General features: G+C 62.4%; 50 protein-coding genes (1 of these 50 only partly in view). 30 read left to right on the top strand and 20 right to left on the bottom strand.

The window, feature by feature from the left end:
• A protein-coding gene (locus ACIOVD_RS21515) for a gamma-aminobutyraldehyde dehydrogenase (RefSeq protein WP_095166689.1) crosses the window boundary here: on the bottom strand, nt 1-1429 show its 5' portion. Its footprint begins 62 nt before the window's first position; only the first 1429 of its 1491 coding nucleotides appear in the window; it begins with the start codon at nt 1427-1429; its stop codon lies beyond the left edge, outside the window.
• Nucleotides 1430-1530: 101 nt separating this feature from the next.
• On the bottom strand, nt 1531-2445 hold the full coding sequence (locus tag ACIOVD_RS21510; RefSeq protein ID WP_095166691.1) for a LysR family transcriptional regulator: 915 nt from the start codon (nt 2443-2445) through the stop codon (nt 1531-1533).
• 198 nt (nt 2446-2643) lie between these two features.
• Between ACIOVD_RS21510 and ACIOVD_RS21505 the strand changes: the two genes are divergently transcribed.
• From ACIOVD_RS21505 to ACIOVD_RS21435, 15 genes are all read left to right on the top strand, one after another.
• Nucleotides 2644-3318 carry a tellurite resistance TerB family protein gene (locus ACIOVD_RS21505; protein ID WP_401130101.1) on the top strand — a complete coding sequence of 225 codons (675 nt, stop codon included), beginning with the start codon at nt 2644-2646 and terminating at the stop codon, nt 3316-3318.
• 266 nt (nt 3319-3584) lie between these two features.
• A complete protein-coding gene (locus tag ACIOVD_RS21500; RefSeq protein ID WP_401130099.1) occupies nt 3585-5207 on the top strand; it encodes a methyl-accepting chemotaxis protein in 1623 nt (540 codons plus the stop codon).
• Nucleotides 5207-5743: a chemotaxis protein CheW gene (locus ACIOVD_RS21495; protein WP_095166697.1), complete on the top strand. Its 537-nt coding sequence runs from the start codon at nt 5207-5209 to the stop codon at nt 5741-5743. The genes ACIOVD_RS21500 and ACIOVD_RS21495 overlap by 1 nt, the downstream gene beginning before the upstream one ends.
• A complete protein-coding gene (locus ACIOVD_RS21490) occupies nt 5740-7017 on the top strand; it encodes a CheR family methyltransferase (protein WP_320333734.1) in 1278 nt (425 codons plus the stop codon). Before ACIOVD_RS21495 ends, ACIOVD_RS21490 begins: the two co-directional genes overlap by 4 nt.
• On the top strand, nt 7014-7697 hold the full coding sequence (locus ACIOVD_RS21485; RefSeq protein ID WP_401130097.1) for a chemotaxis protein CheW: 684 nt from the start codon (nt 7014-7016) through the stop codon (nt 7695-7697). Before ACIOVD_RS21490 ends, ACIOVD_RS21485 begins: the two co-directional genes overlap by 4 nt.
• Nucleotides 7694-9985: a hybrid sensor histidine kinase/response regulator gene (locus ACIOVD_RS21480; protein WP_401130095.1), complete on the top strand. Its 2292-nt coding sequence runs from the start codon at nt 7694-7696 to the stop codon at nt 9983-9985. The genes ACIOVD_RS21485 and ACIOVD_RS21480 overlap by 4 nt, the downstream gene beginning before the upstream one ends.
• Nucleotides 9982-10992, top strand: coding sequence for a chemotaxis response regulator protein-glutamate methylesterase (locus ACIOVD_RS21475; protein ID WP_095166705.1), 1011 nt, complete (start codon nt 9982-9984; stop codon nt 10990-10992). Before ACIOVD_RS21480 ends, ACIOVD_RS21475 begins: the two co-directional genes overlap by 4 nt.
• 48 nt (nt 10993-11040) lie before the next feature.
• Nucleotides 11041-12042 (top strand): PleD family two-component system response regulator, encoded by a 1002-nt coding sequence (locus ACIOVD_RS21470; protein ID WP_095166707.1) that lies wholly within the window; start codon nt 11041-11043, stop codon nt 12040-12042.
• Nucleotides 12043-12149: 107 nt separating this feature from the next.
• A protein-coding gene (prfB, locus tag ACIOVD_RS21465; protein WP_143501160.1) for a peptide chain release factor 2 occupies nt 12150-13245 on the top strand; the annotation gives its coding sequence in 2 pieces (ribosomal slippage) (nt 12150-12221 and nt 12223-13245; 1095 coding nt in all).
• Nucleotides 13246-13360: 115 nt separating this feature from the next.
• A complete protein-coding gene (lysS, locus tag ACIOVD_RS21460; protein ID WP_095166709.1) occupies nt 13361-14863 on the top strand; it encodes a lysine--tRNA ligase in 1503 nt (500 codons plus the stop codon).
• A gap of 97 nt (nt 14864-14960) precedes the next feature.
• Nucleotides 14961-15677 carry a TetR/AcrR family transcriptional regulator gene (locus tag ACIOVD_RS21455; protein WP_159993997.1) on the top strand — a complete coding sequence of 239 codons (717 nt, stop codon included), beginning with the start codon at nt 14961-14963 and terminating at the stop codon, nt 15675-15677.
• Between the two features lie 53 nt (nt 15678-15730).
• A complete protein-coding gene (locus tag ACIOVD_RS21450) occupies nt 15731-16291 on the top strand; it encodes a hypothetical protein (protein WP_095166713.1) in 561 nt (186 codons plus the stop codon).
• Between the two features lie 26 nt (nt 16292-16317).
• Nucleotides 16318-17595 carry a flavohemoglobin expression-modulating QEGLA motif protein gene (locus tag ACIOVD_RS21445; RefSeq protein ID WP_095166715.1) on the top strand — a complete coding sequence of 426 codons (1278 nt, stop codon included), beginning with the start codon at nt 16318-16320 and terminating at the stop codon, nt 17593-17595.
• A gap of 45 nt (nt 17596-17640) precedes the next feature.
• Nucleotides 17641-18555, top strand: a complete 915-nt coding sequence (locus ACIOVD_RS21440) for an alpha/beta hydrolase (protein ID WP_095166729.1) — start codon at nt 17641-17643, stop codon at nt 18553-18555.
• Nucleotides 18552-18881, top strand: coding sequence for a hypothetical protein (locus ACIOVD_RS21435; protein ID WP_095166731.1), 330 nt, complete (start codon nt 18552-18554; stop codon nt 18879-18881). The genes ACIOVD_RS21440 and ACIOVD_RS21435 overlap by 4 nt, the downstream gene beginning before the upstream one ends.
• 71 nt (nt 18882-18952) lie before the next feature.
• On the opposite strand, the gene ACIOVD_RS21430 is transcribed toward ACIOVD_RS21435, so the two are convergent.
• From ACIOVD_RS21430 to ACIOVD_RS21420, 3 genes are all read right to left on the bottom strand, one after another.
• Entirely contained in the window at nt 18953-19741 is a 789-nt protein-coding gene (locus ACIOVD_RS21430; RefSeq protein ID WP_401130091.1) for an OmpA family protein, read from the bottom strand.
• 54 nt (nt 19742-19795) lie between these two features.
• The gene (locus ACIOVD_RS21425) at nt 19796-20209 is read right to left on the bottom strand and encodes a DUF4398 domain-containing protein (RefSeq protein WP_401130089.1); all 414 of its coding nucleotides are present in this window, start codon (nt 20207-20209) and stop codon (nt 19796-19798) included.
• A 284-nt stretch (nt 20210-20493) separates the two neighbouring features.
• A complete protein-coding gene (locus tag ACIOVD_RS21420) occupies nt 20494-20838 on the bottom strand; it encodes a pilin assembly protein (RefSeq protein WP_095166736.1) in 345 nt (114 codons plus the stop codon).
• A gap of 215 nt (nt 20839-21053) precedes the next feature.
• Between ACIOVD_RS21420 and ppc the strand changes: the two genes are divergently transcribed.
• The 7 genes from ppc (at nt 21054) to ACIOVD_RS21385 (ending at nt 28269) form a co-directional block, all read left to right on the top strand.
• Nucleotides 21054-23684, top strand: a complete 2631-nt coding sequence (gene ppc / locus ACIOVD_RS21415; protein ID WP_095166738.1) for a phosphoenolpyruvate carboxylase — start codon at nt 21054-21056, stop codon at nt 23682-23684.
• 288 nt (nt 23685-23972) lie between these two features.
• Nucleotides 23973-24620, top strand: a complete 648-nt coding sequence (gene adk, locus ACIOVD_RS21410) for an adenylate kinase (RefSeq protein WP_095166739.1) — start codon at nt 23973-23975, stop codon at nt 24618-24620.
• A gap of 93 nt (nt 24621-24713) precedes the next feature.
• On the top strand, nt 24714-25388 hold the full coding sequence (tsaB, locus tag ACIOVD_RS21405) for a tRNA (adenosine(37)-N6)-threonylcarbamoyltransferase complex dimerization subunit type 1 TsaB (RefSeq protein ID WP_095166741.1): 675 nt from the start codon (nt 24714-24716) through the stop codon (nt 25386-25388).
• A 153-nt stretch (nt 25389-25541) separates the two neighbouring features.
• Complete coding sequence (locus tag ACIOVD_RS21400; RefSeq protein ID WP_095166743.1) at nt 25542-25838, top strand: hypothetical protein; 297 nt, start codon at nt 25542-25544, stop codon at nt 25836-25838.
• Nucleotides 25838-26698: a DUF72 domain-containing protein gene (locus tag ACIOVD_RS21395; RefSeq protein WP_401130086.1), complete on the top strand. Its 861-nt coding sequence runs from the start codon at nt 25838-25840 to the stop codon at nt 26696-26698. The genes ACIOVD_RS21400 and ACIOVD_RS21395 overlap by 1 nt, the downstream gene beginning before the upstream one ends.
• 34 nt (nt 26699-26732) lie before the next feature.
• Complete coding sequence (locus tag ACIOVD_RS21390) at nt 26733-27554, top strand: oxaloacetate decarboxylase (protein ID WP_095166746.1); 822 nt, start codon at nt 26733-26735, stop codon at nt 27552-27554.
• 13 nt (nt 27555-27567) lie between these two features.
• Nucleotides 27568-28269, top strand: coding sequence for an extensin family protein (locus ACIOVD_RS21385; protein WP_401130084.1), 702 nt, complete (start codon nt 27568-27570; stop codon nt 28267-28269).
• A gap of 3 nt (nt 28270-28272) precedes the next feature.
• Here ACIOVD_RS21385 and ACIOVD_RS21380 read toward each other — a convergent pair whose 3' ends face one another.
• Nucleotides 28273-28893: an energy transducer TonB gene (locus ACIOVD_RS21380; RefSeq protein ID WP_159994012.1), complete on the bottom strand. Its 621-nt coding sequence runs from the start codon at nt 28891-28893 to the stop codon at nt 28273-28275.
• 93 nt (nt 28894-28986) lie between these two features.
• Between ACIOVD_RS21380 and ACIOVD_RS21375 the strand changes: the two genes are divergently transcribed.
• Entirely contained in the window at nt 28987-29769 is a 783-nt protein-coding gene (locus tag ACIOVD_RS21375; protein ID WP_320333739.1) for a class I SAM-dependent methyltransferase, read from the top strand.
• Nucleotides 29770-29901: 132 nt separating this feature from the next.
• Here ACIOVD_RS21375 and ACIOVD_RS21370 read toward each other — a convergent pair whose 3' ends face one another.
• A complete protein-coding gene (locus tag ACIOVD_RS21370; protein WP_159994015.1) occupies nt 29902-30537 on the bottom strand; it encodes a TetR/AcrR family transcriptional regulator in 636 nt (211 codons plus the stop codon).
• Between the two features lie 94 nt (nt 30538-30631).
• On the opposite strand from ACIOVD_RS21370, the gene ACIOVD_RS21365 reads away from it, so the two are divergent.
• From ACIOVD_RS21365 to ACIOVD_RS21355, 3 genes are all read left to right on the top strand, one after another.
• A complete protein-coding gene (locus tag ACIOVD_RS21365) occupies nt 30632-31732 on the top strand; it encodes an efflux RND transporter periplasmic adaptor subunit (protein WP_095166753.1) in 1101 nt (366 codons plus the stop codon).
• Nucleotides 31733-31738: 6 nt separating this feature from the next.
• Nucleotides 31739-34798 (top strand): efflux RND transporter permease subunit, encoded by a 3060-nt coding sequence (locus ACIOVD_RS21360; RefSeq protein ID WP_095166755.1) that lies wholly within the window; start codon nt 31739-31741, stop codon nt 34796-34798.
• Nucleotides 34799-34910: 112 nt separating this feature from the next.
• Nucleotides 34911-36272, top strand: a complete 1362-nt coding sequence (locus tag ACIOVD_RS21355) for a Fic family protein (protein WP_401130081.1) — start codon at nt 34911-34913, stop codon at nt 36270-36272.
• Nucleotides 36273-36382: 110 nt separating this feature from the next.
• On the opposite strand, the gene ACIOVD_RS21350 is transcribed toward ACIOVD_RS21355, so the two are convergent.
• On the bottom strand, nt 36383-36793 hold the full coding sequence (locus ACIOVD_RS21350) for a YbaY family lipoprotein (RefSeq protein ID WP_401130079.1): 411 nt from the start codon (nt 36791-36793) through the stop codon (nt 36383-36385).
• A 51-nt stretch (nt 36794-36844) separates the two neighbouring features.
• Entirely contained in the window at nt 36845-39346 is a 2502-nt protein-coding gene (plsB, locus tag ACIOVD_RS21345; protein WP_159994023.1) for a glycerol-3-phosphate 1-O-acyltransferase PlsB, read from the bottom strand.
• Nucleotides 39347-39593: 247 nt separating this feature from the next.
• On the opposite strand from plsB, the gene ACIOVD_RS21340 reads away from it, so the two are divergent.
• Nucleotides 39594-39803, top strand: a complete 210-nt coding sequence (locus tag ACIOVD_RS21340; RefSeq protein WP_095166762.1) for a cold-shock protein — start codon at nt 39594-39596, stop codon at nt 39801-39803.
• Between the two features lie 256 nt (nt 39804-40059).
• On the opposite strand, the gene ACIOVD_RS21335 is transcribed toward ACIOVD_RS21340, so the two are convergent.
• The 4 genes from ACIOVD_RS21335 to ACIOVD_RS21320 all read right to left on the bottom strand — a co-directional run bounded on the left by ACIOVD_RS21335 (nt 40060) and on the right by ACIOVD_RS21320 (nt 45284).
• Complete coding sequence (locus ACIOVD_RS21335) at nt 40060-40437, bottom strand: hypothetical protein (RefSeq protein ID WP_065932867.1); 378 nt, start codon at nt 40435-40437, stop codon at nt 40060-40062.
• 84 nt (nt 40438-40521) lie between these two features.
• On the bottom strand, nt 40522-41331 hold the full coding sequence (locus tag ACIOVD_RS21330; protein ID WP_159994025.1) for a putative RNA methyltransferase: 810 nt from the start codon (nt 41329-41331) through the stop codon (nt 40522-40524).
• On the bottom strand, nt 41331-42482 hold the full coding sequence (gene dapE, locus ACIOVD_RS21325; protein WP_095166765.1) for a succinyl-diaminopimelate desuccinylase: 1152 nt from the start codon (nt 42480-42482) through the stop codon (nt 41331-41333). The genes ACIOVD_RS21330 and dapE overlap by 1 nt, the downstream gene beginning before the upstream one ends.
• Nucleotides 42483-42692: 210 nt before the next feature.
• Entirely contained in the window at nt 42693-45284 is a 2592-nt protein-coding gene (locus tag ACIOVD_RS21320) for a glycosyltransferase (protein ID WP_401130075.1), read from the bottom strand.
• Nucleotides 45285-45504: 220 nt separating this feature from the next.
• Here ACIOVD_RS21320 and tcdA point away from each other — a divergent pair, with 220 nt between their 5' ends.
• Nucleotides 45505-46317: a tRNA cyclic N6-threonylcarbamoyladenosine(37) synthase TcdA gene (gene tcdA / locus ACIOVD_RS21315; RefSeq protein ID WP_371917577.1), complete on the top strand. Its 813-nt coding sequence runs from the start codon at nt 45505-45507 to the stop codon at nt 46315-46317.
• Between the two features lie 116 nt (nt 46318-46433).
• Here the strand turns inward: tcdA and ACIOVD_RS21310 are convergent, their stop codons facing one another.
• The 4 genes from ACIOVD_RS21310 to ACIOVD_RS21295 all read right to left on the bottom strand — a co-directional run bounded on the left by ACIOVD_RS21310 (nt 46434) and on the right by ACIOVD_RS21295 (nt 49569).
• Nucleotides 46434-46838 (bottom strand): SufE family protein, encoded by a 405-nt coding sequence (locus tag ACIOVD_RS21310; RefSeq protein WP_095166772.1) that lies wholly within the window; start codon nt 46836-46838, stop codon nt 46434-46436.
• Nucleotides 46835-48040 (bottom strand): aminotransferase class V-fold PLP-dependent enzyme, encoded by a 1206-nt coding sequence (locus ACIOVD_RS21305; protein WP_401130072.1) that lies wholly within the window; start codon nt 48038-48040, stop codon nt 46835-46837. Before ACIOVD_RS21305 ends, ACIOVD_RS21310 begins: the two co-directional genes overlap by 4 nt.
• 152 nt (nt 48041-48192) lie before the next feature.
• Nucleotides 48193-49227 carry a 2,3,4,5-tetrahydropyridine-2,6-dicarboxylate N-succinyltransferase gene (gene dapD, locus ACIOVD_RS21300; protein WP_095166776.1) on the bottom strand — a complete coding sequence of 345 codons (1035 nt, stop codon included), beginning with the start codon at nt 49225-49227 and terminating at the stop codon, nt 48193-48195.
• A gap of 33 nt (nt 49228-49260) precedes the next feature.
• A complete protein-coding gene (locus ACIOVD_RS21295) occupies nt 49261-49569 on the bottom strand; it encodes an arsenate reductase (RefSeq protein ID WP_232534623.1) in 309 nt (102 codons plus the stop codon).
• Nucleotides 49570-49858: 289 nt separating this feature from the next.
• Here ACIOVD_RS21295 and ACIOVD_RS21290 point away from each other — a divergent pair, with 289 nt between their 5' ends.
• The gene (locus tag ACIOVD_RS21290; RefSeq protein WP_095166779.1) at nt 49859-51490 is read left to right on the top strand and encodes a Na+/H+ antiporter; all 1632 of its coding nucleotides are present in this window, start codon (nt 49859-49861) and stop codon (nt 51488-51490) included.
• Between the two features lie 7 nt (nt 51491-51497).
• On the opposite strand, the gene dapC is transcribed toward ACIOVD_RS21290, so the two are convergent.
• The 3 genes from dapC to map all read right to left on the bottom strand — a co-directional run bounded on the left by dapC (nt 51498) and on the right by map (nt 56384).
• Nucleotides 51498-52697 (bottom strand): succinyldiaminopimelate transaminase, encoded by a 1200-nt coding sequence (gene dapC, locus ACIOVD_RS21285; protein WP_095166781.1) that lies wholly within the window; start codon nt 52695-52697, stop codon nt 51498-51500.
• 163 nt (nt 52698-52860) lie between these two features.
• A complete protein-coding gene (locus tag ACIOVD_RS21280; protein ID WP_095166783.1) occupies nt 52861-55563 on the bottom strand; it encodes a [protein-PII] uridylyltransferase in 2703 nt (900 codons plus the stop codon).
• Nucleotides 55564-55601: 38 nt separating this feature from the next.
• The gene (gene map / locus ACIOVD_RS21275; protein ID WP_095166785.1) at nt 55602-56384 is read right to left on the bottom strand and encodes a type I methionyl aminopeptidase; all 783 of its coding nucleotides are present in this window, start codon (nt 56382-56384) and stop codon (nt 55602-55604) included.
• Between the two features lie 371 nt (nt 56385-56755).
• On the opposite strand from map, the gene rpsB reads away from it, so the two are divergent.
• Nucleotides 56756-57021 (top strand): 30S ribosomal protein S2 (gene rpsB, locus ACIOVD_RS21270; protein WP_401130068.1); only part of this gene is annotated, 266 nt, incomplete at its 3' end.

The raw sequence follows: 57021 nt of genomic DNA, 5'->3' as shown, positions 1-57021 counted from the left end.
AGTCGCTGGACAGGTCCTTGCCGTAGCCGGAGCGTTTCAAACCGCCGTGGGGCATTTCACTGACCAGCATGAAGTGGCTGTTGATCCAGGTGCAGCCGTACTGCAAGCGCGCCGCGACCTGCATCGCCTTGTCCAGGTTTTGCGTCCAGACCGACGACGCCAGGCCATATTCCGAGTCGTTGGCCCAATCCACCGCTTGCTCCAGCTCGTCGAAGCGGGTCACGGTGACCACCGGGCCGAACACTTCGCGCTGGACGATTTCATCGCTTTGCTTGCAACCGGCGAGCAGGGTTGGCTGGTAATAGAAACCGGCGCCGGAATGCACTGCCGCGCCGGTCACCCGTTCGATGTGCGGCTGGCCGAGGGCGCGTTCGACAAAGCTGGCCACGCGGTCGCGCTGGCGGGTGCTGATCAGAGGGCCGATCTCGTTGTCGGCGTCACGCTTGCCGGCAAACCGCAGGCTGCTGACCGCTGCGCCCAGTTCCGCCACCAGCTTGTCGTGTATCCCCGCCTGGGCATAGATGCGGCAGGCCGCGGTGCAGTCCTGCCCGGCGTTGTAGTAACCGTAGCTGCGCACGCCGGCGACTACGGCTTGCAGGTCGGCATCGTTGCAGACGATCACCGGTGCCTTGCCGCCCAGTTCCAGGTGGGTGCGCTTGAGGGTCTTGGCGGCGGCCTGGAGGATTTTCTGCCCGGTGACGATGTCGCCAGTGAGCGAGACCATGCGTACTTTGGGATGGCTGACCAGATGGCTGCCGACCCCTTCACCGCCCCCGCAGATGATGTTGATCACCCCGCGCGGCAGGATCTCGGCCAGCGCTGGCGCCAGGGCCAGGATCGACAGCGGGGTATGTTCGGAGGGCTTGAACACCAGGGTATTGCCGGCGGCGAGGGCCGGGGCGATTTTCCAGGCGGCCATCATGATCGGGTAGTTCCACGGCGCAATCGAGGCCACCACGCCAATCGGGTCGCGGCGCACCATGCTGGTGTAGCCCGGCAGGTATTCACCGCTGAGCTGGCCGGTCTGGCAGCGCACGGCGCCAGCGAAGAAGCGGAACACATCGACCGTCGCACTGAGGTCATCCTGGCGCGCCAGGTGCAGTGGCTTGCCGCAGTTCAACGATTCCAGGCGGGCCAGCAGGTCAGCGTGTTTTTCAATGGCGTTGGCGATTTCCAGCAGGATGTTCGAGCGCTGTTGCGGGGTGGTCCGCGACCAGCCGGCAAAGGCCCGGTGGGCGGCGAGGATCGCGGCTTCGACCTGTTCGGTGCTGGCTTCGGCAATGTGGGTCAGCACTTCGCCGGTGGCCGGGTTGAGAATCGGCTCGACAAAGCCCTGGCCGGCTACCAATTCACCGTCGATCAGCAATGCGGTGAACAAAGGGGTCTGCGCGGCGGGCATTTTTCGGATTCTCTTTTGTTGTGTGGCCATGGTGCTCCCTGTGACTGGGGCCCCGACCGTCTTATAGATGTACAAAGACTAGTGGCGGGGCTTGAGGACGACAAATACTAAATACTGAATGCAGCGTTCGATTAAATAGATGGCTTGCGCCCGCCGGGTGGCTGTTCGCGGGCCACCGTCAGGAAGGGGTCAACCAGTGCCGGGCGGGCGGTGCCGCGGCGCCAGGCCAGGCCGACATCGAGGGTCTGGCTGAGGTCGGCGATGGGCCGGGCTTCGATGATGTCGCCTTCCAGGGACCATGGGCGGTAAGTCATGTCGGGCTGGATCGACACCCCCAGGCCCGCTGCCACCAGGCTGCGCACGGCCTCGGTGGAGGCGGTGCGCAGGGTGATGCGTGGCTGCAGCGAGGCAGCTCGCCACATGCGCTGGGCGTTGCGGTCCATCTCGTCGACGTTGAGTTGGATCAGTGGTTCGCGGGCGACGTCCGCCAGGTTGATGCTGTCGTGCTCCAGCAGCGGGTGCTGGGCCGGCAGCCACAAGCGGTGGGGCGAGTGAGTCAGTACCTCGGTTTGCAGGGCGTGACGATCCTCGAGGTTGGACAGGATCAGCACCCCGACATCGATTTCGCCACTGACCAGCAAGTGCTCGATGTACGGGCGCTCATCTTCCATGACCCGGAGCTCGACATTGGGGTAGGCCCGTTGAAAGCGGGTCAGCAGGTCGGCCAGGTAGTAGCCCGCGACCAGGCTGGTGACTCCAATGGTCAACTGCCCGGCCACCTGGTCGGTGCTCTGCTGCAGGCTGCGTTTGGCATTGTCCACGGTGGCCAGGATCAAATGCGCCTGGCGCAGGAACTGGTGTCCCTGATGGGTCAGGGTCATGCCCTTGGCGTGGCGGTTGAACAGGTTGACCCCAATCTCCTGCTCCAGTTGCTGGATGGCCAGGGTCAAGGTGGACTGGGAGATATACACCGCTTGTGCGGCGGCCGAGATCGAGCCGGTTTCGGCGACGGCGATGAAGTGACGGATCTGACGCAGGGTCATCATGGGAAAAGTACCCGGTGGGCGGTTTTTATAGATTTTTCCCAGTGTATATCTTTTTTATCGATGCCCTAGCCCAGCTAGCAAGGCGGCCGCAAGGGCTGGGCAACATCTGGAAGCACTCTCGCTGACGGGCCTCGGGCACTTTAGATCTAGGCTGATGGCCTTATTTATTGGTTAAACGTGATTTTCTGGAGGCGACACATGATTACCCGTGGTTTGCTCGATCAGTTACTCAAGTCCGGCCAGGACCTGTTGCAGAACAAGGCCGGTGGAACCCAGAACAAAGCAGCTGGCGGCGGACTGGGCAGCCTGCTCTCCGGTGCTGGCGGCGGGGCCTTGGCCGCCGGCGCGATGGGTCTGCTGCTGGGAAACAAGAAGGCGCGCAAAGTCGGCGGCAAGGTGGCGGTCTATGGCGGCCTCGCGGCACTCGGCGTGATTGCCTACAAGGCCTACGGCAACTGGCAGGCCCAGCAGGGCACGGCGCCGCAGACCGAGCCGCAAACCCTAGATCGCCTGCCGCCGGCGCAGGTCGAGCAGCACAGCCAGGCCATCCTCAAGGCCCTGGTGGCTGCTGCCAAGGCCGATGGGCATGTCGACGCGCGTGAGCGTGAGCTGATCGAGGGCGAGTTCCGCAAGCTGGACAGCGACCAGGAACTGCAGCACTGGCTGCACGCCGAACTCAACAAACCACTGGACCCGACCGACGTCGCCCGCGCCGCCAGCACCCCGGAAATGGCCGCCGAGATGTACATCGCCAGCGTGATGTTGGTGGACGAGGAGAACTTCATGGAGAAGTCCTACCTCGACGAACTGGCCCGCCAGCTCAAGTTGGAGCCAGGATTGAAGGCCGAGCTGGAGCGGCAGGTGCGTCTCTGAGTGTCGCAGGTGAGCTATCGCCAAGTGAAACACGGCGAGGACTGCGTCCTCGAACGCAGCCTCGCCGGCTCGCCCGCAATGGCCAATCCACCGTCTGTTTCTACACAAATATCACTGGCGGCCCCCAACCCATCTGACGGAAAGTAGCCGTCCCAGAGCGGATCCAGACTTTTCGCTCGGGATGAGACGCAGTGCGCAACCGCTGCTTAAACCCAGCGCGCCCTCGGCTATACTCCCCACCATTTGAATGGCCCCGAGGACTGACTGTGAAGAACTGGACGTTGCGCCAACGCATTTTGGCGAGCTTTGCGGTGATTATCGCCATCATGCTGTTGATGGTGGTCGTCTCTTATTCACGTCTGCTGAAGATCGAAGCCAGCGAGAACAGCGTTCGCGACGATGCCGTGCCTGGGGTCTACTACAGCTCGATGATTCGCAGTGCCTGGGTCGACAGCTACCTCAAGATCCAGAAAATGCTCGGTCTGGAGGAAGGGCAGGGGGTCACTGAGCAAGACCTCGCCGATTTCAAGGCCTTCGAGCAGCGTCTCGAAGAACAAATGGCCAACTACGCCGCGACTATTCATGGTGTCGAGGACCGCACCGAGTTCGATGCCTTCGAGAAAGCGCATCAGAATTTCAACCGGATTCTGGCCACCGTCCTTGAGCTGCATAAGAACCACCAGGAGCAGGAGGCAATCAAGCTGTTCAACGAGCAGTTGACGCCAGCCTGGATTACCGGCCGCCTGAAGCTCAATGACGTCATCCGCGAGAACAAGACGGTTGCCGACCACGCGACCACCGCCATCGACGACGCCGTCGTCGCGGCGAAAATCAGCATGGGTGTGTCGTTGTTGGTGGCGGTGCTGGCGGCGGCGCTCTGCGGCCTGCTGCTGATGCGCGCGATCATGGCGCCGATGAACCGCATCGTGAAGATCCTCGAAATCATGCGCACCGGGGACTTGAGCAATCGCCTCAACCTCGACCGCAAGGATGAGTTCGGTGCCGTGGAAAGCGGCTTCAACGACATGATGACCGAGCTCACCGCGCTGGTGTCCCAGGCCCAGCGTTCTTCGGTGCAGGTCACCACCTCGGTGACCGAGATCGCCGCCACCTCCAAGCAACAGCAGGCCACGGCCACCGAAACTGCGGCGACCACCACGGAAATCGGGGCGACCTCGCGGGAAATCGCGGCGACCTCCCGCGACCTGGTGCGCACCATGACGGAAGTGTCCACCGCTGCCGACCAGGCTTCGGTACTGGCCGGCTCCGGTCAGCAGGGCCTGGCACGCATGGAAGACACCATGCACTCGGTGATGGGCGCGGCCGACCTGGTCAATGCCAAGCTGGCGATCCTCAATGAGAAGGCCGGCAACATCAACCAGGTGGTGGTGACCATCGTAAAGGTCGCCGACCAGACCAACCTGCTGTCGCTGAACGCCGCTATCGAGGCGGAAAAGGCCGGTGAGTACGGTCGCGGTTTTGCCGTGGTCGCCACCGAAGTGCGGCGCCTGGCCGACCAGACGGCCGTTGCCACCTATGACATCGAGCAGATGGTCCGTGAGATCCAGTCGGCGGTCTCGGCCGGTGTGATGGGCATGGACAAGTTCTCCGAAGAAGTGCGCCGCGGCATGTCCGAGGTGCAGCAGGTCGGCGAACAACTGTCGCAGATCATCCATCAGGTCCAGGCGCTGGCGCCGCGGGTGCTGATGGTCAACGAAGGCATGCAGGCCCAGGCCACCGGCGCCGAACAGATCAACCACGCGCTGGTGCAGTTGGGCGATGCCAGCAGCCAGACCGTCGAGTCGCTGCGCCAGGCCAGTTTCGCCATCGACGAATTGAGCCAGGTGGCCGTCGGGCTGCGCAGCGGCGTCTCGCGATTCAAAGTCTGATGAGCGAGCTCGTGGTCAAGCGGGGCGCGGGTGTGGCCCCGAAACAAGCGCTGTTCCTGGTGTTTCGCATCGGTGGCGAGCGTTATGCCTTGCAGGCCGTCGAGGTGGCGGAGGTGCTGCCACGCCTGCCGCTCAAGCCGATTGCCCAGGCGCCGCATTGGGTCGCCGGGGTGTTCGGCTACCGCGGGACGGTGGTGCCGGTGATCGATGTCGGCGCGCTGACCTTCGGCCTGGCTGCCGAAGCACGCACCAGCACCCGCCTGGTGCTGGTGCACTATCGACCCGATGCCACGCTGCCAGCGCAACTGCTGGGGTTGATTCTCGAGCAGGCCACCGACACCTTGCGCTGCAATCCGGCGGAGTTTCAACCCTACGGCCTGGACAATCGCCAGGCGCCGTATCTGGGGCCAGTGCGCGAAGATGCCCAGGGACTGCTGCAATGGGTGCGGGTCGCGGACCTGCTGGATGCCCAGGTGCAGGCGCTGCTGTTTCCGTCGCCACCCTTGGACCTGTCAATGCTTGAGGATCGAGCATGAGCAGCGACCAGCGCTTTTTCGACTTCCTCAAAGAACGCATCGGCCTGGACGTGACCTCCGTCGGGCCGGCGATCATCGAGCGCGCGGTACGCCAGCGCACGACCGCGCAGCAGGTGCAAACGGCCGATCAATACTGGCAACGCTTGCTGGGTTCGCGAGACGAACAGCAAGCGCTGATCGAAGCGGTGATCGTGCCCGAGACCTGGTTTTTCCGGTATCCGGAATCCTTTGCCACCCTGGCCAGGCTGGCAAGCAAACGCCTGGGCGAGCTCAATAACATGCGGGCTCTGCGCATCCTCAGCCTGCCGTGCTCCACCGGCGAGGAGCCCTATTCGATTGCCATGGCCTTGCTCGATGCCGGGTTGGCACCTCATCAGTTCAAGGTCGACGGCCTGGACGTCAGCCCGTTGTCGGTGGAGCGGGCCAAGCGGGCGTGCTATGGCAAGAACTCCTTTCGCGGAGAGCAGGGCGATTTTCGCGAGCGGCATTTCAGCGCTGAAGACGACGGTTATCGCCTCAGCGAGCGGGTTCGCGAACAAGTGCGTTTGCAGGTCGGCAACCTACTGGACCCAAGCTTGCTGGCCAATGAACCGGCCTATGACTTCGTGTTTTGCCGCAACTTGCTGATCTACTTTGACCTGCCGACCCAGACCCAGGTCTTTGAAGTGCTCAAGCGCCTGACCCACGTCGATGGCGTGCTGTTCATCGGCCCGGCCGAAGGCAGTCTGCTGGGGCGCCTGGGCATGCGCTCGATCGGCATTCCCCAGTCGTTTGCCTTCAGCCGCCACAGCGAACCTGAACCCCAGCCACTGCCGGCCTACATTGCGCCAGCGCTGCCAGTGAGCTTGCCGGTGCGCCGCGCGCCTGCGCCGCCAGTGCGCAGTCGACCCTTTGCAACCGTAGCCCGCCCAGTGTCGCCGCGGGCCGAGCAGCCAGACGCTGGCGATGCGGCGGTGCTGTTGGCACACATTGCGACCCTGGCCAACGAAGGCAAAAGCCCGCAAGCGCGTGCCGCCTGTGAGGCGTACCTGCGCAGCCACGGCCCGGTGGCGCAAGTGTTCTACTGGTTAGGCCTGCTCAGTGATGTGGCTGGCAGCGTGCTGGAAGCCCAGGGGTTTTATCGCAAGGCGTTGTACCTGGAGCCGCAACACCCCGAAGCCCTGATGCACCTGGCCGCGTTGCTCGCGTCCCAGGGCGATGTGGCTGGGAGCCGACGCTTGCAGGAGCGCGCGGCGCGCAACGAACGTACCGCTGACAGTGAGCGCAAACGATGATCGGTTCAGTTTCGTTGAACGTGACCCACGCCGATGCCCAGGCCATCGACGACTGCTGGAACCGCATCGGTGTCCACGGTGACAAGTCCTGTGGGTTGCTGGCCGAGCATATTCATTGCCGCAACTGCGCGGTCTACTCGGCCGCGGCTACCCGCTTGCTGGACCGCTATGCGCTGCAGCAGGACGACCAGGCCCATGGCTCGGCGACGGTCGAGGTACAGGTCGCCACCCGTTCATTGCTGATGTTTCGCCTGGGCGAAGAGTGGCTGGCGCTGAGCACCCGCAGCCTGGTGGAAGTGGCGCCTTTGCAGCCGGTGCATTCCTTGCCCCACCAGCGCTCGCGGGCGCTGATGGGGGTGGCCAATGTGCGCGGCGCACTGGTGGCCTGCCTGTCGCTGGTGGAGTTGCTGGGGCTGGAGGCCTCGACGGCGACCGCGTCCGGTGCGCGGGTCATGCCGCGCATGTTGATCATTGCCGCCCACGGCGGTCCGGTGGTGGTACCGGTGGACGAGGTCGATGGGATCCATGCGATTGATCAACGGCTGCTCGACGCAGCCTCGCGCTCGGGCCAGCAGGCCAGCGCGAAGTACACCCGAGGCGTATTGCCATTTAACGGTCGCAGTTTGCGTTGGCTGGATGAAGAGCAGTTGCTGTCCGCCGTGACCCGGAGCCTCACATGACCCCCGAGCAAATGCGCGACGCGTCGCTGCTGGAGTTGTTCAGCCTGGAGGCCGAGGCCCAGACCCAAGTACTCAGCGCCGGGTTGCTGGCGCTGGAGCGTGATCCGACCCAGGCCGATCACCTGGAAGCCTGCATGCGCGCCGCCCACTCGCTCAAGGGCGCGGCGCGGATTGTTGGCGTCGATGCCGGGGTCGAAGTGTCCCATGTGATGGAAGATTGCCTGGTCAGTGCCCAGGAAGGCCGGCTTCTGCTGCGCCCCGAGCACATTGACGCGTTGCTGCAAGGCACCGACCTGCTGATGCGCATCGCCACGCCTGGCAACGAGGTCGGGCCCAGTGATATCTACGCCTATGTGGCGTTGATGGGGCAGTTGCTCGATCCCGCGTCGGCGCCGACACCGGTGAGCCTGCCACCGCTGGCGCCGGAGCTGCCGATGGCCGAGTTGCAACTCGAACCGCCGGCCGCGCGCTTCGAACTGTCGGAGCCGGAGCCTCTGCTGGCGGAACTCGCCAAGCCTGCCAAACGGCTCACCGAGGGCGGCGAGCGGGTGCTACGTGTGACTGCCGAGCGCCTGAACAGCCTGCTCGACCTGTCGAGTAAATCGCTGGTCGAGACCCAGCGTTTGAAACCCTATCTGGCGACCCTGCAGCGCCTCAAGCGTATGCAAAGTAACGGCCTGCGCGCCCTGGAAAACCTCAATGCCCAGCTCAAGGAGCAGAGCCTGAGCCTGGAAGTCGAGGAGGCCCTGGAGGATGCGCGGCGGCTGTTGGCCGAGTCTCAGCAATTGCTGGCGGAGCAAACGGCAGAGCTGGACGAGTTTGCCTGGCAAGCCAGCCAGCGTGCCCAGGTGCTGTACGACACTGCGCTGGCCTGCCGCATGCGCCCGTTTGCCGACGTGTTGACCGGCCAGGCGCGGATGGTCCGCGACCTGGGCCGCAGCCTCGGCAAACAGGTGCGCCTGGAGATCGAGGGCGAAAAGACCCAGGTCGACCGCGACGTGCTGGAAAAACTCGAAGCACCGCTGACGCACCTGTTGCGCAATGCGGTGGACCACGGCATCGAGTCGCCGGAGCAGCGCTTGCTGGCCGGCAAACCGGCCGAAGGGCTGATCCGCCTGCGGGCGTCCCATCAGGCGGGCCTGCTGGTGTTGGAACTCAGCGACGACGGCAACGGCGTGGACCTGGAGCGGGTCCGGCGCAGCATCGTCCAGCGTCAACTGTCGCCGGCCGAGACCGCGGCGCAATTGAGTGAAGAGGAACTGCTGACGTTCCTGTTCCTGCCCGGCTTCAGCCTGCGCGACAAAGTTACTGAAGTTTCCGGCCGTGGCGTCGGCCTCGACGCCGTCCAGCACATGGTGCGCCAGTTGCGCGGCGCGGTGGTGCTGGAGCAGAAGGCGGGCGAGGGCAGTCGTTTCCACCTTGAAGTGCCGCTGACCCTGTCGGTGGTGCGCAGCCTGGTGGTGGAAGTCGGCGAGGAGGCCTACGCCTTCCCGCTGGCGCACATCGAGCGCATGTGCGACCTGGCGCCAGAGGATATCGTGCAGGTGGAGGGGCGCCAGCACTTCTGGCACGAGGGCCGGCATGTCGGGCTGGTGGCTGCCACCCAGTTGCTGCAACGGCCGGTGAGCCAGAACAGCGCCGCCACCCTCAAGGTGGTGGTGATCCGTGAGCGCGATGCGGTGTACGGTGTGGCCGTCGAGCGTTTTATCGGCGAGCGCACCCTGGTGGTGCTGCCGCTGGATGAGCGCCTGGGCAAGATCCAGGATATTTCCGCCGGAGCCTTGCTGGATGACGGTTCGGTGGTACTGATCGTCGACGTCGAGGACATGCTGCGCTCGGTGGATAAACTGCTCAATACCGGGCGCCTGGAGCGGATCGCCCGGCACAGTCAGCAGGCCGCGCAGGTGGCCCGCAAGCGGATCCTGGTGGTCGATGACTCGCTGACGGTGCGCGAGTTGCAACGCAAGCTGCTGCTCAACCGAGGTTATGACGTGGCCGTCGCCGTTGACGGCATGGACGGCTGGAACGCCCTGCGCGCCGAGGACTTCGACCTGTTGATTACTGATATCGATATGCCGCGCATGGACGGGATCGAGCTGGTCTCGCTGTTGCGCCGCGACAATCGCCTGCAGTCACTGCCAGTGATGGTGGTGTCCTACAAGGACCGTGAAGAGGACCGGCGCCGTGGACTGGACGCTGGAGCCGACTATTATCTAGCCAAAGCCAGCTTTCATGACGATGCGCTGCTCGACGCAGTGGTAGAGCTCATAGGAGGAGCGCGGGCATGAAGATCGCAATCGTCAATGATATGCCGATGGCTGTGGAAGCGCTGCGCCGGGCCCTGGCGTTCGAGCCGGCGCACCAGGTGGTGTGGGTGGCCAGCAATGGCAAGGAGGCGGTGCAGCGTTGCGCCGAACTGACGCCGGACCTGATCCTCATGGACCTGATCATGCCGGTCATGGACGGGGTCGAGGCGACCCGCCGGATCATGGCGGATACGCCGTGCGCCATCGTCATCGTCACGGTCGATCGCCAGCAGAATGTGCATCGGGTGTTCGAGGCCATGGGGTACGGCGCGCTGGATGTGGTCGACACGCCGGCCCTGGGGGCCGGCAATGCCCAGGAAGCCGCCGCACCGCTGCTGCGCAAAATCATCAACATCGGCTGGCTGATCGGCGAGAAGGGCAACCGCGAACGCCCGGCACCCAGCCCGCTGCGCAGTTCGGCCTCGCGCCAGCGCCTGGTCGCCATTGGCTCCTCGGCTGGCGGTCCGGCGGCGCTGGAAGTGCTGCTCAAGGGCTTGCCGCGGGATTTCCCGGCGGCCATCGTGCTGGTGCAACACGTGGACCAGGTGTTCGCCGCCGGCATGGCGCAATGGCTCAGCAGTGTCAGTGGCCTGAACGTACGCCTGGCCCAGGAGGGCGAGCCGCCGCAAAGTGGCACGGTGTTGCTGGCTGGCACCAACCACCATATTCGCTTGTTGAAAAACGGCACGCTGGCGTACACCGCCGAGCCGGTCAACGAAATCTACCGGCCCTCGATCGATGTGTTCTTCGAAAGTGTGGCCAGTTACTGGAACGGTGATGCAGTAGGTGTGCTACTCACCGGAATGGGCCGCGATGGAGCCCAGGGACTCAAATTGATGCGCCAGCAGGGCTACCTGACCATCGCTCAGGATCAGCACAGCAGCGCGGTGTACGGTATGCCCAAGGCCGCCGCCGCCATCGACGCCGCGGTGGAAATTCGCCCGCTGGAAAAAATAGCGCCACGATTGCTGGAGATCTTTGCAAAATGAATGACATCCGCAGCGGTACGGGCCAAGTAGTATTTCAGGTGAGCCCCCATGGATGAGTTACAGCTCGACGATTTCAAGAACGATGAAAATGCCGCGATGGTGCTGCTGGTCGACGACCAGGCGATGATCGGCGAAGCCGTGCGGCGGGGTCTGGCGAACGAAGACAACATCGACTTCCATTTCTGCGCCGACCCGCACCAGGCCATCGCCCAGGCCATTCGCATCAAGCCGACGGTGATCCTGCAGGACCTGGTGATGCCCGGGCTGGACGGCCTGACACTGGTGCGCGACTACCGCAACCACCCGGCGACCAAGGACATCCCGATCATTGTGCTGTCGACCAAGGAAGATCCCTTGATCAAGAGCGCGGCGTTTGCCGCCGGGGCCAACGATTACCTGGTGAAACTGCCGGACAACATCGAGCTGGTGGCGCGCATTCGCTATCACTCGCGCTCCTACACCACGCTGATCCAGCGCGATGCAGCCTATCGGGCATTGCGGGTCAGCCAGCAGCAGTTGCTCGACACCAACCTGGTGCTGCAACGGTTGATGAACTCCGACGGCCTGACCGGCCTGTCGAACCGCCGGCACTTCGACGAGTACCTGGAGCTGGAATGGCGGCGCTCGTTGCGTGACCAGACCCAATTGTCGCTGTTGATGATCGATGTCGACTACTTCAAGTCCTATAACGACAGTTTTGGTCATCTTGAGGGCGATGAAGCCCTGCGCAAGGTGGCGACCGCGATCCGCGATGCCAGTAGCCGGCCCTCGGACCTGCCTGCGCGTTATGGTGGTGAAGAGTTCGCCCTGGTGCTGCCCAACACTTCGCCGGGTGGCGCACGACTGGTGGCGGAAAAACTCCGTCAGACCGTCGCCGCCCTGAAAATTCCACACATCGCCCCGGCCGAAGGCGCGAGCCTGACCATCAGCATCGGCCTGTCGACCATCACCCCACAGCAGGGCAGCGACTGCCGGCAATTGATTTTGGCGGCAGACAAGGGCCTGTACCTGGCCAAGCACAATGGGCGCAATCAGGTGGGGATCGAGTAAAAAACAGCCGTTTTGGTGGCTCAATAGCCGCCAGGCGGGCTGCCGTGGCGGCCTGATTACGTTATACTCGCCGGCTTTCAAAAGTTCGCCAACGAGTGCTGCCCGCCATGGAAATCAACCCGATCCTTAACAGTATCAAGGACCTGTCCGAGCGCTCCGAAACTATTCGGGGGTATCTTTGACTACGATCAAAAGCATGAGCGTCTGACCGAAGTCAATCGCGAGCTTGAAGATCCGGCTGTCTGGAACAACCCTGAGTACGCTCAGAACCTGGGTCGCGAGCGTTCGCTGCTGGCCCAGATCGTAGAAACCCTCGATGAGATGTCCAGCGGTCTGGCTGATGCCAAGGACCTGCTGTTGATGTCTGCCGAGGAAGAAGACCAAGCTGCCGTCGACGACGTTGCAGCCGAAGTCGAACGCCTGCGCGAGGCCCTCGAGAAGCTCGAGTTCCGCCGCATGTTCAGCGGTGAGATGGACGCCAACAACGCCTACCTGGACATCCAGGCCGGTTCTGGCGGCACCGAGGCCCAGGACTGGGCCAACATCCTGCTGCGCATGTACCTGCGCTGGGCGGATAAACGCGGTTTCGACGCGACCATCATGGAACTGTCGGCCGGTGAAGTCGCCGGGATCAAGGGCGCCACCGTGCACATCAAGGGCGAATACGCCTTTGGCTGGTTGCGTACCGAAATCGGCGTGCACCGCTTGGTGCGCAAGAGCCCGTACGACTCCGGTAACCGTCGCCATACCTCGTTCTCGGCCGTGTTCGTGTCGCCGGAAATCGATGACAACATCGAAATCGACATCAACCCGTCGGACCTGCGTATCGACACCTACCGCTCCTCGGGTGCCGGTGGTCAGCACGTTAACACCACCGACTCGGCCGTACGTATCACCCACGTACCGTCCAACACCGTGGTCAGCTGCCAGAACGAACGCTCCCAGCACGCCAACAAAGACACCGCGATGAAAATGTTGCGGGCGCGCTTGTACGAGCAGGAAGTGCAGAAACGCAACGCCGCTTCGCAGGCCCTGGAAGACACCAAGTCGGACATCGGCTGGGGTCACCAGATCCGCTCGTACGTGCTCGATGCCTCGCGGATCAAGGATCTGCGCACTAACATCGAACGCAGCGACTGCGACAAGGTGCTCGACGGCGACATCGACGAATACCTGGTGGCCAGCCTGAAGCAAGGCTTGTAAGACATGCAACACGGGATCGCCTGACTCACCGCGATCCTCTGTAGGAGCCGGCTTGCCGGCGATCCCCAGGCCGCTGGCCTGGGGGCAACGAACCCGTGATGGAATTTTTGAAGACATGAGCGACCTAGAACTCGACCCGCAAGCCCTGCAACAGGAAGAAAACACCCTGATCGCCCTGCGCAAGGAAAAGCTTGCTGCCGAGCGCGCCAAGGGCAACGCCTTCCCGAACGACTTCCGCCGTGACAACTACTGCGATGCCCTGCAGAAGCAGTACGCGGACAAGACCAAGGAAGAGCTCGCAGAGGCTGCAATCCCGGTCAAGGTTGCCGGTCGCATCATGCTCAACCGTGGCTCGTTCATGGTGATCCAGGACATGTCCGGGCGCATCCAGGTCTACGTCAACCGCAAGACCCTGTCCGAAGAAACCCTGGCCGCGGTGAAAACCTGGGACCTGGGCGACATCATTGCCGCCGAAGGCACCCTGGCCCGTTCCGGCAAGGGCGACCTGTACGTGGAAATGACCAGCGTGCGCCTGCTGACCAAGTCGCTGCGCCCACTGCCAGACAAACACCACGGCCTGACCGACACCGAACAGCGTTATCGCCAGCGCTACGTCGACCTGATCGTCAATGACGAAGTGCGCCAGACGTTCCGAGTGCGTTCGCAAGTCATCGCCCATATCCGTAGCTTCCTGATGCAGCGCGACTTCCTTGAAGTCGAGACGCCGATGCTGCAAACCATCCCTGGTGGTGCTGCGGCCAAGCCGTTCGAAACGCACCACAATGCCCTGGACATGGAAATGTTCCTGCGCATCGCGCCTGAGCTGTACCTCAAGCGCCTGGTTGTCGGTGGCTTCGAGAAAGTCTTCGAGATCAACCGCAACTTCCGTAACGAGGGCGTTTCGACTCGTCACAACCCTGAATTCACCATGTTGGAGTTCTACCAGGCGTACGCCGACTACGAAGACAACATGGACCTGACCGAAGAACTGTTCCGCGAGTTGGCACAGCTGGTCCTGGGCAGCACCGACGTGCCGTACGGCGACAAGGTGTTCCACTTCGGCGAGCCGTTCGTGCGCCTGTCGGTATTCGACTCGATCCTCAAGTACAACCCTGAGCTGACCGCCGACGACCTGACCGACATCGACAAGGCGCGCGCCATCGCCAAGAAAGCCGGGGCCAAGGTGCTGGGCTTCGAAGGCCTGGGCAAGCTGCAAGTGATGATTTTCGAAGAGCTGGTCGAGCACAAGCTGGAGCAGCCGCACTTCATTACCCAGTACCCGTTCGAAGTGTCGCCGCTGGCTCGTCGCAACGATGACAACCCGAACGTCACCGACCGCTTCGAGCTGTTCATTGGTGGTCGCGAAATCGCCAACGCCTACTCCGAGTTGAACGACGCGGAAGACCAGGCCGAGCGTTTCATGGCCCAGGTGGCCGACAAGGACGCCGGCGACGACGAAGCCATGCACTACGACGCCGACTTCGTACGTGCGCTGGAATACGGTATGCCGCCGACGGCGGGTGAGGGCATCGGTATCGATCGCCTGGTGATGTTGTTGACCAACTCACCGTCGATCCGCGATGTGATCCTGTTCCCGCACATGCGACCGCAAGCGTAAATGCCGCAGTGAAAAAGCCGCCTATATCAGGCGGCTTTTTATTGCCTGTATGGAACAAACGTATCAACTTGTTGCTTCCAACTGCGAGGTAAGACCGGTGAATCGTGCAAATGCTCAAGAAGGAGCAGCGGGGGTCGCTACGGCGGTCGCTGAAAGTGTTCAGTACCAGGGTCGCAAGGCCAGCCGACAGGGCAGTGAACAGCGTCGACAGGACATCCTCGACGCCGCGATGCGCATTGTCGTGCGCGACGGTGTGCGGGCGGTGCGGCACCGCGCCGTAGCCGCCGAGGCCAGCGTGCCATTGTCGGCGACCACGTACTATTTCAAGGACATCGATGACCTGCTCACCGATACCTTTGCCCAGTACGTGGAGCGCAGCGCGGCCTATATGGCCAAGCTGTGGGCCAATCATGAAGGACTGCTGCGCGAGATGGTCGACAGCGGGGATGGCAGCCCCGAGGCACGTTCGCGGCTGGCCGACGACATCGCCCGGTTTACCGCCGACTATGTGCACCGGCAACTGCTCAACCGCCGCGAGCACCTGATGGCGGAACAGGCGTTCCGCCAGGAGGCCTTGCTCAACCCGCGCCTGGCGTTGCTGGTGCGTTCCCATCAGCAGATTCTCCTGCAGGGTACCTGCCAGCTATTCCAGGTGCTGGGCTCGCCGGAACCGCAACAGGATGCCAAAGTGTTGACGGCGATAATCGGACGGATGGAATATCAAGGCCTGCTCAACGAGGCGCAGCCGCTGGCGGAGGATGAAATGCTCGGAATCCTCACGCGGTATATGCACTTGGTGCTGGCCTCGGTGTAACCCTTGGGGGAGGGCAGATTGCGCTGTCGGTGTGTGCTGACTAGGAGTCTTGAATGAAGTACTGGCGTGTCGTGGTGATCACCCTGTCGTTCCTGCTGCTCAGCGGCTGCCTGGTGTCATTCAAGCAGGCCATGCCGGGCAGCGAGGCTGCGCCGGCGGGGTTGCTCGGTAAATGGACCAGCAAGAATGCCTGGGGTGAAGCACAGAACCTGGACCTGACCCGTGTCGGCCCGGACCGCTACCAGGCGGTCAGCTACTTCAAGGCCAAGCCCAAGGAGCGCGAGGCCTATCCGTTCACGGTGGCGCGCCACGGCAATCGCTGGTACCTCTCGGCCAAGGTGCCGGCCCAGTACGGCGGCAACTTCACTATCGCCGGGTTTGAACTGAACGATAAACAGGAACTGGTGATCTACAACCTCGATCTCGAGCAGATCCGCCAGGCGCTTGGGCAACAACTCAAGGGTGAGCCGTTCAGCACCGACGATGGTGACGGCGTACTGATCAACAGCAGCATGGACCAGGTGTTCGCCTACCTCGACGATCCGGCCAATTCCGACGTGTTCGTCGAGGCCGCGCGGTATCAACGACCGCACACCACTCAATCAGCGCAGTAGGCAACGGTTAACCAAGGGAGCAACCGGTGGACGATTACCAGCAGACGATACGCACCTTGTCTGATCGCATAGTGCTGGCGCAAACGCCGATCCGGGTCCTTGATGCGGTGAAGTGGGACGACAGCATCCGCAAGGGGTTCCTCAAGGCCAAGGGCAAGGAAATGCCGGCGGTGGACCGGGACTATTACCTCAATCGGCCACTGGCTTTCGATTCGAGCAAAGTCAAGCTGGAGTTCCAGAACATCGAGCGCGACATCACTCGCCAGCTCGGCCAGTTCAACCCGGTCGGGCAGATCATGCGGCGCATGTGCAAGGAGTACCGCATGGTGGTGCGGATGCTCGAGGCCCGTGGCACCGAGGACTTCGGGCTGATTTCCCAGGAGCTGTATGGCGCGGCCTCCGATGCGTTCCATGCCGGTGACCCGACCCTGGCCGATCTGGGCCTGATGATGTCCGACTACTTGAACAACATCGATGGCCGCGGCGACCTCAAGGACGAGCCGAAGATCCTCACCGCCAAAGAGGCGGTACACCTGCTGCAGACCCGCTTGAACAAGGTGTTCGGCGAGGCCGAGGAAACCATCCGGGTGTTCGAGTCAGACGGGATCGTCGCCGACGCGGCGGCTGGCGCCGACTACATCAAGATCCGCACCGATGCGATGTTCAACGAGCGTGACGTGCGAGCGCTGGAGGTGCATGAGGGTTTGGTGCACGTTGGCACCACGCTCAACGGGCTGAACCAGCCAATCTGCACCTTCCTGTCCAAGGGCCCGCCGTCTTCGACCGTGACTCAGGAAGGCCTGGCGATCCTGATGGAGATCATCACCTTCGCCTCCTACCCGAGCCGCCTGCGCAAGCTGACCAACCGAACCCGGGCGATCCATATGGTCGAGGAGGGCGCGGACTTCCTGCAGATTTTCGAGTTCTTCCGTGAGCAGGGCTTCGAAATGGCCGAGAGTTATGGCAATGCCAGCCGGGTATTCCGTGGATCGGTGCCAAACGGCCTGCCATTTACCAAAGACTTGTCCTATCTCAAGGGCTTTATCATGGTTTACAACTACATTCAGTTGGCCGTGCGCAAAGGCAAGCTTGAGCAGATCCCGTTGCTGTTTTGCGGCAAGACCACCCTGGAAGACATGCGAACCCTGCGCCAGTTGGTGGATGAAGGCCTGGTGGAGCCGCCCAAGTACCTGCCCGCGCAGTTCCGTGACATGAACGCGCTGTCGGCCTGGATGTGCTTCTCCAACTTCCTCAACCACCTGAGCCTGGACCGGATCGAAGCGGACTACTCGAATATTCTGTAACCCCGGGGTGGTACCACCCTGAACCCATCGCGAGGCTTCAAACGGATGAGAATCCTCGGCATCCTGTGCCTGTTCCTGACCCTCAATGGCTGCAGCTCACTGCTGTTCTACCCTGAGCCCGGCCTGCCGTTCACCCCGGATAAAGCCGGGCTGCAGTACCGCGACGTAAGCCTGACCACGGCCGACGGGGTCAAGCTGCACGCTTGGTGGCTGCCGGCAAAAGAGGGTGTCGCGGTCAAGGGCACAGTCCTGCATCTGCACGGCAACGGCGGCAACCTGGCGGCACACCTGGGGGGCAGTTGGTGGTTGCCCAAGCAGGGTTATCAAGTGCTGCTGCTGGACTATCGCGGGTATGGCCTGTCGGCAGGCGAGCCAGGTTTGCCGCAGGTCTATCAAGATATCGATGCGGCCTTCAAATGGCTGGACCAGGCGCCGCAGGTACAGGGCACGCCGCTGATTGTGCTCGGCCAGAGCCTGGGCGGCGCCATGGCGCTGCACTACCTGGCCGAACACCCGCAGCGCCAGGTTCAACTCAAGGCGTTGGTGCTCGACGGCGTGCCGGCCAGTTACCGCGAAGTGGGCCAGTTTGCCCTCAGTACTTCCTGGCTGACCTGGCCGTTCCAGGTGCCGTTGTCGTGGCTGGTGCCGGACGCTGACAGCGCAATCCGCGCCATGCCCCAAGTCAACGCTGTACCGAAATTGATCTACCACAGCATCGACGATCCCATCGTGCCTCTTTCCAACGGCATCCGACTGTATCAAGCTGCGCCCCCGCCAAAGGTGCTGCAATTGACCCGCGGTGGCCATGTGCAGACATTCGCCGACCCGGTCTGGCGAACCGTCATGCTGCGCTATCTGGACGATCCGCAGCACTTCAATGGTGTGCGCCGCCTGGGAGAGATCCCCAATTACCCGGCCCCCAGCCATTCACCCGATCAACCGCAAGAGAGCCCGCAATGAGTGAAGAACGTAACGCCATCCCGCTGATCATCACCGGTATCTGCAGCATCCTGGGCACGGTCGCTGCCCTGTGGTGGTACGGCTACCTGCACTTTGCCAAGCCGGAAGACGCCTTGCTGCTCAACGAGTTCACCATGCTCAAGACCGTACCGGGCGAAGATTACAAGGTCTCCCTGGAGCCGGCAGCCCAGGTCGCGCAGTGCATCGACGGCGTGCTGGTATTGTTCGACACCGAACAGAAAGGCCTGACCGGCGTGCTGATCAACGCCAAGAAAAAAGCCGTGCGCTGCATGGGCGAGGAAACCCCGCAGCAACTCGAACCCTGAGTCCCCACGGTCTGCAAAAAAGCCCCGCCTGATCATCTCAGGCGGGGCTTTTGCGTTACTGCGTTAAGCGCTTAGTTCGAACTGACTGCCGAGCGTGGGATCACCGGTTGGTTGTCGTTGGAAATGGTCACTTCCACCCGACGGTTCATCGCCCGGCCTGAGACGCTGCTGTTCTCGGCCACTGGGTACTCTTTGCCGTAACCCTGGGCAACCACGCGCGCTGGGTCGACGCCCATTTTCACCAGGGCCATGCGCACTGAGTTGGCGCGGCGCTCGGACAGGCTCTGGTTGTAATTGGCAGCGCCGGTGCTGTCGGTGTAGCCCTCGACAATCACCTTGCGGTCCGGATTCTCGGCGAGGAAATGCGCCAGTTTGTTGATGTTCACCAAGCCGCTGGATTTCAGTTCAGCCTTGTTGGTCGCAAACAGCACATCGCCAAAGGTCACCAGGGTTCCGCGATCGGTCTGCTTGGCGTTGAGGCTGTCCTGCAGTTGCTTGATCTGCGAGTCACGGGCATCAAGACGGGCCTGGGCCCGATGCGCCGAAGCATTTTTCAGGTCGGCTTCAGCGGTACGCAGGGCGATGGTCTGCTTGGCGACTTCAACACGTTGGTTGGTCAGGTACGCCAGTTGATCGACCTGTTCAGTCTTCTCGCGCTCCTGGAAGGCTTTGTCGGCCTTGTCCAGGTAGTCACTGGCTTCCTTGGTTTCCAGGGCCGCGACTTTGCTCGCTTGTGGATTGGCCTGCAGGGCCGAGTAGTTGGTCCGGGCCTGTTCCAGGTTGGCATTGGGTGGCGTCGAGCAAGCGGCCAGGGCAACGCTGGCGGCCAGGAGAGCTGGGATCATCAATTGCTTACGCATAGTGGTTCGTCCTTTCTATCGATTCGCGGGTGCACAGGGGCGTGAGGGCAGGGCTTATTGCGCGCTGCGCTGGCTTTCCTGGCGCAGTTCCTGAACGCCTTGCTGAGAGTCCTTGAGCGACTGTTCGGCTTTCATCGCCTGGGCTTTGCGTTCGGCGACGCGGGCATCCCACTCAGCCTGTTCGGCCAGCAGTCGAGCCTGGTCGTATTGCTTGTCGTGCATGGCCAGTTCGGCTTGTTTGAGCTTGTCCTGCGCCGATTTCATTTCCACGGCGGCAAACTCGGTGCCGCCGGCACTGACAGCGCTGTTGACCGCCGATTGGGTGACGGCGTATTGCTCGGTCGGCGGGTTGCCGGCGCATCCCGCCAGGACGAAGCTGCAACCGAGTGCCAGGGCGGCCAACTTGAGACCGCGCGGGAATGTGGACGTGGTTGTGGCGGTGCTGGTTTTCATGGTCTTCAACTCCATTGGATAACTCCTGAAAATCGTCAAATCCATCCTGGTCGTGGAGCCGTGAGAGCGATGAGACGAGGCCTGTGACAGCGGGTTGTGGTACGGCTGTTCCAGTGATGGTTACTGGGTGTGACCCGAGGCTTTTTTTCAAAGTTCAGAAAAGATGGCGTATCGCCCGAAAAAACCTCGAGGACTTTTGCGAGGCTCTAAACCGGGAACTTTTGCCCCGCGCAGGAGTATTCCCAAGCCACCAAGGGCTCGGGAATACGCGGTTTCAGGAGGGTCGAACGGGGTGCCGCCTAGTGTTTCTGCTTGCCGGCTGCAGCCGAAAGATCATGCAGATGTTGCCGTGACAGGGCGAGGAAACGCGGGGTAGGGCCGACGTCCTCGTAGAGCGGATCGCCCTCTTCGTCGGTGGCGATCACCTGCTGGCCCTTGATGTAGGGAAAACTTGCTTCGAGCTCTTCCAGGGCGGCGCCAATCAGTTCCCCGAGCAACTCTTCGGGGTGGCGCTTGGGGTACATTTCGCTGAGTGCCGCCAGGCGTGCAGCGGCTTCGACGTCCAGGTGAATGCTGTAGCCGGTCTTGGTCAAACGGCCTTTGGCGGTTTCTTCCCAATGCAGGGCCAGTTCACGAATTTTCATAATGACCTCAATAATCACCTGCTCGTGACAGGTTGTGATGAGTCTTCGGCGGTGGCCGGTAGCAAGCCTGGGTACGGCTTACTCATGAGACTAGCCGCAACCGCGAAGGTTTAAAGTCGATTCGTCGCCTGCTTGTAAGAACCGGCTGCGAGCGGCACTCTTGAGCCTCAAGGACTGCGCCTGATAGCTGACCGCCACTCGCTGGAGAACTGCTGATGACCGATATCGATGCACGCTTGCGCGAAGATGTTCACCTCTTGGGTGAGCTGTTGGGCAACACCATCCGCGCACAGTACGGGGATGGTTTTCTCGACAAGATCGAGCAGATTCGCAAGGGTGCCAAGGCTGACCGGCGTGGCTCCATGGACGCCGAACTGAGCGCCAGCCTCAACCAGCTGAGTGAGGACGAACTGCTGCCGGTAGCGCGGGCGTTCAACCAGTTCCTCAACCTGGCGAACATCGCCGAGCAGTACCAGTTGATCCATCGCCGCGAAGAGTCGCAGCCGGCGCCGTTCGAGGCGCGGGTCCTGCCGCAACTGCTGGCCCGGCTGCGGGCCGAGGGTCACAGTGGCGAATCACTGGCGCGGCAATTGGGCCGGCTGGAGATCGAGCTGGTGCTCACCGCGCACCCCACCGAAGTAGCGCGCCGGACCCTGATCCAGAAGTACGACGCAATTGCCGCGCAACTGGCCGCGCAGGACCATCGCGACCTCACCAGCGCCGAGCGCGAGCAGATCCACCAACGCTTGCAGCGCTTGATCGCCGAGGCCTGGCACACCGAAGAAATCCGCCGCACCCGACCCACCCCGGTCGACGAAGCCAAGTGGGGATTCGCGGTGATCGAACATTCGCTGTGGCAGGCAATTCCCAATTACCTGCGCAAGGCCGACCTGGCCCTGCAGACCGCCACCGGCCTGCGTTTGCCACTGGAAGCCGCGCCGATCCGCTTCGCCTCCTGGATGGGCGGCGACCGCGACGGCAATCCCAATGTGACGGCGGCGGTGACCCGTGAGGTGTTGCTGCTGGCACGCTGGATGGCGGCAGACTTGTACCTGCGTGACGTCGATCAACTGGCAGCCGACCTGTCGATGCAACAGGCCAGCGCGGCGCTGCAGGCCAAGGCCGGCGACAGTGCCGAGCCTTACCGGGCGGTGCTCAAGCAATTGCGCGAACGCCTGCGGGCGACCCGCAACTGGGCCCAGGTCTCGTTGACGGCGAATACCCCGGCCGGGGCCGATGTGCTGCACAACAACCGCGACCTGCTGGACCCGCTGGAGCTGTGCTACCAGTCGCTGCACGAATGTGGCATGGGCGTGATTGCCGATGGCCCGCTGCTCGACTGTGTGCGCCGGGCCGTGACTTTCGGCCTGTTCCTGGTGCGCCTGGACGTACGACAGGACTCCACCCGGCATTGCTCGGCGATGACCGAGATCACCGATTACCTCGGGCTGGGGCGGTATGAAGATTGGGACGAGGAGGCGCGCATCGCGTTCCTCATGACTGAGCTGCACAATCGCCGGCCGCTGCTGCCCAGCCACTTCAAGCCTTCGGCCGACACTGCAGAGGTCCTCGCGACTTGCCGCGAAGTCGCCGCCGCACCGGCGGCTTCGCTGGGCTCCTATGTGATCTCCATGGCCGGTGCCGCCTCCGACGTGCTCGCCGTGCAACTGCTGCTCAAGGAAGCCGGGGTGCTGCGGCCGATGCGCGTGGTGCCGCTGTTCGAAACCCTGGCGGACCTGGACAACGCCGGGCCGGTGATCGAAAAGCTGTTGCTGCTGCCCGGCTATCGCGCGCGCTTGCAAGGCCCCCAGGAAGTGATGATCGGCTACTCCGACTCGGCCAAGGACGCCGGCACCACCGCGGCGGCCTGGGCGCAATACCGGGCGCAGGAGCGGCTGGTGGATATTTGCCGTGAGCAGCAAGTCGAACTGCTGCTGTTCCATGGTCGCGGTGGGACCGTGGGCCGTGGCGGTGGTCCGGCGCATGCGGCGATTCTGTCGCAGCCGCCGGGTTCGGTGGCTGGGCGTTTCCGTACCACCGAGCAGGGCGAGATGATTCGCTTCAAGTTCGGCTTGCCGGACATCGCCGAGCAGAACCTGAACCTCTATCTGGCCGCTGTGCTGGAGGCGACATTGCTCCCGCCACCGCCGCCGGAACCCGCGTGGCGGGGCTTGATGGATGAACTGGCCGCCGATGGCGTGAGCGCTTATCGCGCGGTGGTAAGGGAGAATCCGCAGTTCGTCGAATACTTCCGCCAATCCACCCCCGAGCAGGAGCTGGGGCGGTTGCCGCTGGGCAGTCGCCCGGCCAAGCGCCGGGCCGGAGGCATTGAAAGCCTGCGGGCGATCCCGTGGATCTTCGGCTGGACCCAGACCCGCCTGATGCTACCGGCCTGGCTGGGTTGGGAAGCGGCGCTGAGCAAGGCGCTGGCCCGAGGCGAGGGTGAACTGCTGGCGCAGATGCGCGAGCAATGGCCGTTCTTCCGCACCCGGATCGACATGTTGGAAATGGTCCTGGCCAAGGCCGACGCGGACATCGCAAGGTCCTACGACGAGCGTCTGGTGGAGGCCGATTTGCTGCCTTTGGGGGCGCATTTACGCGACCTATTGTCGCAGGCCTGCGCCGTGGTCCTGGGCCTGACTGGCCAGTCGCAGTTGCTTGCCCATAGCCCTGACACTCTGGAATTCATTCGCCTGCGCAACACCTACCTCGATCCGCTGCATCTATTGCAGGCCGAGCTGCTGGCCCGCTCGCGACAGCAGGACGTGGCGCAGGGCAGCCCGGTGGAACAGGCGTTGCTGGTGTCTGTAGCGGGGATTGCCGCCGGTTTGCGCAACACCGGCTAAGGGCCGATGGGCAACCTCGGCAGTCCGTTCTGCCTCGCCAACCGGCAGGTGAGGAGGGCTGCCGGGGCCTGGCAGGCGACACTTTGTTATGGGGTTGCGACTTGGAATACCTCGTCGCAACGGCAGGACCAGCGCGGGTTCCTCCGACTTTCGGCGGCTTGTGTGGGCCGTGCCTGCTGTGTATCTTGATCAGCCTTTGGCCGTTTGGGCGGCCCACGACCCTATTCTGAGATTGGCCCCAAGCGGCGAATCCGATCGTTTATAAATAAGAAATTGAGGAGCACATCGATGCGCGTCATTCTGCTGGGAGCTCCCGGGGCCGGTAAAGGTACTCAGGCTAAGTTCATCACCGAAAAATTCTCCATTCCGCAGATCTCCACCGGCGACATGCTGCGTGCGGCGGTCAAGGCTGGCACCGAGCTGGGCATCAAGGCCAAGGGCATCATGGATGCCGGTGGCCTGGTCTCCGACGACCTGATCATCGCCTTGGTCAAGGACCGTATCGCGCAGCCAGATTGCGCCAACGGTTTCCTGTTCGACGGTTTCCCGCGCACCATCCCGCAGGCTGAAGCACTGGTCAGCGAAGGCGTCGAGCTGGATCACGTGGTGGAAATCGCCGTCGACGACGAAGAAATCGTCCAGCGTATCGCCGGTCGTCGTGTCCACGAAGCCAGCGGCCGCGTTTACCACACCGTCTACAACCCGCCAAAACTGGCTGGCAAGGACGACATCACTGGCGAAGAGCTGGTGCAGCGCAAAGACGATACCGAAGAAACCGTGCGTCATCGCCTGTCGGTCTACCACGACCAGACCAAGCCTTTGGTGGCGTTCTACCAGAATCTCGCGGCTGCCCAGGGCAAGCCGAAGTACAGCCACATTGCAGGCGTTGGTTCGGTTGAAGCCATCACCGGCAAGGTGCTTGAAGCACTGAGCTGATAAAGCTCACTGGCTTTACGTTCAACGGCCCGCTTGCGGGCCGTTGTTGTTTATACTGACGGACTTTTTTCTACCACGTTGACGGAAACATCGATGAGTACCTTGCTGGCCCTGGACACCGCGACTGAAGCTTGCTCCGTTGCCTTGCTGCATAACGGCAAGGTAACCAGCCATTACGAGGTGATCCCGCGGCTGCATGCGCAGAAGCTGCTGCCGATGATCCAGCAATTGCTGGCCGAGGCCGGCACCACCTTGCAAGCGGTCGATGCGATTGCCTTTGGCCGTGGGCCAGGGGCGTTTACCGGCGTACGGATTGCCATCGGCGTGGTCCAGGGCCTGGCGTTTGCCCTGGACCGCCCGGTGTTGCCGGTGTCCAACCTGGCGGTGCTGGCGCAGCGCGCGTTGCGCGAGCACGGCGCGACCCAGGTGGCGGCCGCCATCGATGCCCGCATGGATGAAGTCTATTGGGGTTGCTACCGCGAAACCGCCGGTGAAATGCGCCTGGTCGGCGCCGAGGCGGTGCTGCCACCGGAAGTCGCGGCTCTGCCTGCTGATGCGGCGGGCGACTGGTTTGGTGCCGGCACCGGTTGGGGTTATGCCGAGCGCATCGCCGTCAGCCTGAGTGGCCAGGACGCCGGCATGCTGCCCCACGCCCAGGACTTGCTGAGCCTGGCGCAGTTCGCCTGGGAGCGTGGTGAAGCGATTGTCGCCGACAACGCCCAGCCGGTTTACCTGCGCGACAAAGTGGCGACGCCCAAGGCCCGCTAAGCCCTCGTCAGGGTCAGTACGTGACGTCAATCGTCAGTTTTCAGCCCGGGCTTTTAAACCTTTTGCCTTTTATGTGTTCTAGTTATCACTTGGCAATTTGCGCGTCGCAGTAAGTGCCGCTAAATTGCCATCATTGATAACGAGTTTATCTCTATGCGCGTAGACGGTTTTTCCTCGCAGTCCTATCCCATCCCCCGCAAGCCTCGCAAGGGCAGTGCGACGGTGGACGACTCCGTCCTGGACCACGACGACGAACCGCAAGTGCCCTCTGAAGAGCAACTGGCCGCCCGCGCCGCCCAGCGCCAGAGCAATCTGCCCGCGCGCCCGCAAGACCTGCTCTACCACCGTGCGATGAGCCGGCATGTCTCCCTGGCCCTGGCCAGTTACCTGAGTACCGCCGCTTTCGTCGATTGGGACATGGAAGTGCTGGGTCTCGACCTGCACATCTGATGTCGCTGCCGTATTTCCTCGGATGCCCATCCTGGAGCGAAAACGCATGGCGCCAGTATCTGTATCCGCAAGACGCCCGTCCCAACCAATTCCTGGAGTTGTACTCGCAGGTGTTCAACGCTGTTGAAGGCAACACCACCTTCTATGCGCGCCCAGCACCGGCGACGGTGGAGCGCTGGGCGCAAACCATGCCCAGGCACTTTCGTTTTACCGCCAAGTTCCCCAGCGATATCAGCCACGGCGGTGACCTGCGTGAGCAACTGACGGCTGCAGAGTCTTTCGTGCAATTGCTCAGCCCGCTGGGTGAGCGGGTGGCGCCGTTCTGGCTGCAGCTGTCGAAGGCCTTCACCCCGCAACGCTTGCCGGAACTCGCCGGGTTTATCGACGGTTTGCAGCGGCCCCTGGCGGTGGAGGTGCGGCATCGGGATTTTTTTGCCAAGGGCGATGCCGAGCGCCAGCTCAATCGCCTGTTGCTTGCGCGTGGCGTTGAGCGGATCTGCCTGGATCCGCGAGCGCTGTTCAGTTGCACCTCGAGTGACCCTGGGGTCCTGCATGCGCAGTCGAAGAAACCTAACGTGCCGACTCGCCCGGCAGCGTTCACCCAGTGCCCGCAGGTGCGCTTCATCGGTCATCCGCTGCTGCTGGCCAATGATCCGTTCCTGACGCCCTGGGTCGAGAAAATCGCCCAGTGGATCGAAGAGGGACGCACGCCGTACATCTTCCTGCACACTGCCGACAACCTGCAGGCAGCCGCGTTGGCACAGCACTTTCATGCTCGGTTGATGACGCGTTTGCCTGGCTTGCCGGCGCTGCCTGAGCTATACAGAGAACCCGCCGCCGAGCAGCTCGGTTTGCTCTGACGACGGGCCACCCCCCCGCGACAGGAGCGAGCCAATGGCCACGCAAATCTTCAAAGCCCAAGCGTTCAAAGCCTTGCATGAAGGTCCCGGGACCTTTGTGATTCCCAATCCCTGGGATGCCGGTTCGGCCAGGATGCTCGCCAGCCTGGGTTACCAGGCGCTGGCAACCACCAGTGCCGGCTACGCGTTTTCCATGGCTCGCCCCGACGGCGCACTGAAACTTGAGGACACCCTGGCCAACGTCCGGGCGATTGTCGCGGCCAGCGACCTGCCGGTCGCCGTCGACCTGGAAAACGGCTTTGCCGATGATCCCACGCAGTGCGCCGAAAGCCTGCTGCTTGCCGCCAGCGCCGGGGCCGTCGGCGGCTCGATCGAAGACGCCACGGGCCGCGAAGACGCCCCCATCTACTGCTTCGAGCATGCCGTGGCGCGCATCGAGGCGGCGGTGGCGGCCGCGCGCAGCCTGCCATTTCCCTTCACCTTGACCGCGCGCGCGGAGAATTATCTGCACGGCAATCCAGACCTGGCCGATACCATCCGCCGCCTGCAAGCGTTCGCCGAGGCGGGCGCCGATGTGCTGTATGCCCCCGGCCTGCGTACGGCTGAAGAAGTGCTGGCGGTCGTGCGGGCGGTGGCGCCCAAACCGGTCAACGTGTTGATGTCCGGGGGGCTCAAGCTTAACGTGGCGCAACTCAACGAGATGGGGGTCAAGCGTATCAGCGTCGGTTCGGCCATGGCCTTGGCGGCCTATGGCGAGTTCTTCCGCGCCGCCCGGGAGATTCAGGAACACGGCACCTTTGGCTTCACCGAGCGCTCGATGCCGTATGCGCAGGCCAATCAACTGTTCAAAGGCTGACTGACGGGGCGTGATGGTGAAGTGGCTGAAAGTCCTGGTGCTGCTGTTATTGCTGGTGGGGGCTGGGTTGTTCGGTGTGTGGCGGGGCTGGTTGCCTGTGTCCTCGGCGTGGAATCCCTGGGCGCCGCTGGAGGTGCAGGCGGCGCCGAACCTGCTGACGCGCTACAAGCTGATGCGCCTGCGTGATAACCCGGCACTCTGTGACCAGGTACTCGCTACCTCCGGCCTGAAGTTCAGCCGCCAGGCGGACAGCCCGACCGATGCCACCTGCCCGTTGCACAACACCTTGCGGGTGTCAGGTGGCGAGGTGGCGCTGAGCAGCAGCTTTCTCGCCAGTTGTCCCCTGGCTGTGGCCTTCGCCCTGTTTCAGCGCCACGCGCTGCAGCCAGCGGCTCAGGCGGTCTACGGCCAGGCGGTGGCGCGGGTCGATCACCTGGGCAGCTTTGCCTGTCGCAATATGTACAACCGGGATAAAGCTGCACGCAGCCAGCACGCCACGGCCAATGCCCTGGACATTGCCGGTTTTCGCCTGGCCGATGGGCGCACAGTCAACGTGCTGCGGGACTGGCCACAGGACAACGCCGACGCGCGGTTTTTGCGCCAGGTGCGCGATGGCGCCTGTGAGGTGTTCAACGTGGTGCTGAGCCCGGACTACAACGCCGCTCATCGCAATCATTTTCACCTGGATACGGGGCCCTGGTGGGTCTGTCGCTGAGAGTCAGGCGGCGATGCGCAGATTGTGCAGGACGATCGGCCGCGCCCAGCGGGTGTCGAAGTCCAGTTGTTTCTGTTGTTCGACCTGTTCTTCCGGCGGATAGGGCGGCGCAGGCGGCGGCAGCAGTTGCAGTTCGAACTCGGCGATCGGCAGGAACAGCGCCCGCGGTTGCGGAGCCGGGCCTGGGGGTGGCAGGGGTTGGCCGGCCGTGAGCACCAGCGGACGCAGCCACTCGTGGTCGAAGTCCTGTTGCGCTTGCTGGGCGACGATCTCATCAGCCGGGAAGGGCGGGGCTGGCGGGTCCAGCAGTTGCATCTCGAATTCGGCGATCGGCAGGAACAACGGTTCGGGCGGGCGGATCTCGGTATCGACGATGTTGCACGCACGCTGGCTGACGATCTCGCTCAGCAACTCGGAGCCGCCAGCGGGCTCAACCGAGCTATCGATGGCAACGGGCGTGTAGTCACCTGCCGCCGGTACCCGGTCACCCAACTGATCGGCCAGGGCCTGGGCAAAAAAATCCTGCCACAGGTGACTGACGCCGCTCAGTGTTTGGGTGTTGTGCCGGCTGTATTCGCGGTAAGGCGAAATAAACCCGGCGGGTACGTGTTGAATGTCTGACATTTTTCTCGGTCGACGCTCAGCTCTGGCAAAATGCTCGATAGTTTGGTTATCGGCCGTTTTTGCCGATCATTAATTTTTTGAGTGTGTTTTCTGATGAGTGAGCAACCTGCGGCCAGCCGCATCAAAGTCCAGGCCCTGGCGGATGGCTTTCAGGCGCAAGCCATGCATTGGGCCGAGCGCCTGGGCCTGCCGCTGCAACTGGACGATGCCGAGTTCGCCCTGCAAGTGGGTGAACAGGGTTTGCAGTTGCAGCAACTCGGGGCGGATGCGCCCGGTCCGGTGCGGGTGGATTTCGTCGAGGGTGGCGCGGCCCATCGCCGGTTGTACGGTGGCGGCAGCGGGCAGATGATCGCCAAGGCGGTAGGCGTCGCCCAGGGCGTGCGCCCCAGGGTGCTGGATGCCACGGCGGGACTGGGCAAGGACGGTTTTGTGTTGGCCAGCCTGGGCTGTGAAATCAGCCTGATCGAACGCCAGCCGTTGATTGGCGCCTTGCTCGAGGATGGTCTGGCGCGGGCGGCAGAGGATTTCGAGGTAGCGCCGATTGTCGCGCGGATGCGCTTGCTCAAGGGCAACTCAATCGAGCTGATGCGCAACTGGGAAGGCGAACCGCCGCAGGTGATCTACCTCGACCCGATGTTCCCGCACCGTGAGAAAACCGCACTGGTGAAAAAGGAAATGCGTCTGTTTCGCCCGTTAGTGGGGGACGACGCGGATGCCCCGGCCCTGCTGGAAGCTGCCCTGGCCCTGGCCAGCCACCGAGTCGTGGTCAAGCGCCCACGCAAGGCCCCGTGCATTGCCGGGCCCAAGCCGAGTCATGCGTTGGATGGCAAGTCCAGCCGGTATGACATCTATCCGAAAAAAGCGCTTAAGTCCTAAGCTGCAAGCTGCAAGCTACGAGCTACAAGCTACAAGCTACAAGCTACAAGCTAAAAGCTAAAAGCTAAAAGCTAAAAGCTAAAAGCTACCTGGCTTGCAGCTTGCAGCTTGCAGCTCGCAGCTCGCAGCTACTTAGGGCCTATAGGCCCGCATAAACAACCCCACCACTTCCTGCACATGGGCTTCGGCCGCCTCGCCGATGGGCGGCTCACCGCAGCCATAGAGCAGGCGGAAATTCCCCGCGCCCTTGAGCAGGCAAAAGAAGTGCTCGGCGGCATTGCGCGGCTTGTCGATGCGCAAGGCCCCCAGTTGGTCGATCTTGCCGAGCAAGCGTTCCATACCGTTGAGCATTCGTTGCGGGCCGGCGTCGAAGAAGATCAGCGAGAGCTTCGGGTCCTGGCTGCCCAGGGCCATGATCAGGCGGTGCAGGTTGACCGACTCATCGCTGTTGATCAGTTGATGAAAGCCCCGGGCAATGTTCAGCAACACATTTTCTACCGGCATGCCTTCGGGCAATTCGAAGAACAGGGTAGGCAATTGTTCTTCGCACTTGGCCATGACCGCGGCACTGAACAGCGTCTCCTTGTCATTGAAGTGGCTGTAGACGGTCAGTTTTGATACGCCGGCCTCAGCCGCCACCGCGTCCATGCTGGTGCTCGCATAACCGTTGCTCAGGAACAGGCGCTTGGCTGCCTCGAGGATCGCTTCGCGCTTGGCGAGATCTTTGGGGCGGCCGGGGCCGTTGGAAGGAGAAAGATTGTCGGACATTTTTCGCTTTTAATACTGGACTGGTGAGTTTGCTATTAATAACATACTGCCCAGTATAATTATTCCTCGCACCATTAGCGAAAGGTCGTTCACCATGTTCCGCTATGCCTTGCCCCTCGCGTTGCCAGTCAGCCTGGCGCTGTTATTAACGGCATGCGGTCACGAAGAGCCGGTGCAGGCCACCGTGCGCCCGGCCATGGTGGTCCAGCCAGAGCCTTCGGCGCAGGCGCTGGACAGCTACCCCGGTGAAGTCCGAGCGCGTTATGAGCCGGACCTGGCATTTCGCATCGGTGGCAAAGTCAGCCGACGACTGGTAGATGAAGGGCAGCGGGTCAAGGCCAACCAGGCACTGGCCGAACTCGACCCCGAGGACGTGCGCCTGCAACTGGACGCGAGCCGGGCTCAGGTCGCGGCGGCAGCGGCCAACCTCAACCTGGTACGCGCCGAACGCGATCGGTACAAGACCCTGATGGAGCGGCAGATGGTCAGCCGCTCGCAGTACGACAATGCCGAGAACCTCTACCGCGCGGGTGAAGCACGCCTCAAGCAAATCAAGGCGGAGTTCGATGTGGCCAGCAATCAGGCCAGCTACGCGGTATTGCGCGCGCCCCAGGATGGGGTGGTGGCCAAGCGCGCAGTGGAAGTCGGGCAAGTGGTGGGTGCCGGGCAAACGGTCTTTACCCTGGCAACCGACGGCGAGCGTGAGGTGCTGATCAGCCTGCCGGAGCAGCATTTCGGCCGGTTCAAGGTCGGCCAGCCGGTCACGGTCGAACTCTGGACCCAACAGGGCCAGCGTTTCGCCGGGACGATTCGTGAGCTGTCGCCCGCCGCCGATCCCAAGTCGCGGACCTTCGCGGCGCGTATCACCTTTACCGCCGGCAAGGTCCCGGCCGAACTTGGGCAAAGCGCCCGGGTGTTCATTCAGAGCGCCGATGCGGTCGCGCTCACCGTGCCGTTGTCGGCGCTCACGGCTGAGAACGGTGCTACTTACGTGTGGGTCGTGGGCGCCAACAACACGCTGAAAAAAGTCCCGGTGCGGGTCGGCGCGTTCGGTGAAAAAACCGTGCCAGTGCTCGAGGGCTTGAACCCCGACGACTGGGTCGTGGCGGCCGGTGTGCATGTGCTCCTCGACGGCCAGCAGGTGCGGCCGGTGGATCGCTCCAACCGCGTGGTCAATCTGGCGGGCAAGGAGTAATACCCAATGGGTTTCAATCTTTCCGCATGGGCGTTGCGCAATCGCCAGATCGTACTGTTCCTGATGATTCTGCTGGCCGTCGTTGGCACCCTGTCCTACACCAAGTTGGGGCAGAGCGAGGACCCGCCGTTCACGTTCAAGGCCATGGTGATCAAGACCAATTGGCCCGGGGCAACCGCCCAGGAGGTCTCGCGCCAGGTCACCGAACGCATCGAAAAGAAGCTGATGGAAACCGGCGAGTACGAGCGCATTGTCTCGTTTTCGCGCCCCGGCGAATCCCAGGTGACGTTCATTGCCCGCGACTCGATGCACTCGCAGCAGATTCCCGAGCTGTGGTACCAGGTGCGCAAGAAGGTCAGCGACATTCGCCAGACCTTGCCTCCAGGAATCCAGGGACCCTTCTTCAACGATGAATTCGGCACCACCTTCGGCAACATCTATGCGTTGACCGGCGAGGGGTTTGATTACGCGGTGCTCAAGGATTATGCCGACCGGATCCAGATCCAGCTGCAGCGGGTCAAGGATGTCGGCAAGGTCGAGTTGCTCGGGCTGCAGGACGAGAAGATCTGGATCGAGCTGTCCAACGTCAAGCTCGCCACCCTGGGCTTGCCCCTGGCCGCTGTGCAGCAGGCGCTGGAGGAGCAGAACGCGCTGTCCAATGCCGGCTTCTTTGAAACCGGCAGCGAGCGCCTGCAACTGCGGGTCACGGGCAACTTCGAGACGGTGGAGCAGATCCAGCGGTTTCCAATCCGGGTCGGCGACCGGACGTTGCGGATTGCCGACGTGGCCGATGTGCGTCGCGGTTTCAACGATCCACCGGCGCCGCGCATGCGCTTCATGGGCGAAGATGCGATCGGCCTGGCAGTGGCGATGAAGGACGGCGGCGACATCCTGGTACTGGGCAAGGCCCTGGAACTGGAGTTCGAGCGCATCCAGAACAACTTGCCGGCCGGCATGCAGCTGCGCAAGGTTTCGGATCAGCCGGCGGCGGTGAAAACCAGTGTCGGTGAGTTCGTGCAAGTGTTGGCCGAAGCGCTGGCGATTGTCCTGCTGGTGAGTTTTTTCTCGCTCGGCGTGCGCACCGGCATGGTGGTTGCCCTGGCTATCCCCCTGGTGCTGGCGATGACCTTTGCCTGCATGTATTACCTGGGCATCGGCCTGCACAAGATTTCCCTGGGGGCGCTGGTGCTGGCCCTGGGGCTGCTGGTGGACGACGCGATCATTGCCGTGGAAATGATGGCGATCAAAATGGAGCAGGGCTACGACCGCTTCAAGGCCGCCAGCTATGCCTGGACCAGTACCGCCTTCCCAATGCTCACCGGCACCTTGATCACTGCCGCCGGCTTCCTGCCGATTGCCACGGCGCAATCGGGTACCGGCGAATACACCCGCTCGATCTTCCAGGTGGTGACCATCGCGTTGCTGGCGTCCTGGGTGGCGGCGGTGGTGTTCGTGCCGTACCTGGGCGAAAAGCTGCTGCCGGACCTGGCGAAGATTCACGCCGCCAAGCACGGTGCTGGTCAGCCCGATCCTTACGGCACGCCGTTCTATCAACGGGTCCGACGGTTGGTGGAGTGGTGCGTGCGCCGGCGTAAAACGGTGATCGCACTGACCGTCGTGCTGTTCGTGGCCTCGGTGGTGCTGTTCCGGTTTGTCCCGCAGCAGTTCTTTCCAGCCTCCGGCCGCCTGGAGTTGATGGTCGACCTGAAGCTGGCCGAAGGTGCCTCGCTGAGCAATACCACCGCTGAGGTCAAGCGCCTGGAGGCATTGGTCAAGGAACACGCCGGCATCGAAAACTACGTGGCCTACATCGGCACCGGTTCGCCGCGTTTCTACCTGCCACTGGACCAGCAATTGCCGGCGGCGAGCTTTGCCCAGTTCGTGGTGCTGGCCAATACCATCGAGGAGCGGGAGAACCTGCGGACCTGGCTGATCGAAACCCTCAACGAGCAGTTCCCGGCATTGCGCTCACGGGTGACGCGCCTGGAAAACGGCCCGCCGGTGGGTTACCCGGTGCAGTTCCGGGTGACCGGCGAGCACATCGAGGAGGTGCGTGCCCTGGCCCGCAAAGTGGCGGCCAAGGTGCGTGAGAACCCCCATGTGGTCAATGTGCACCTGGACTGGGAAGAGCCGAGCAAGGTGGTGTACCTCAATGTCGATCAGGACCGGGCCCGGGCACTGGGCGTGAGTACGGCCAACCTGTCGAAGTTTTTGCAAAGCTCGCTGACCGGTTCCAGCGTCAGCCAGTACCGCGAAGACAACGAGTTGATCGAAATCCTCTTGCGCGGCACCTTGCACGAACGCAGCGAACTGTCGCTGCTGTCGAGCCTGGCGGTGCCGACCGATAACGGCAAGAGCGTGGCGCTGTCCCAGGTCGCGACCCTGGAATACGGCTTTGAGGAGGGCATCATCTGGCACCGCGACCGCTTGCCCAACGTGACGGTGCGCGCCGATATCTACGGCAAGGAACAACCGGCCACCCTGGTCCAGCAGATCTTGCCGACCCTGGCGCCGATTCGCGCTGAACTGCCCGACGGCTACCTGCTGGATGTCGGCGGCACGGTGGAAGACTCGGCCCGCGGCCAGAACTCGGTGAAGGCCGGTGTGCCGCTGTTCATTGTGGTGGTGCTGACCTTGCTGATGCTGCAATTGCGCAGCTTCTCGCGCACCGCGATGGTGTTCCTGACGGCGCCGCTGGGGCTGATCGGTGTCACCTTGTTCCTGATCGTGTTTCGCCAGCCGTTCGGTTTTGTGGCGATGCTGGGCACCATCGCCTTGTCGGGGATGATCATGCGTAACTCGGTGATCCTGGTGGACCAGATCGAACAGGATATTCGGGCCGGTCTCAAGCCTTGGCAGGCGATCATCGAAGCCACGGTGCGACGCTTCCGGCCCATCGTGCTGACGGCGCTGGCGGCCGTGCTGGCGATGATCCCGCTGTCGCGCAGCGTGTTCTTCGGCCCGATGGCCGTGGCCATCATGGGCGGCCTGATCGTCGCCACGGCACTGACCCTATTGTTCCTGCCGGCACTGTATGCGGCGTGGTTCAGGGTGAAGAGAGAGTGAGGATTTGACTGGCAGTTGATCGGCGTTCCTTGTCTCAATATTTAAGAATGTTGAGACAAGGTCGTTGGTGTGTTGTACTTCTGTCTCAGTTTTATTATTTTTTGAGACAGAGATGATCAAGGGTCCGCCCACCGTAGATCCCGACGTTCTAGAAAAACTTGGGATCTCACCCTACAAAGAAAAGCTCGTGCAATATTTGGCCCTGCTCAAGCCACTGGATAGTCAGGGTCGTTATCTGCCATTCGATGAGCTGCGTTATCGCTGGCCGCCAGGCCTGGATACGACGCTGTGTTGGGCCTTGGTGAAAAAGGCGCGCATGGCCCAGTACAGCCAACTGCTGCCATTGGGGGAACCTAACCAATGGGCTCACTTCATCGTCACCCCGCTGGCGCAGAAAACCCTGTCGGTGGTCGACCGTCAGGCAACCACTGCCGCGCTGGAGTACATGACTCATCACATCGGTGAGACGGCGCATTTCGCCTACTTGCTCAATGACCTGATCGAAGACGAAGCCATCAGCAGTAGCCAGCTAGAAGGTGCTGCGACCACCACGCAGGTGGCCAAGGACATGCTCAAGCGCAATCGCCTGCCTCGTTCTGCGGATGAGCGGATGGTCATTGGCAACTACAAGATGATGACGTTTGCCTGGGAGAAACGTTATGAGCCGTTGAGCCTCGAACTCATCAGCCAGCTTCATCGCGTGGGGGTCGAAGGTATCGATGATGCGCAGTATTCGCCGGGGCTTTTTCGCAGCAATGATGACGTCGTGGTGCAGGACGGTGAGGGCAACACCGTCCATACCCCACCTCCGGCATCAGGCATCGGCGCTCGCCTCAGCGGTTTGGCACATTGGATCAACCAGTCGCAAAACGACCCGTTGCAGGCCGACTATGTGCACCCGATGATCAAGGCTATCGCCCTGCATTTTGCGATGGGTTATGAGCATCCATTCCGCGATGGCAATGGTCGGGTGGCGCGGGCGCTGTTTTACTGGTTCATGTTCAAGAATGATTTTTCCGCGTTTCGCTACATTGCTATCAGTATTCTGTTGCGCAATGCACCCGTGAAGTACGGTCGCTCCTACCTGGCTACCGAAAGTGATGGGCTGGACCTGACGTATTTCATCGACCATCAGTGCTCGGTCATATTGCGCGCAGTCACCGAGTTTTCGGCGGTGTATCGCAAGAGTCTGGACTATGCCCAAGGATTTGATCGTTGGCTTGAGGAGTCGGGACTGTTCAAGCAATTGACGGACAAGCAACGAACGGTATTTCAGGTAGCCAAGAGTGGCATGGCCAAAGAGTTCACCGCCGTCAATGTGAAGGAGAACCTGAACTGCTCTTACAACACCGCTGCCAGCACACTGAACGGTCTGGTCGAACTCAAGGTGTTCGAGAAGAAAAAGATGGGGCGCGAGTGGGTGTTCTTTCTGCGTGACGCATTGCACATCCAAGCAGACCGAAGCAGCCCGTAGCAGCTGTCGAGCCTGCGAGGCTGCGTTCGGCTGCGAAGCAGACGCCAAGGAGCCACATTAGCCCAGCGAGGACTTCGTCCTCGAACGCAGCCTCGCGGGCTCGGCAGCTGCTAGAGAGTTCCTTGGCGTACGGCGTCGACGCGCACTTGCAGCGGCTGGGGATCCTTGCCGTCCAGTTGCACGGCGTGATGTTCGGTGGTGATGAACAGCAGCTTGCCGTCGTTTTCGATCCGCGCGCTCACCGAGTAGCGGTGGCCAGGTTCAACTTGCAGGGGATCGTAGCCGAGGTGGAACTTCAGGGGGACCTGGCCTTGAACCGGACCTTTGTGTTCGTCGATCACCCGGGCCGGTGCATCGGCGAGGGACACGTCCTGCAGGCTGACACTCAAGGTCGCAGTCGGCGGCAAAGCGATGCGTTGCAGGTAGAAGACCTCCCCGTCCAGGGACGCCTTGGGCTCGGAGGAGGGTGTCTGGCAAGCGGTAAGCAGGGCTGCGGCGGCGAGCAGGGTGAGTTTTTTCATCACGGATCTCCGTAGCGAGGGCTCCAGTATCAGACTGGCGCCCTGATTCATTTAGACAGTCGGTGGCGTTTCAGGTTGATCGGCGGCGTCTTCACTGCGATGCAGCGCGACCTGGCGGATCGACAGGCGAATTTCCGCCGGTAATACACGTTTGGCCACGCCTTCGGCCAACTCCCCCAGCAACTCGTGATGGCTGAGCTTGCCGGCTTCGTCGCGCCGCAGCACGTCGAGGTCGAGCAGGGTCTGGATGAAGTGGCGGAACAGGCTCTTGTCGAAGAACTCGGGAGCGTTGAGGCCGTGCAGGATCGACAGGCGCTGGGCCATGACTGTGCACAGGTCCTCCAGTTCTTCGGCGCTGAGGGTGTTCTGGCCGCTGTTGAGCAGCAGCGAGATGGCCATGTAGAAACGCTGCAGGGTCTGGGCGATGCTCTTGGACAGCAGGGTCAGCAACACGAAATGTCGCGAGCTGGGGGCCGGCCGCAGGTACACATCGTTTTCCAGGCGCAGCAGGCCTTGCTCGACAAAGGCTTCCAGCCATTGGTCGATTACCGCGTCCAGTTCGTCCAGCGACCAGCGAATGAACAACTCCGATTGCAGGTACGGGTACAGCGCGCGGGTATAGCGCAGGATCTGTTCGCGGTTCATCCGCGAGGCGCTCTGGAAGAAGCTGGCGAGCAATGCCGGCAGGGCGAAGATGTGCAGCACGTTGTTGCGGTAGTAGGTCATCAGGACGGCGTTTTGCTCATCCAGATAGAGAATCTTGCCCAGTGCATCGCTTTGTTCGGACAGCAGGTCCATGTCCTTGACGTGTTCGATCAGCGCGCGGCCGTCGCCTTCGGGCAAGGTGGTGTGCGGCGAGTAAGGTACACGGCGCAGCAGCGCCAAATAGAGGTCGAGCACCCGCGCCATGGCCCGGTCGTCCAGCGCCAGGCGGCTGGTGGAGAGTAATGCCAGGGCCACCAGGTTGACCGGGTTGATCGCCGCCGCCTCGTTGAGGTGACGCGCTACACGCTCGCCCAGGCGGTTGGTGGTTTCGTTGAGCCAGGCGGGCTTGAACTGCGGGCCCAGGTCCTGGCTGCGCCAGTCCGGTTGCTCGCTGTCGAGAAACTCGGCCAGTTTGATCGGCTCGCCGAAGTTCACCGCGACCTGGCCGAAGCGCTGCTTGAGTGCGCCGATGACTTTGAAGATATCGAAGATCGACTCTTTCTTCTTGCTCGCACCGCGCAATTCACCCAGGTAGGTACGGCCTTCCAGCACCCGTTCGTAGCCGATATAGACCGGCACGAAGACGATGGGCATGCGCGACGAACGCAGGAAGCTGCGCAGGGTGATGGCCAGCATCCCGGTCTTGGGTTGCAGCATGCGCCCGGTGCGCGAGCGGCCGCCCTCGACGAAGTACTCCACCGGGAAGCCCTTGGTGAACAGGGTGTGCAGGTATTCGTTGAACACCGAGGTATAGAGCGGGTTGCCCTTGAAGGTGCGACGCATGAAAAACGCCCCGCCACGCCGCAGCAGACCACCGATCACCGGCATGTTGAGGTTGATCCCGGCGGCGATGTGCGGCGGGGTCAGGCCGTTGCGAAACAACAGGTAGGACAGCAGCAGGTAGTCGATATGGCTACGGTGGCACGGCACGTAGATTACTTCGTGACCCTGGGCGACCTTCTGCACACCCTCGATGTGGTTGACCTTGATGCCGTCGTAGATCTTGTTCCAGAACCAGCTCAGCACCACTTCCAGAAAGCGGATCGCGGTGTAGGTGTAGTCCGAGGCGATCTCGTTGCCGTACCGCAGGGCCTGGGCCTTGGCTTTTTCCGGCGAAATGTTCTCGCGCTCGGCTTCGTCGAGGATCGCCTGCTTGACCAGCGGCTGGTTGAGCAGGCCCTTGACCAGGTTGCGGCGGTGGGAAATGTCCGGGCCGATCACCGCGGCCTTGAGGTTGCGAAAATGCACCCGCAGGATGCGCTGGGCCATGCGCACGGTGCGTTCGTGGCCCTTGTTGTGGTCGATCAGTTCGCGCAAGTGAATCGGTGCGGAGAACTGCACCCGGGTCTTGCGTCCCAGGATCATGATACTCAGCAGGCGACGCAGGCGGCCGGTGACGGCCCAGCTGTCGGCGAACAGCAGCTTCCATGGGCTCGATTCGCTGTCTGGCGACTGGCCCCAGAACACGCTGACCGGAATGATCTGCGCGTCTTCGACGGCGTTCTGGCTCAGGGCGCTGACCAGGCGAGTCAGGGTCGGCGGTGCGCCGCGTTTGTCCTGGCGGCCGAGCCAATCCGGCTCCGGTGTCAGGTAGAAGAACGCGGCCGGCTCCAGCAGGCTGCCCACCGATACCGGCAGCACCGGACGCGGCAGACCGGCCTTGGTGCACTCGGTATCGAGCACGGCGAGGTCGGTCAGTGAGGGGTTTTGCAGGACGTAGAACACCGGGCGACTGCGGTCGAGGTTGAGGGTAAAGGACGACTGGTTGATCGTCTCCGAGCGGACCCAGAGGTACAACAGTCGGCGCAAGGTGCCAAACACTAGACGGCGGAGCGGGGAGCGGGTCATACGGCTTCTGCTTTGAGTTGGATAAACCGAGCAAGCGCTCGGGGCCGCTAGTGTGCCGTATTCGTCGAAAATCGGCAAAAAGGTGGCGAAGTATTGTTGAGTTGAGAGTTTTTGCGGCTGGCATATACTCGGCCAGCCGTTTGCCACTATCGACCCGGATGTTTACCGATCATCGAGTCCTGGCAAACGTACTACAGGCTTGTCCATGAACAAGCCGACTTAATAATAAAAATGGGAGTACTGATTGATGGCAACGCGCGAGACCGGCAACGTGAAGTGGTTCAACGACGCCAAGGGTTATGGCTTCATCCAGCGTGAGGGGGGAGCCGATGTGTTCGTGCACTACCGTGCGATCCGTGGCGAAGGCCACCGCTCGCTGGTCGAGGGCCAGCAGGTGGAATACGCCGTGGTGGACGGGCAGAAGGGGTTGCAGGCTGAGGATGTGGTAGGGCTGTAAGCTCAGGTCCTCAGTACACGCAAGACCAGTGTGGGAGCGGGCTTGCCCGCGAAAGCGGTTTGGCACTCACATCAATGCTGGATGTGCCATCGTCTTCGCGGGCAAGCCCGCTCCCACAGGTTGAGTAGATGTACCCAAAATTTGCGAACACCCAGAACCAATGTAGGAGCTAGCCTGCTAGCGATGGGGCCGGTCCATTCAACATCGATGGTGGCTGACATACCGCCATCGCGGGCAAGCCCACTCCCACAGGTGATTAAGCAGTTTTCCAGGTGATCTCTTCTTCACCGTCAGCGCTGATGCGCATCCAGCGATCAGCCGATTCCTCACCTTCTTCCTCGACCCAGGTCCCCGGCGCGCAGCGTACTTCGACGTTCAGCGCGGCAAACGCGGCGCGGGCGCAGGCGATGTCGTCGTCCCATGGGGTCTGGTCGCTTTCCAGGTACAGGCTGTTCCACTTGCCCACGGCTTTTGGCAGCCAGGTAACGGGCACGTTGCCGGCCTTGCACTTATAGGTCTGGCCTTTCTGCACCCAGTCGGTGCAAGGGCCCAGCGCAGCGCCGAGCCAGGCAGCGATGGCCTTGTAGTCGACGTCGGCGTCTTTGAGGTAAATCTCGATATCGGGTTGGCGCATGGATGTTCCTCACGGCAAGTTTCGAAAAATCCATTCGCGGATTTAGCCGGCCCACGCCATTGGCGGGGGCCAAAAGTTAAAGGGTTATTGCAGTACGAAGTAATCGTAGCGCATCGACACACTGACCTCGAACGGCTCGGCCTGTTCGATCACGGCCGCCCGGCGTTCGGCGCTGGCGCGCCAGCCGTGGGGGGTCATGGCCAACAGGTTGGCACGATCCTGGGGGTGTACCAGGTTCAGTTTGAAGTCCAGGGTCTCGCTGTGTTGCAGGGTCATGCCTTGCGGCACCAGCGCCAGGTGCTTGTCATCGGTGTACTCACGGACTTCGTCGTACAGGCGCTCACGCAATTCCATCAGGTGACCGCTGGTCGGGCCGACTTTCATCAGGCCGCCGCCAGGGCTGAGCAGGCGCTTGGCCTCCTGCCAGTCGAGCGGGCTGAAGACGCTGGCCAGGAACTGGCAGCTGGCGTCGGCCAACGGCACCCGGGCCATGCTGGCGATCAACCAGGTCAGCTGTGGATTGCGCTTGCAGGCGCGCTTCACCGCTTCGCGGGAGATATCCAGGGCATAGCCATCGGCGGTAGGCAGGGCTGCGGCGATCTGCGCGGTGTAGTAACCCTCGCCACAGCCGATATCCAGCCAGCGTTGGGGCGCGCGTTCGGCGGCCAGTTCAGCCAGGCGCTTGGCCACCGGGGCGTAATGCCCGGCGTTGAGGAAGTCGCGTCGGGCTTCGACCATGGCCTGGTTATCACCGGGGTCACGGCTGTTCTTGTGCTGTACCGGCAGCAAGTTCAGGTAGCCCTGGCGGGCGCGGTCGAAACGGTGCCCGGCCGGGCACGTCACACCGTTGTCGAGCGCGCTCAGCGGCGCGCTGCAGATAGGGCAGGCGAGCATCAGGCGAGCAACTTGATCAGGGTCTGGTAGTAGATTTCGGTCAGCACGTCGAGATCGCTGGCGAGGACCCGCTCGTTGACCTGGTGGATCGTCGCGTTGACCGGGCCGAGCTCGACCACCTGGGTGCCCATGGTGGCGATAAAACGCCCGTCCGACGTGCCGCCGCTGGTGGATGCGTGGGTGTCGCGACCGGTGATGTCCTTGATGCTCGAGGCAACGGCATCCAGCAAAGCGCCGGGCTCGGTGAGGAACGGCAGGCCGGACAGGGCCCAGTCGATGTGCCAGTCCAGGCCGTGCTTGTCGAGGATCACGGCGACCCGCTGTTGCAGGCCTTCAACGGTGGACTCAGTGGAGAAGCGGAAGTTGAACACCGCCACCAGGTCGCCGGGGATCACGTTGGTCGCGCCGGTGCCGGAATTGACGTTGGAAATCTGGAAGCTGGTCGGCGGGAAAAAGTCGTTGCCGTGATCCCAGTGCTCAGCGGCCAGTTCGGCCAGGGCCGGGGCGGCGAGGTGGATCGGGTTCTTCGCCAGGTGCGGATAGGCCACGTGACCTTGCACGCCGCGCACGGTCAGCTTGGCGCCCAGGGAGCCACGGCGACCGTTCTTGACCACGTCACCCACCAGGGTGGTGCTCGATGGCTCGCCAACGATGCACCAGTCCAGACGCTCCTGGCGCGCAGCCAGGCGCTCGACCACCGCCTTGGTGCCGTGGTGTGCCGGGCCTTCTTCGTCGCTGGTGATCAGGAAGGCAACCTTGCCCTTGTGGTTCGGGTAATCGGCGACAAACCGTTCGGCCGCCACGGTCATTGCCGCCAGGCTGCCCTTCATGTCGGCTGCGCCACGCCCGCAGAGCATGCCGTGTTCGTCGATCAACGCGTCGAACGGGTCGATCTGCCAGGCCGCCACCGGACCGGTTGGCACCACGTCGGTGTGACCGGCGAAGCACAGCACCGGACCTTCCTGCTGGCCGTGGGTGGCCCAGAAGTTATCCACATCTTCGATGCGCATCGGCTCCAGTAGAAAACCGGCATCGCCCAGACGCTGCATCATCTGCTTCTGGCAATCGGCATCGATCGGCGTCACCGATGGACGACGAATCAGGTCGATGGCGAGTTGGAGGGTCGGCGAAAGGTCGGCGTGGGCCGTCATGTAGGACTCCGGAAGATCTAAATGTGGGAGCGAGCTTGCTCGCGATAGCGCAACCAGCCTCAACATAGATGTTGAATGTGACGGACTCATCGCGAGCAAGCTCGCCCCCACAGTAATTGTGGTCAGGCTGTGGGCCAGGGCGCGCAAAATGGCGGATATCTTAAAGCAAAACGGCGACCATTGGCCGCCGTTTAGTGCATCGCTACAGATTTAGACCGCTGGTTGGGTTTGCACCTCGGCCGAAGGTTTTGGCAGCGACGACAGGAAGGCCATGATCAGCGCCGCCAGGTACGGCAGCGACTGCACCAGCAGCATGGTCACCCAGAAGCGCATGTCGTTGCTTGGCAAGCCTTGCACCAGGCAGATGCCCAGCGCCGCGCCCCACAACAGCAGCATGATGAACAGCTCTTCACGGGCCTCCGAGATGGCCACCCAGAAGCCGTGGTTGTCGGCATTTTTCGGTGTGCGGAAGAACGGAATGCTGCTGGTGAAGAAACCGTACAGCACCGCCTTGGCGATGGTGTGGGACAGCGCCAGGCCGGCCAGCGCCGCGCAGAATGCATCCTTGAGGTTGACCCCCACCGCACGACGGTAGAGGAAGATGATCTTGCCGACCTTGAAAACGAACAACGCCAGGGGCGGGATCGCGAAAATCAACAGCGGCGGGTCGACCCGGTGCGGCACGATGATCATCGCCGCCGACCACAACAGGGCGCCCACGGTGAAGAAGATGTTCATGCCGTCGGCCACCCACGGCAACCAGCCCGCGAGGAAGTGGTAGCGCTGGCCACGGGTCAGCTCGGTGTCCTTGCCGCGGATCAGGCTGGCGGTGTGGCGCTTGATGATCTGGATCGCGCCGTAGGCCCAGCGGAAACGCTGCTTCTTGAAGTCGATGAAGGTATCGGGCATCAGGCCCTTGCCGTAGCTGTCGTGGTAGTACGCCGCCGACAGGCCTTTCTCGAATACCCGCAAGCCCAGCTCGGCGTCTTCGCAGATGCACCAGTCGGCCCAGCCGAGCTCTTCGAGCACGGTACGGCGGGTCATGGTCATGGTGCCGTGCTGGATGATCGCATCGCGGTCGTTGCGCGTGACCATGCCGATATGGAAGAAGCCCTTGTATTCGGCGTAGCAGAGCTTCTTGAAGGTGCTTTCGTTCTGGTCGCGATAGTCCTGTGGCGACTGCACGATGGCGATTTTCGGATCGGCGAAGTGCGGCACCATGTGTTTGAGCCAGTTGGGGTGCACGCAGTAGTCGGAGTCGATCACCGCGATCACTTCGGCGTCCTTGGCGGTGTGCGGCAGCAGGTAATTCAGCGCGCCACCCTTGAAACCGGCCAGGGGCGCGACGTGGAAGAACTTGAAGCGCGGGCCAAGGGTTGCGCAGTAGTCGCGCACCGGTTCCCAGACCGCCGGGTCCTTGGTGTTGTTGTCGATGATCAGGACTTCAAAGTCCGGGTAATCGAGGTTGGCCAGGGCGTCGAGGGTCTGTTTGACCATTTCCGGCGGCTCGTTGTAGCAGGGCACGTGAATCGACACTTTGGGGCGGTAGTTCGAATCACCCAGGACCGGCAGGAACTCGCGCCGGCGCTTGTGAATCCACACCGCCTCGGCCAGTTCATGGGCCTCGGTGAGCAACACGATAAACACCCCCAGGGCACCGAGCGCGAGCAGGAAGCCCACCGTCAGGCTGAACCAGGTGCTGTATTGCTGGCTGTAGTCGTAGCCGATCCACACCAGCACCGAACCGCAAAGGAACGCGATGAAGGTCAGGAAGGTCCGGCCACGCTGGCGCAGGGCCGAGCCGTCGATCATCAACAGGGTCAGGGACAGCAGCGCCAGGACCACGGAGCCGATGGCGAGTACCCGCCATTGGGGGATCGCGACGACCGGGCCTTCAAAGTTGAACTTCTGCTGGCGCGCAGCGTTGAACACGCCCCAATAGGCGCCTACCGAGCCTTCATCGCTGGCTTTCCACGGCTGGTCAAAAGCTTCAATCACGAAGTAGTTGAAGCCCTGGCGGTTGAGCTTGTTGACCAGGGTGCGCAGGTAAATCGCCTGGTCAGCGGGAGTGGCATCGGCACCGCCGCGCATGCGACCGTTGCTCGGCCAACCCACTTCGGAGAGCAGCAGGGGTTTTTTCGGGAACATCTTCTTCAGGTCGCGGGCGCGGTCCAGGACGAACTGGCCTGCCTGGTCCACCGGGACGAACTCCCAGTAGGGCAGGACGTGGGCGGCGATCAGGTCGACGTGCTTGGCCAGCATCGGGTTTTCTTCCCAGACGTGCCATTGCTCGGAGGTGGTTACCGGGACTTTGACCGCGGCGCGCACTCGATCGAGGATCACGCTGAGCTGCTCGGCGGTGATTTCCTTGCGGAAAATCGCTTCGTTACCGACCACTACCCGCACCACGCTGCGCGAGGTGTTGGCAATCTCGATGGCGCGCAGGATTTCCCGTTCGTTGCGTTCCAGGTCCGGGCTGATCCAGATGCCGAGGGTCACGCGCAGGCCGAACTCTTCCGCCAGCTTGGGAATGTCACCCAGGGTGCCGTCGACGGAATAGGTGCGGATGTTATCGGTCAGCTTGCTCATGATTTCCAGGTCACGACGCATTTCTTCGTCGGACGGAAACTGGTTTTTCTGCGGGAACTGGCCTTGCTGGAACGGCGAGTAGGAAAAACCGGAGATCTGCTCTGGCCAGTTGGGGGTCGTGACCGGGCGGTTGATCAGCGCCCAGAAACCAGTGAACAGCGCGGCGATTGCCAGCACTACCACCAGGTTGAGTCCAAATTTACGCGATGACATGGCTATTTCGGGTTCCAAAAGGTGCGGAACGAGGGGGGTGGTCGGCTTACCGCCAAAGGGCGCGCATCCTACACTGGGCCTTCACTGACCGTATAGCAGACAGGGAAATGCCGGACATTGGGCAACCTACTTTCACATTAGTTCTTACACTTGTAGCCAGAAGGTGAAAACTTGTCGGCCCGTGGCCCTATAATGCGCGCCGGTTTTTAGGGTAGTGGTCATGAGTACAGAAGATCCGCGGTTTGCTGGCATCGCCCGCTTGTATGGCATTGAAGGCCTGGCCCGCTTGCGCGCGGCCCACGTGGCGATTGTCGGCGTCGGTGGCGTAGGTTCCTGGGCGGCGGAAGCCATAGCCCGTTGTGGGGTGGGTGAGATTTCCCTGTTCGACCTCGACGACGTCTGTGTGAGCAACGCCAATCGGCAATTGCACGCCCTGGACAGCACGGTGGGCAAACCCAAGGTCGAGGTCATGGCGGAGCGCCTGCGCGGGATCAATCCCGAGTGCACCGTGCACGCGGTGGCAGACTTCGTCACCCGCGAGACCATGGCCGAGTACATCACGCCGAATATCGACTGCGTGATCGATTGCATCGACAGCGTCAACGCCAAGGCCGCCCTGATCGCCTGGTGCAAGCGCCGCAAGATCCAGATCATTACCACTGGCGGCGCTGGCGGGCAGATTGACCCGACGCTGATCCAGGTCTGCGACCTGAACCGCACCTTCAATGATCCACTGGCCTCAAAAGTGCGTTCGACCCTGCGTCGCGACTACAACTTTTCCCGCACCGTGACCCGCCACTACAGCGTGCCGTGCGTGTTCTCCACGGAACAACTGCGCTACCCGAAACCCGATGGCAGCATCTGCCTGCAGAAGAGTTTTGTCGGCGACGGCGTCAAGCTCGACTGCGCCGGTGGCTTTGGCGCAGTGATGATGGTGACCGCGACCTTCGGCATGGTCGCGGCGACCAAGGCTGTGGACAAGATCGTCGCGGGAGTGCGACGGCCGGCGGACAAGGTCAAGCCTCAGGCTTAATGGTCGACTCTGATGGCCTTATCGCGAGCAGACGGAGCACCGGCCGGCTCTCTCCCGCAGTGGATCTGTGGCGAATACAAATCCCCTTGTGGGAGCGAGCCTGCTCGCGATGGCGATTAACCCGCCAACTCATTCATCCGCTGCAACACCGCGTTCAAGCCATTGCTGCGGGACGGTGAGAGCTGGCGGCTGAGGCCCAGTTGGTTGAACCAGTCTGGTAAGTCCACCTGTTGCAACTCTTGCGCGGACAAGCCATTGACCCGCGCCAGCAGCAATGCCACCAGCCCGCGAATCAACCGTGCATCGCTGCTCGCGGCAAACTGCCAGTGACCGTCGTGCAGTTCACCCACCAGCCACACCTGGCTTTCACAGCCGTGCACGCGGTTGGTTTCGGATTTGTCGGCTTCATTCAAGGGCGGCAGGCGGTCGCCCCATTGCATCAACAGGCGCGCCCTTTGTTCCCAGCCGGCGGCGGCCTGGAAGGTGTGCAGGGCGTTGACGGCCTCGGCGGGCAGGTTCATCGCAACAGCTCCAGGGCTTGGTCCAGGGCTTCGAAGAAGCGCTCAAGGTCTTCGGAGTCGTTGTACAGCGCCAGCGACACTCGAATGGCCCCGGCCAGCTCGAAGCTCTTGAGCAAAGGCATGGCGCAGTGATGACCGGCGCGCACGGCAATTCCCTGTTCTGTGAGCAGGTGGGCCAGGTCGGCGTTGTGCACGCCCTCGACGACAAAGCTGACCAGTGCCAGTTGGGGTTTGCCGAGTAGCCGGATGCCATTGCGCGCCTGCAGGCCCTTCAACAAGTACTCATGCAGCGCCGCTTCGTGGGCCGACACCGCGTCCTGATCCAGCCCTGCCAGGTAGTCGAGGGTTGCGCCCAGGCCGATCACGCTGGCAATCGGCGGGGTCCCGGCTTCAAAGCCCAGGGGCGCCGGGCGGAACCGTGCGTCGTGGTAGTTGGCGTCCAGCACCATCTCGCCGCCGAACTGCCAGGGGCGCAATTGCTCCAGGGCGGCGTTGCGGCCAAATACCACCCCCAGACCATCGGGCCCGTAGAGTTTGTGGCTGGAAAACACATAGAAGTCGCAGCCCAGCGCCTGCACGTCGTGCCGGCCATGAACCACGCCCTGGGCACCGTCGATCACGGTCAAGGCGTTGTGGGCCTGTGCCAGGGCCAGCAGGGGCGCCAGTGGCTGCCAGGCCCCCAGTACGTTGGACAATTGGCTGACTGCCAGCAACCGGGTGCGGGGCCCGATCAGTGCGCTGGCGGCCTGCAGGTCGATCACGCCGTCGACGTCCAGTGGCAGTACCACCAGTTTCAGCTCGCGACGTTTGGCCAGTTGTTGCCAGGGTAAAAGGTTGGCGTGGTGTTCCAGGGCGCTGATGACAATTTCATCGCCCGCTTGGAAAAGGTGTTCCAGGCCATAGGCCAGGAGGTTCAGCGCAGAGGTCGCGCCGTGGGTGAAGATGATTTGCCCGCTGGTTTGCGCATTGAGCCAATGCGCGACTTTGTTGCGGCTGTCTTCGAACGCTTGCGTGGCATGGGCGCCGGGCAGGTGTTGCGCCCGATGGACGTTGGCCGCGCCGTTGGCGTAGTAGTGCGCCAGCGCGTCGAGCAGGGCTTGGGGTTTCTGGGTGGTGGCGGCGTTGTCCAGATAGGTCTGGTCTTGCCGTTGCAGGGCGGCGATGGCCGGGAAATCGGCGCGCCAGGGTGAGAGGATCAACATGTTATCGGGCCCTGCAGGAGGTACGCCGAACCCCTGTAGGAGCGAGCATGCTCGCGAAAAACGCATGGATGATGCGGGCTGTCTGCTTTCCCGCGTTATCGTTGACGTCCATCGCGAGCATGCTCGCTCCTACACAGGTATTCGAGTGACGCTTAGTTGTGAGCGTGCAGCGCTTCGTTCAGTTCGATGGCCGACTTGTGGGTCTTGCATTCCACGGCGCCGGTCTGCGAATTGCGGCGGAACAGCAGGTCGGACTGACCGGCCAGCTCACGAGCCTTGACCACTTTGACCAGTTGGTTGTTTTCATCCAGCAGGGCCACTTTGGTCCCAGCGGTGACGTACAGGCCCGACTCGACAGTGTTGCGGTCGCCCAACGGAATGCCGATACCAGCGTTGGCGCCGATTAGGCAGCCTTCGCCGACCTTGATCACGATGTTGCCGCCGCCCGACAGGGTGCCCATGGTGGAGCAGCCGCCGCCCAGGTCCGAACCCTTGCCGACGAACACGCCGGCCGACACGCGGCCTTCGATCATGCCCGGGCCTTCGGTGCCGGCGTTGAAGTTGACGAAACCTTCGTGCATCACGGTGGTGCCTTCGCCCACGTAGGCACCCAGGCGGATCCGCGAGGCGTCAGCGATACGCACGCCAGCCGGCACTACGTAGTCGGTCATTTTCGGGAACTTGTCCACCGAGAACACTTCCAGCAACTCGCCACGCAGGCGCGCTTCGAGTTGATGTTCAGCCAGTTCGCCGAGGTCGATGGCGCCCTGGCTGGTCCAGGCTACGTTAGGCAACAGCGGGAAGATCCCGGCCAGGTTCAGGCCGTGCGGCTTGACCAGGCGGTGGGACAGCAGGTGCAGTTTGAGGTAGGCCTCAGGGGTGGAGCTCAGTTGTGCGTCTTCGGCCAGCAGGGTGGCGACCAGCGGCTTGTGGCTTTCCGCCAGGCGGGTCAGCAGGGCGGCCTGGGTGGCATCGATGGCTTTCACGGCTTCGGCCAGTTGCGCGGCCTGGGCGGTAGTGAACGCGATGGCCTGGTTGCCTTCGGTGTAGCCGAGGATCGGGGCAACGGCGGCGATCAATTCGGCCGACGGGTTGAGCAGGGGTTGGGCGTAAAACACTTCCAGCCATGTGCCTTGACGATTCTGGGTACCAACACCAAAGGCCACGCTGAACAGGGTAGTGGACATGCAATTACCTCTAACAAAATTGAACGGGCTGCCTTACTTGAGTGCGGCCGCGTAGATATCTGGCTTGAAGCCAATCAGGGTTCGGTCACCGAGATCGAGCACCGGGCGCTTGATCATCGAGGGTTGTGCGAGCATCAGTTCGATAGCTTTCGCCTGGTCGAGATCGGCTTTGCGTTCGTCGTCGAGTTTGCGAAAGGTCGTGCCTGCACGGTTGAGCACCACTTGCCAGCCGTGCTCGTTGCACCACTGGGTCAGGTGTTCACGGTCGATTCCGGCCGTCTTGTAATCGTGGAAATCAAAGCTGACAGCGTTTTCATCGAGCCAGGTGCGCGCCTTTTTCATGGTGTCGCAGGCTTTGATGCCGAAAAGGTGCAACGTTTTGCTTGAAGCGGTCAAGGAATTGCCCCCCTTTGGAGGTGCTGGAACTAAAAGGTGAAGGATTATGCCATGACCGAGGGGGTTCGGCGTCGGCGACGACGGCCATAAAACGATTGTGCGACAGGTTACCGGGTCAGGTGCGACCTTTGTGCAAAGGTCGAAGGCTAGCTTAAGCGTCTAATATGGCACTTCAACGGCAACTTGTTGCCTGATGTGTGCTGTTGCACGTCGACTGTCCGGGAACTGTTGTTTTATGCAAACCGCTTATACCGTCCTCATCCTGCTGATGCTGGTCAGTGTCTCGCGTCTGGTGGGCCGGGTGATTCCACTGCCGTTGCCGCTGGTGCAGATCGCCGCCGGGGCACTGCTCGCGTGGCCGACACTGGGGCTGCATGTGGCACTCGATCCCGAACTGTTCCTGTTTCTGTTCCTGCCGCCGCTGCTGTTCTCCGATGGCTGGCGCATGCCCAAGCGGGCGCTGTGGAAGTTGCGTGGACCGATCTTGACCCTGGCGGTGGGGCTGGTGTTGTTCACCGTGGTCGGGGCGGGGTACTTCATTCACTGGCTGGTGCCGAGCATTCCATTGCCGGTGGCCTTCGCGCTGGCAGCGGTGTTGTCGCCGACCGATGCCGTGGCAGTCTCGGCAATCTCCCAGAACCGCTTGCCTACGCCCTTGATGCACATGCTGCAGGGTGAGGCCCTGATGAATGATGCCTCGGGCCTGGTGACCTTCAAGTTTGCCCTGGCGGCCGCCATTACCGGAGCGTTCTCCCTGGCCAATGCCAGTCTGACCTTTGTCCTGGTGGCGATTGGCGGGCTGTTGGTGGGCGTGGCCCTGAGTTGGCTGGTCGGCCGTCTGCGGGCCTGGATGATCGCCCGTGGCTGGGACGACCCGGCGACCCACGTGGTGTTCATGTTACTACTGCCGTTTGCCGCCTATGTGCTGGCCGAGCGCCTGGGTGTCTCGGGCATTCTGTCGGCGGTGGCGGCGGGGATGATGCAGAGCTGGCTTGACCTGCTGCCGCGCCAGACCAGTACCCGGCTGCTCAATCGCAGTGTCTGGTCGCTGCTGGAGTTCGCCTTCAATGGCCTGATTTTCCTGCTATTGGGCCTGCAACTGCCGGACATCATCAAGGCCGTGGTCAGTCACGAAAGCACGCTGTGGCCGACCCTGTTTTATCGTTGCCTGGAAGTGCTGGCGATTTTCCTCGCTTTGCTGATGCTGCGCTTTATCTGGGTGCAGAGCATCTGGCGCTTATCGGTGCTGTTGCGGCGCTGGCGTGGCAAGGGCGAGCTGACCGAGGTGCCGACCGCTCGTTCCTGCTGGCTGTTGACGGTGGGTGGCGTGCGCGGGGCGGTGACGCTGGCGGGTGTGATGTCGGTGCCGATGCTGATGGGCGCCGAGGCATTTCCAGAACGCGACCTGCTGATCTTCATTGCTGCCGGGGTGATCCTGTTGTCCCTGGTGACGGCCTGCATCGCCTTGCCGCTGCTGTTGCGCGGCCTGCCGAAGAGTCCGGACGACAAGCGCCGGCAAGAGGTGCGCGACGCCTGGCGCAAGACCGCCGAGGCGGCGATTCATGCCTTGGAGGCCGAGGAGGCCAATCCGCAGGATGCCGCGCAGGCTGCACTGGCTGCCGAGCTCAAGGCGCGGATCATGTCCGAATACCGGCATCAACTGGAGGTGTTCAACGATTCCGCCGAAGCCCAGGCCCTGGCGTTTCAGATGGACTTGCTGGAGCGGCGCCTGCGCTTGAATGCGCTGCGGGCCCAGCGTCTGGAGTTGTACCGGCTCAGTCGTCATCACCAGATCGGTGATGACGTGCTGCGCGAGGTGCTGGCCGACCTCGATTTGAGCGAGGCCAACCTGGGGCCGGTGAAGTGACGCCGGCTTACGGGTGGCGCTGGATAAAGGCGCGAATCCGCTCGGCGGCTTCCACGCATTCGGCCAAGGGCGCAACCAGGGCCAGGCGTACGCGCCCGGCGCCCGGGTTGAAGCCGTCGACTTCGCGAGACAGATAAGAGCCCGGCACTACCGTCACGTGCTCCTCGACATACAGGTCGCGGCAGAAGGCGGCGTCGTCGCCGCCGACGTTCGGCCACAGGTAGAAGCTGCCGTCAGGGCGCTGGACGTCGAGCACCGGGCTGAGGATCGCCAGCACTGCGTCGAACTTCTCGCGGTACAGGGTGCGGTTGGCGCGCACGTGCTCTTCATCGTTCCAGGCGGCAACGCTGGCCAGTTGGGTTTGGACCGGCATGGCGCAGCCGTGGTAGGTGCGATACAGCAAGAAGCCCTTGAGGATCTCGGCATCTCCGGCCACGAAGCCCGAGCGCAGGCCCGGCAGGTTGGAGCGCTTGGACAGGCTGTGGAATACCACGCAGCGCTTGAAGTCCTGGCGGCCCAGTTCCACGCAGGCACTCAGCAGGCCAGGTGGTGGGGTTTGTTCGTCGAAGTACAGTTCGCTGTAGCACTCGTCGGCGGCAATCACGAAGTCGTATTCGTCAGCCAGGGCGATCAGCTTTTTCAGGGTGTCCACCGGGATCAATGCACCGGTCGGGTTGCCTGGCGAGCACAGGAACAGGATCTGGCAGCGTTTCCAGATGTCCGGCGAAACAGCGTCGAAATCCGGGTTGAAGCCGTTCTCGTCCAGGCACGGCAGGTAGTGCGGCTTGGCCCCGGCCAGGAACGCGGCGCCTTCGTAGATCTGGTAGAACGGGTTCGGGCTGACCACCAGCGCGTCATCGCCACGGTTGACCACGGTCTGGGTGAAAGCAAACAGTGCCTCACGGGTGCCATTGACCGGCAATACGTTGCGCGCCGGGTCGAGCCAACCGGCGGGTACGTTGAAGCGCCGCTCGCACCAGCCGGCGATGGCTTCACGCAGCTGCGGGATGCCGAGGGTAGTCGGGTATACCGCCATTTTTTCCAGATTGCTGGCCAGGGCTTCGGCGACGAAGCTTGGCGAGCGGTGTTTCGGCTCGCCGATGGACAGGGCGATCGGGCGCTTGTCAGGGTTGGGCGTGACAGCACCGAGCAGGGCGCGCAGCTTTTCGAACGGGTAGGGCTGGAGCTGGTTCAGGGCGTTGTTCATCGGTGAGTCTCGATGGCGTCATTAAATGAATGCAATCTGTGTAATGCAGCAGATCCAGCGTGGGAGCGGGCTTGCCCGCGATAGCGGTGGATCAGCCACTGTGGGTCTTGAATGTGCCGGCGCCATCGCGGGCAAGCCCGCTCCCACAGGGGGAAGCTGGGAGTCAAATGCTCAGGCGCGACAGCTTGATATCCGGTTCCTGGTTGACGCTCAACTGCTCGACGATTGCATCCTGCAGTCGGCGGCACAGCTCTGGGTCCGAGAGCGGTTGATTGTGGGCGTCGGTAATGAAAAACACGTCTTCCACGCGCTCGCCGAGGGTGGCGATCTTGGCGTTCTGCAGCGACAGGTCGAACTCCAGGAATATCCCGCCGATCCGCGCGAGCAGGCCCGGGCGGTCCGGAGCGCTGAGCTCGAGCACGGTCACGGGGCGGTGGGCGTCGTTGTGGATCGTCACCTGGGGCGCGAAGGCGAAATGCTTGAGCTGGCGCGGCACCCGGCGCTGGATGATAGTCGGGTAGTCGTCCGGGTTGCGTAGCGCGTCGGTCAGGCCGTCGCGGATCTGCTTGACCCGGGCCGGGTTGTCGCCAATCGAGTCGCCATCGGTGTCGAGCACGATATAGGTGTCGAGGGTGAACTGGCTGGTGGAGGTGATGACCCGGGCGTCGTGAATGTTCAGGTTGAGCTGGTCCATCGCGGCCACGGTCACGGCGAAGAAGTCGTGTTGGTCCGGTGCATAGATGAAGATCTGCGTGCCGCCTTCGAACTCGCGCTGGGTGGTCTCCTTGATCAGGACCAGCGGGCCGCCGTCGGCTGGTTGCTGGAGGATCGCGTCACTGTGCCAGGCGACATCGCCGGCGGTGTGGCGCAGGAAGTAGTCGTCGCCCAGTTGCGACCAGAGCTGCTCGACGTCGTCCGGATCGGTGCCGCCGCGAACCAGGATGTCCAGGGCCGCGCTTTGGGTCTGGCGAATCTGCTCCTCGCGGTCTACCGGGTTTTCCAGGCCACGGCGCAAGGCGCGCTTGGTCTCGGTGTAGAGCTGGCGCAACAGGCTGGCGCGCCAGGAGTTCCATAGGGTCGGGTTGGTGGCGTTGATGTCCGCGACGGTCAGTACATACAGGTAGTCGAGGCGGGTCTCGTCGCTGACTGCCTGGGCGAAGTCGTGGATCACCTGCGGGTCGGACAGGTCCTTGCGCTGGGCGGTGGTCGACATTACCAGGTGGTTTTGCACCAGCCAGACGATCAGGCGGCTGTCCCAGGCAGGGAGCTGATGGCGCTGGCAGAAGGCTTCCGCGTCCACCGCGCCGATGTCGGAATGGTCGCCATGCCGGCCTTTGCCGATGTCGTGGTACAGCCCGGCCAGGTAGATCAGCTCCGGCTTGGGCAGCTTGGCCATGAGCTTGCTGGCCAGCGGGAATTTTTCGGACACCTGGGTGTACTGCAGCTTACGCAGGTGTTTGATCAGGTTCAGGGTATGGGCATCGACCGTATAGATGTGGAACAGGTCATGCTGCATCTGCCCGACAATAAAACCGAACTCCGGTAAGTAGCGGCCGAGGATGCCGTAGCGGTTCATCCGCCGCAGGTTGCGGTGGATACCGATCTTGCACTTGAACAGTTCGATAAACAGGCTGGTGTTGCGGATGTCGTTGCGGAAGGTGTCGTCGATCAGGTGCCGGTGTTCGCGCAGCAAGCGAATGGTATCGGCGCGTACGCCCTTGATTTCCGGCTGCTGGGCCATCAGTACGAAGATTTCCAGCATGGCAAACGGCGTGCGCTTGAACACGTTGGTGTTGATGGCCTCGATGTAGCCGTCATGCAGCTGGAAGCGCGAGTTGATCGGCTGCGGCGGCGCTTCGTCGGCCGGGGCGAGGATGATTTCCTCGAAGTGCTGGATGATCAGGTCGCTGAGCTGGGCAATGCTCATGACGACCCGATAGTACTGCTGCATAAAGTTTTCGATGGCGTGCTTGGCGTCTTCACCTTGAAAACCCAGCAGGCCGGCGATCGAACGCTGGTGGTCGAACAGCAGGCGGTCTTCCGAGCGTCCGGCGAGCATGTGCAGGGCGTAGCGGACTTTCCACAGGAACTCCTGGGAGGAGGCCAGCAGGGCGTTCTCGCTCTCCACCAGGAACCCCTCGCCGGCCAGGGCGCGCAGGTTCAGGGTGCCGTACTGGCGGCGGGCTACCCACAAGATCGTCTGGATATCCCGCAGGCCGCCGGGCGAGCCTTTGACGTTGGGTTCCAGGTTGTATTCGGTGTCGTTGTACTTGTGGTGGCGGGCCTTCTGTTCGGCGCGCTTGGCCAGGAAGAACTCCTTGGCCGGCCACATGTGTGCGGTGCTGGTGACCTCGAGCATGCGCTGGCGCAAGTGCTCGGGGCCGGCAATGGTGCGGCTTTCCATGAGGTTGGTGACAACCGTCAGGTCGGCGCGGGCTTCCACTGCGCATTCGTCCACCGAGCGCACGCTCTGGCCTACTTCCAGGCCGATGTCCCACAGCAGGGTCAGGAAGCGTTCGATGGAGTCGCGGAAAACTTCGTGATCGGCGCTGTCCAGCAGGATCAGCAGGTCGATATCGGAATAGGGGTGCAGCTCGCCCCGGCCGTAGCCGCCGACCGCGACCAGCGCGATGTCGGCGTCTTCGCTCCAGTCGAACTGGTCCCAGGCCTTTTGCAGGATGTTGTCGACGAACCAGGCACGATCCTCGATCAGCCGGCGAATGTCCCGGCCACTGCGAAAGCGCGTATCCAGCACCTCGCGAGCCTGGCGGATGGCCTTCTTGAAAGCCGCAATCGGGCTTGCCTTCAGGGCCAGTTCAGCCTGGAACTGGCCGCGGTCGAAGAGTTCGGGATCCACCTGCGGCATCGATTGGCTTTCCTTTCTATAAGGCTGGGAACGGCAGGTCAGGCAGAAACGCGAGGGATGGTGTCATCGCTGCGCAAGGTGAAGATTTCGTAGCCGGTCTCGGTCACCAGCAGGGTGTGTTCCCACTGGGCCGAGAGCTTGCGGTCCTTGGTGATGGCGGTCCAGCCATCGCCCAGGACCTTGGTGTCGGCCTTGCCCTGGTTGATCATCGGCTCGATGGTGAAGGTCATGCCGGCTTGCAGTTCCATGCCGGTACCGGCACGGCCGTAGTGCAGGATTTGTGGCTCTTCGTGGAACACCTTGCCGATGCCGTGGCCGCAGAACTCGCGCACGACCGAGAAACCGTTCTTTTCAGCGTGCTTCTGGATCACTTCGCCGATATCGCCCAGGCGGCAGCCGGGTTTGACGATCTCGATGGCTTTGTACATGCATTCCTGGGTGACCTGGGACAGGCGCTCGGCCCAGACCGGCACGCTGCCGACGTGGAACATGCGGCTGGTGTCGCCGTGGTAGCCGTCCTTGATCACCGTGACGTCGATGTTCAGGGTGTCGCCGTCTTTCAGGGCTTTCTCGTTCGGGATGCCGTGGCAGACCACATGGTTGATCGAGGTGCAGATCGACTTCGGGAAGCCTTTGTAGTTGAGCGGGGCAGGGATGGCCTGCTGCTCGTTGACGATGTAGTCGTGGCAGATGCGGTCGAGCTCTTCAGTGGTGATCCCGGGCTTGACGTGTTCGGCAATCATTTCCAGCACATCGGCGGCGAGTTTGCCGGCGATACGCATTTTGGCGATGTCCTCTGGGGTTTTGAGGGTGACGGTCATACAGGCTCTCTCTACGCTCAGTGGCGCTTGCTATACGGAATGGGCTCTGCGTGATGCGGTGCGCAGGCCTGAAAAAGGCGATTCTAACAGACGATCACGGCAAATCCGTGGCGGCATGCATCGCTTCTCTCTATAGAATGGCGCATTCTGGAGCGATTCCAAGGGCTGGAACACCTGCGCTGGCCCGGTTTTGAGAAACCGGGTTCCGTTTTCAGCCTTGCTGTGGTATAAAATGCGCCGCTTTCCGGGGATGCCCCGAAAGGCTTAAATCCACACACGTGTCGACACGATGACCTGGGTGCCTTCAGCTGAAGCTGCTGGTTGGTCATTGGGATACGTGGAGGCCAAACCCGACTTATTAAGGAACTATCATGTCCCAAGTCAACATGCGCGATATGCTGAAGGCCGGTGTGCACTTCGGTCACCAGACCCGTTACTGGAACCCGAAAATGGGTAAATACATTTTCGGCGCGCGTAACAAGATCCACATCATCAACCTTGAAAAAACCCTGCCAATGTTCAACGAAGCTCTGACTTTCGTAGAGCGTCTGGCCCAGGGCAAAAACCACAGTCTGTTCGTCGGCACCAAGCGTTCCGCTGGCAAGATCGTTGCTGAAGAAGCAGCACGTTGCGGTAC

Source organism: Pseudomonas sp. NPDC087626 (assembly GCF_044743405.1).
In the GTDB taxonomy this organism is placed as follows: Bacteria; Pseudomonadota; Gammaproteobacteria; order Pseudomonadales; family Pseudomonadaceae; genus Aquipseudomonas.
Note: the sequence above shows the minus strand (reverse complement) of the source record. Positions and strands in the feature narration are given on the sequence as shown.

Coding starts and splice junctions, on each gene's coding strand:
- ACIOVD_RS21510 (WP_095166691.1), bottom strand. CDS start 2,445: ATGATGACCCTGCGTCAGATCCGTCACTTCATCGCCGTCGCCGAAACC.
- ACIOVD_RS21505 (WP_401130101.1), top strand. CDS start 2,644: ATGATTACCCGTGGTTTGCTCGATCAGTTACTCAAGTCCGGCCAGGAC.
- ACIOVD_RS21495 (WP_095166697.1), top strand. CDS start 5,207: ATGAGCGAGCTCGTGGTCAAGCGGGGCGCGGGTGTGGCCCCGAAACAA.
- ACIOVD_RS21490 (WP_320333734.1), top strand. CDS start 5,740: ATGAGCAGCGACCAGCGCTTTTTCGACTTCCTCAAAGAACGCATCGGC.
- ACIOVD_RS21485 (WP_401130097.1), top strand. CDS start 7,014: ATGATCGGTTCAGTTTCGTTGAACGTGACCCACGCCGATGCCCAGGCC.
- ACIOVD_RS21480 (WP_401130095.1), top strand. CDS start 7,694: ATGACCCCCGAGCAAATGCGCGACGCGTCGCTGCTGGAGTTGTTCAGC.
- ACIOVD_RS21475 (WP_095166705.1), top strand. CDS start 9,982: ATGAAGATCGCAATCGTCAATGATATGCCGATGGCTGTGGAAGCGCTG.
- ACIOVD_RS21470 (WP_095166707.1), top strand. CDS start 11,041: ATGGATGAGTTACAGCTCGACGATTTCAAGAACGATGAAAATGCCGCG.
- lysS (WP_095166709.1), top strand. CDS start 13,361: ATGAGCGACCTAGAACTCGACCCGCAAGCCCTGCAACAGGAAGAAAAC.
- ACIOVD_RS21450 (WP_095166713.1), top strand. CDS start 15,731: ATGAAGTACTGGCGTGTCGTGGTGATCACCCTGTCGTTCCTGCTGCTC.
- ACIOVD_RS21440 (WP_095166729.1), top strand. CDS start 17,641: ATGAGAATCCTCGGCATCCTGTGCCTGTTCCTGACCCTCAATGGCTGC.
- ACIOVD_RS21435 (WP_095166731.1), top strand. CDS start 18,552: ATGAGTGAAGAACGTAACGCCATCCCGCTGATCATCACCGGTATCTGC.
- ACIOVD_RS21430 (WP_401130091.1), bottom strand. CDS start 19,741: ATGCGTAAGCAATTGATGATCCCAGCTCTCCTGGCCGCCAGCGTTGCC.
- ACIOVD_RS21425 (WP_401130089.1), bottom strand. CDS start 20,209: ATGGAGTTGAAGACCATGAAAACCAGCACCGCCACAACCACGTCCACA.
- ACIOVD_RS21420 (WP_095166736.1), bottom strand. CDS start 20,838: ATGAAAATTCGTGAACTGGCCCTGCATTGGGAAGAAACCGCCAAAGGC.
- ppc (WP_095166738.1), top strand. CDS start 21,054: ATGACCGATATCGATGCACGCTTGCGCGAAGATGTTCACCTCTTGGGT.
- adk (WP_095166739.1), top strand. CDS start 23,973: ATGCGCGTCATTCTGCTGGGAGCTCCCGGGGCCGGTAAAGGTACTCAG.
- tsaB (WP_095166741.1), top strand. CDS start 24,714: ATGAGTACCTTGCTGGCCCTGGACACCGCGACTGAAGCTTGCTCCGTT.
- ACIOVD_RS21400 (WP_095166743.1), top strand. CDS start 25,542: ATGCGCGTAGACGGTTTTTCCTCGCAGTCCTATCCCATCCCCCGCAAG.
- ACIOVD_RS21395 (WP_401130086.1), top strand. CDS start 25,838: ATGTCGCTGCCGTATTTCCTCGGATGCCCATCCTGGAGCGAAAACGCA.
- ACIOVD_RS21390 (WP_095166746.1), top strand. CDS start 26,733: ATGGCCACGCAAATCTTCAAAGCCCAAGCGTTCAAAGCCTTGCATGAA.
- ACIOVD_RS21385 (WP_401130084.1), top strand. CDS start 27,568: ATGGTGAAGTGGCTGAAAGTCCTGGTGCTGCTGTTATTGCTGGTGGGG.
- ACIOVD_RS21380 (WP_159994012.1), bottom strand. CDS start 28,893: ATGTCAGACATTCAACACGTACCCGCCGGGTTTATTTCGCCTTACCGC.
- ACIOVD_RS21375 (WP_320333739.1), top strand. CDS start 28,987: ATGAGTGAGCAACCTGCGGCCAGCCGCATCAAAGTCCAGGCCCTGGCG.
- ACIOVD_RS21370 (WP_159994015.1), bottom strand. CDS start 30,537: ATGTCCGACAATCTTTCTCCTTCCAACGGCCCCGGCCGCCCCAAAGAT.
- ACIOVD_RS21365 (WP_095166753.1), top strand. CDS start 30,632: ATGTTCCGCTATGCCTTGCCCCTCGCGTTGCCAGTCAGCCTGGCGCTG.
- ACIOVD_RS21360 (WP_095166755.1), top strand. CDS start 31,739: ATGGGTTTCAATCTTTCCGCATGGGCGTTGCGCAATCGCCAGATCGTA.
- ACIOVD_RS21355 (WP_401130081.1), top strand. CDS start 34,911: ATGATCAAGGGTCCGCCCACCGTAGATCCCGACGTTCTAGAAAAACTT.
- ACIOVD_RS21350 (WP_401130079.1), bottom strand. CDS start 36,793: ATGAAAAAACTCACCCTGCTCGCCGCCGCAGCCCTGCTTACCGCTTGC.
- plsB (WP_159994023.1), bottom strand. CDS start 39,346: ATGACCCGCTCCCCGCTCCGCCGTCTAGTGTTTGGCACCTTGCGCCGA.
- ACIOVD_RS21340 (WP_095166762.1), top strand. CDS start 39,594: ATGGCAACGCGCGAGACCGGCAACGTGAAGTGGTTCAACGACGCCAAG.
- ACIOVD_RS21335 (WP_065932867.1), bottom strand. CDS start 40,437: ATGCGCCAACCCGATATCGAGATTTACCTCAAAGACGCCGACGTCGAC.
- ACIOVD_RS21330 (WP_159994025.1), bottom strand. CDS start 41,331: ATGCTCGCCTGCCCTATCTGCAGCGCGCCGCTGAGCGCGCTCGACAAC.
- dapE (WP_095166765.1), bottom strand. CDS start 42,482: ATGACGGCCCACGCCGACCTTTCGCCGACCCTCCAACTCGCCATCGAC.
- ACIOVD_RS21320 (WP_401130075.1), bottom strand. CDS start 45,284: ATGTCATCGCGTAAATTTGGACTCAACCTGGTGGTAGTGCTGGCAATC.
- tcdA (WP_371917577.1), top strand. CDS start 45,505: ATGAGTACAGAAGATCCGCGGTTTGCTGGCATCGCCCGCTTGTATGGC.
- ACIOVD_RS21310 (WP_095166772.1), bottom strand. CDS start 46,838: ATGAACCTGCCCGCCGAGGCCGTCAACGCCCTGCACACCTTCCAGGCC.
- ACIOVD_RS21305 (WP_401130072.1), bottom strand. CDS start 48,040: ATGTTGATCCTCTCACCCTGGCGCGCCGATTTCCCGGCCATCGCCGCC.
- dapD (WP_095166776.1), bottom strand. CDS start 49,227: ATGTCCACTACCCTGTTCAGCGTGGCCTTTGGTGTTGGTACCCAGAAT.
- ACIOVD_RS21295 (WP_232534623.1), bottom strand. CDS start 49,569: ATGAAAAAGGCGCGCACCTGGCTCGATGAAAACGCTGTCAGCTTTGAT.
- ACIOVD_RS21290 (WP_095166779.1), top strand. CDS start 49,859: ATGCAAACCGCTTATACCGTCCTCATCCTGCTGATGCTGGTCAGTGTC.
- dapC (WP_095166781.1), bottom strand. CDS start 52,697: ATGAACAACGCCCTGAACCAGCTCCAGCCCTACCCGTTCGAAAAGCTG.
- ACIOVD_RS21280 (WP_095166783.1), bottom strand. CDS start 55,563: ATGCCGCAGGTGGATCCCGAACTCTTCGACCGCGGCCAGTTCCAGGCT.
- map (WP_095166785.1), bottom strand. CDS start 56,384: ATGACCGTCACCCTCAAAACCCCAGAGGACATCGCCAAAATGCGTATC.